Annotated in this window: 55 protein-coding genes (1 of these 55 running past the window's edge); 12 read left to right on the forward strand and 43 right to left on the reverse strand. The window is 49.9% G+C overall.

Going from position 1 to position 57671, the window contains the following annotated elements:
* Positions 1–277 precede the first annotated feature (277 nt).
* Positions 278–1792: an SH3-like domain-containing protein gene (locus tag ACI4WN_RS07930; RefSeq protein WP_439777720.1), complete on the reverse strand. Its 1515-nt coding sequence runs from the start codon at positions 1790–1792 to the stop codon at positions 278–280.
* Positions 1793–2021: 229 nt separating this feature from the next.
* On the opposite strand from ACI4WN_RS07930, the gene ACI4WN_RS07935 reads away from it, so the two are divergent.
* Positions 2022–2606, forward strand: coding sequence for an ATP-dependent Clp protease proteolytic subunit (locus tag ACI4WN_RS07935; protein WP_008461710.1), 585 nt, complete (start codon positions 2022–2024; stop codon positions 2604–2606).
* Positions 2607–2700: 94 nt separating this feature from the next.
* Here the strand turns inward: ACI4WN_RS07935 and whiA are convergent, their stop codons facing one another.
* From whiA to ACI4WN_RS08025, 18 genes are all read right to left on the reverse strand, one after another.
* Positions 2701–3633: a DNA-binding protein WhiA gene (gene whiA, locus ACI4WN_RS07940; protein ID WP_008461709.1), complete on the reverse strand. Its 933-nt coding sequence runs from the start codon at positions 3631–3633 to the stop codon at positions 2701–2703.
* Positions 3634–3640: 7 nt separating this feature from the next.
* Complete coding sequence (locus tag ACI4WN_RS07945) at positions 3641–4654, reverse strand: gluconeogenesis factor YvcK family protein (RefSeq protein WP_439777721.1); 1014 nt, start codon at positions 4652–4654, stop codon at positions 3641–3643.
* A gap of 8 nt (positions 4655–4662) precedes the next feature.
* On the reverse strand, positions 4663–5541 hold the full coding sequence (gene rapZ / locus ACI4WN_RS07950; protein WP_035172933.1) for an RNase adapter RapZ: 879 nt from the start codon (positions 5539–5541) through the stop codon (positions 4663–4665).
* 73 nt (positions 5542–5614) lie between these two features.
* Complete coding sequence (locus ACI4WN_RS07955; protein WP_439777722.1) at positions 5615–6676, reverse strand: DmpA family aminopeptidase; 1062 nt, start codon at positions 6674–6676, stop codon at positions 5615–5617.
* Between the two features lie 17 nt (positions 6677–6693).
* Complete coding sequence (locus ACI4WN_RS07960; RefSeq protein ID WP_439777723.1) at positions 6694–7497, reverse strand: M55 family metallopeptidase; 804 nt, start codon at positions 7495–7497, stop codon at positions 6694–6696.
* 112 nt (positions 7498–7609) lie between these two features.
* Positions 7610–8152: an HdeD family acid-resistance protein gene (locus ACI4WN_RS07965; protein ID WP_439777724.1), complete on the reverse strand. Its 543-nt coding sequence runs from the start codon at positions 8150–8152 to the stop codon at positions 7610–7612.
* A gap of 105 nt (positions 8153–8257) precedes the next feature.
* The gene (gene uvrA, locus ACI4WN_RS07970) at positions 8258–11131 is read right to left on the reverse strand and encodes an excinuclease ABC subunit UvrA (RefSeq protein ID WP_439777725.1); all 2874 of its coding nucleotides are present in this window, start codon (positions 11129–11131) and stop codon (positions 8258–8260) included.
* Positions 11121–13169, reverse strand: coding sequence for an excinuclease ABC subunit UvrB (gene uvrB / locus ACI4WN_RS07975; protein ID WP_439777726.1), 2049 nt, complete (start codon positions 13167–13169; stop codon positions 11121–11123). The genes uvrA and uvrB overlap by 11 nt, the downstream gene beginning before the upstream one ends.
* Positions 13170–13309: 140 nt before the next feature.
* Positions 13310–14242 carry a thioredoxin-disulfide reductase gene (gene trxB / locus ACI4WN_RS07980; protein WP_439777727.1) on the reverse strand — a complete coding sequence of 311 codons (933 nt, stop codon included), beginning with the start codon at positions 14240–14242 and terminating at the stop codon, positions 13310–13312.
* A gap of 72 nt (positions 14243–14314) precedes the next feature.
* Complete coding sequence (locus ACI4WN_RS07985) at positions 14315–15331, reverse strand: NAD(P)H-dependent glycerol-3-phosphate dehydrogenase (protein ID WP_439777728.1); 1017 nt, start codon at positions 15329–15331, stop codon at positions 14315–14317.
* Positions 15332–15337: 6 nt separating this feature from the next.
* The gene (lgt, locus tag ACI4WN_RS07990; RefSeq protein WP_439777729.1) at positions 15338–16171 is read right to left on the reverse strand and encodes a prolipoprotein diacylglyceryl transferase; all 834 of its coding nucleotides are present in this window, start codon (positions 16169–16171) and stop codon (positions 15338–15340) included.
* Positions 16171–17130: an HPr(Ser) kinase/phosphatase gene (gene hprK / locus ACI4WN_RS07995; RefSeq protein WP_439777730.1), complete on the reverse strand. Its 960-nt coding sequence runs from the start codon at positions 17128–17130 to the stop codon at positions 16171–16173. The genes lgt and hprK overlap by 1 nt, the downstream gene beginning before the upstream one ends.
* A 19-nt stretch (positions 17131–17149) precedes the next feature.
* Entirely contained in the window at positions 17150–17449 is a 300-nt protein-coding gene (locus ACI4WN_RS08000; protein WP_439777731.1) for a hypothetical protein, read from the reverse strand.
* A 21-nt stretch (positions 17450–17470) separates the two neighbouring features.
* Positions 17471–18587, reverse strand: a protein-coding gene (prfB, locus tag ACI4WN_RS08005) for a peptide chain release factor 2 (RefSeq protein WP_439777732.1) whose coding sequence is annotated in 2 segments (ribosomal slippage) — positions 17471–18514 and positions 18516–18587 — 1116 coding nt in all. Because the reading frame shifts where the segments join, the coding sequence is not laid out codon by codon here.
* A 122-nt stretch (positions 18588–18709) separates the two neighbouring features.
* On the reverse strand, positions 18710–21112 hold the full coding sequence (secA, locus tag ACI4WN_RS08010) for a preprotein translocase subunit SecA (RefSeq protein ID WP_439777733.1): 2403 nt from the start codon (positions 21110–21112) through the stop codon (positions 18710–18712).
* A gap of 164 nt (positions 21113–21276) precedes the next feature.
* Positions 21277–21828, reverse strand: coding sequence for a ribosome hibernation-promoting factor, HPF/YfiA family (hpf, locus tag ACI4WN_RS08015; protein ID WP_008461672.1), 552 nt, complete (start codon positions 21826–21828; stop codon positions 21277–21279).
* Between the two features lie 79 nt (positions 21829–21907).
* On the reverse strand, positions 21908–22591 hold the full coding sequence (locus tag ACI4WN_RS08020; RefSeq protein ID WP_439777734.1) for a ComF family protein: 684 nt from the start codon (positions 22589–22591) through the stop codon (positions 21908–21910).
* Positions 22588–23868: a helicase-related protein gene (locus ACI4WN_RS08025; RefSeq protein ID WP_439777735.1), complete on the reverse strand. Its 1281-nt coding sequence runs from the start codon at positions 23866–23868 to the stop codon at positions 22588–22590. The genes ACI4WN_RS08020 and ACI4WN_RS08025 overlap by 4 nt, the downstream gene beginning before the upstream one ends.
* Before the next feature lie 45 nt (positions 23869–23913).
* Here ACI4WN_RS08025 and ACI4WN_RS08030 point away from each other — a divergent pair, with 45 nt between their 5' ends.
* Positions 23914–24579 carry a YigZ family protein gene (locus tag ACI4WN_RS08030; RefSeq protein WP_439777736.1) on the forward strand — a complete coding sequence of 222 codons (666 nt, stop codon included), beginning with the start codon at positions 23914–23916 and terminating at the stop codon, positions 24577–24579.
* Positions 24580–24616: 37 nt separating this feature from the next.
* Here ACI4WN_RS08030 and ACI4WN_RS08035 read toward each other — a convergent pair whose 3' ends face one another.
* The 13 genes from ACI4WN_RS08035 to ACI4WN_RS08095 form a co-directional block, all read right to left on the reverse strand.
* Entirely contained in the window at positions 24617–25840 is a 1224-nt protein-coding gene (locus tag ACI4WN_RS08035; RefSeq protein ID WP_439777737.1) for a glycosyltransferase family 4 protein, read from the reverse strand.
* Positions 25841–25965: 125 nt separating this feature from the next.
* Positions 25966–27606 (reverse strand): ribonuclease Y, encoded by a 1641-nt coding sequence (gene rny, locus ACI4WN_RS08040; RefSeq protein ID WP_439777738.1) that lies wholly within the window; start codon positions 27604–27606, stop codon positions 25966–25968.
* Positions 27607–27783: 177 nt separating this feature from the next.
* Positions 27784–28896, reverse strand: coding sequence for a recombinase RecA (gene recA, locus ACI4WN_RS08045; protein WP_439777739.1), 1113 nt, complete (start codon positions 28894–28896; stop codon positions 27784–27786).
* A gap of 211 nt (positions 28897–29107) precedes the next feature.
* Positions 29108–29671: a CDP-diacylglycerol--glycerol-3-phosphate 3-phosphatidyltransferase gene (gene pgsA, locus ACI4WN_RS08050; RefSeq protein WP_009557322.1), complete on the reverse strand. Its 564-nt coding sequence runs from the start codon at positions 29669–29671 to the stop codon at positions 29108–29110.
* Between the two features lie 33 nt (positions 29672–29704).
* A complete protein-coding gene (locus ACI4WN_RS08055; protein WP_439777740.1) occupies positions 29705–30835 on the reverse strand; it encodes a helix-turn-helix domain-containing protein in 1131 nt (376 codons plus the stop codon).
* 68 nt (positions 30836–30903) lie between these two features.
* Complete coding sequence (gene ymfI, locus ACI4WN_RS08060) at positions 30904–31632, reverse strand: elongation factor P 5-aminopentanone reductase (RefSeq protein ID WP_439777741.1); 729 nt, start codon at positions 31630–31632, stop codon at positions 30904–30906.
* A gap of 1 nt (position 31633) precedes the next feature.
* Positions 31634–32875, reverse strand: a complete 1242-nt coding sequence (locus tag ACI4WN_RS08065) for a M16 family metallopeptidase (RefSeq protein WP_439777742.1) — start codon at positions 32873–32875, stop codon at positions 31634–31636.
* Complete coding sequence (locus tag ACI4WN_RS08070; protein ID WP_439777743.1) at positions 32872–34089, reverse strand: M16 family metallopeptidase; 1218 nt, start codon at positions 34087–34089, stop codon at positions 32872–32874. Before ACI4WN_RS08070 ends, ACI4WN_RS08065 begins: the two co-directional genes overlap by 4 nt.
* Positions 34089–36446 carry a DNA translocase FtsK gene (locus ACI4WN_RS08075; RefSeq protein WP_439777744.1) on the reverse strand — a complete coding sequence of 786 codons (2358 nt, stop codon included), beginning with the start codon at positions 36444–36446 and terminating at the stop codon, positions 34089–34091. The genes ACI4WN_RS08070 and ACI4WN_RS08075 overlap by 1 nt, the downstream gene beginning before the upstream one ends.
* Positions 36447–36462: 16 nt before the next feature.
* Positions 36463–36858 carry a DUF1149 family protein gene (locus tag ACI4WN_RS08080; RefSeq protein WP_008461652.1) on the reverse strand — a complete coding sequence of 132 codons (396 nt, stop codon included), beginning with the start codon at positions 36856–36858 and terminating at the stop codon, positions 36463–36465.
* A 30-nt stretch (positions 36859–36888) separates the two neighbouring features.
* The gene (locus ACI4WN_RS08085) at positions 36889–37446 is read right to left on the reverse strand and encodes a tRNA (cytidine(34)-2'-O)-methyltransferase (RefSeq protein WP_008461650.1); all 558 of its coding nucleotides are present in this window, start codon (positions 37444–37446) and stop codon (positions 36889–36891) included.
* Positions 37447–37449: 3 nt separating this feature from the next.
* Entirely contained in the window at positions 37450–38637 is a 1188-nt protein-coding gene (locus ACI4WN_RS08090; RefSeq protein ID WP_439777745.1) for an AI-2E family transporter, read from the reverse strand.
* A gap of 11 nt (positions 38638–38648) precedes the next feature.
* A complete protein-coding gene (locus ACI4WN_RS08095; protein ID WP_439777746.1) occupies positions 38649–39029 on the reverse strand; it encodes a PTS glucitol/sorbitol transporter subunit IIA in 381 nt (126 codons plus the stop codon).
* Between the two features lie 186 nt (positions 39030–39215).
* Here ACI4WN_RS08095 and ACI4WN_RS08100 point away from each other — a divergent pair, with 186 nt between their 5' ends.
* Genes ACI4WN_RS08100 through ACI4WN_RS08110 form a run of 3 tightly spaced genes read left to right on the forward strand, consistent with a single transcriptional unit; the run spans position 39216 to position 41330 of the window.
* Entirely contained in the window at positions 39216–40229 is a 1014-nt protein-coding gene (locus ACI4WN_RS08100) for a lactonase family protein (protein WP_439777747.1), read from the forward strand.
* A 22-nt stretch (positions 40230–40251) separates the two neighbouring features.
* Positions 40252–41079 carry an undecaprenyl-diphosphate phosphatase gene (locus tag ACI4WN_RS08105; protein WP_439777748.1) on the forward strand — a complete coding sequence of 276 codons (828 nt, stop codon included), beginning with the start codon at positions 40252–40254 and terminating at the stop codon, positions 41077–41079.
* A gap of 59 nt (positions 41080–41138) precedes the next feature.
* Complete coding sequence (locus ACI4WN_RS08110) at positions 41139–41330, forward strand: hypothetical protein (protein ID WP_439777749.1); 192 nt, start codon at positions 41139–41141, stop codon at positions 41328–41330.
* Between the two features lie 130 nt (positions 41331–41460).
* Here the strand turns inward: ACI4WN_RS08110 and ACI4WN_RS08115 are convergent, their stop codons facing one another.
* The 3 genes from ACI4WN_RS08115 to ACI4WN_RS08125 are packed head-to-tail and all read right to left on the reverse strand — an operon-like array spanning position 41461 to position 43794.
* Positions 41461–42393: an RluA family pseudouridine synthase gene (locus tag ACI4WN_RS08115; RefSeq protein ID WP_439777750.1), complete on the reverse strand. Its 933-nt coding sequence runs from the start codon at positions 42391–42393 to the stop codon at positions 41461–41463.
* Entirely contained in the window at positions 42365–43165 is an 801-nt protein-coding gene (locus ACI4WN_RS08120; RefSeq protein ID WP_439777751.1) for an NAD kinase, read from the reverse strand. Before ACI4WN_RS08120 ends, ACI4WN_RS08115 begins: the two co-directional genes overlap by 29 nt.
* Positions 43162–43794 (reverse strand): GTP pyrophosphokinase, encoded by a 633-nt coding sequence (locus ACI4WN_RS08125; protein ID WP_009557312.1) that lies wholly within the window; start codon positions 43792–43794, stop codon positions 43162–43164. The genes ACI4WN_RS08120 and ACI4WN_RS08125 overlap by 4 nt, the downstream gene beginning before the upstream one ends.
* A 103-nt stretch (positions 43795–43897) precedes the next feature.
* Between ACI4WN_RS08125 and ACI4WN_RS08130 the strand changes: the two genes are divergently transcribed.
* Complete coding sequence (locus ACI4WN_RS08130; protein WP_439777752.1) at positions 43898–44506, forward strand: CYTH domain-containing protein; 609 nt, start codon at positions 43898–43900, stop codon at positions 44504–44506.
* A 78-nt stretch (positions 44507–44584) separates the two neighbouring features.
* On the forward strand, positions 44585–45247 hold the full coding sequence (locus ACI4WN_RS08135; protein ID WP_439777753.1) for a DsbA family protein: 663 nt from the start codon (positions 44585–44587) through the stop codon (positions 45245–45247).
* 17 nt (positions 45248–45264) lie between these two features.
* On the opposite strand, the gene ACI4WN_RS08140 is transcribed toward ACI4WN_RS08135, so the two are convergent.
* The 6 genes from ACI4WN_RS08140 to ACI4WN_RS08165 all read right to left on the reverse strand — a co-directional run bounded on the left by ACI4WN_RS08140 (position 45265) and on the right by ACI4WN_RS08165 (position 49958).
* Entirely contained in the window at positions 45265–46119 is an 855-nt protein-coding gene (locus ACI4WN_RS08140; RefSeq protein ID WP_439777754.1) for a competence protein CoiA, read from the reverse strand.
* Between the two features lie 123 nt (positions 46120–46242).
* Positions 46243–46983 (reverse strand): adaptor protein MecA, encoded by a 741-nt coding sequence (locus tag ACI4WN_RS08145; protein ID WP_439777755.1) that lies wholly within the window; start codon positions 46981–46983, stop codon positions 46243–46245.
* A 98-nt stretch (positions 46984–47081) separates the two neighbouring features.
* Positions 47082–47486, reverse strand: a complete 405-nt coding sequence (gene spxA / locus ACI4WN_RS08150; protein ID WP_008461631.1) for a transcriptional regulator SpxA — start codon at positions 47484–47486, stop codon at positions 47082–47084.
* A 166-nt stretch (positions 47487–47652) separates the two neighbouring features.
* Positions 47653–49380 (reverse strand): phosphoenolpyruvate--protein phosphotransferase, encoded by a 1728-nt coding sequence (gene ptsP, locus ACI4WN_RS08155; protein ID WP_439777756.1) that lies wholly within the window; start codon positions 49378–49380, stop codon positions 47653–47655.
* Complete coding sequence (locus ACI4WN_RS08160) at positions 49380–49646, reverse strand: phosphocarrier protein HPr (RefSeq protein ID WP_008461401.1); 267 nt, start codon at positions 49644–49646, stop codon at positions 49380–49382. Before ACI4WN_RS08160 ends, ptsP begins: the two co-directional genes overlap by 1 nt.
* A gap of 111 nt (positions 49647–49757) precedes the next feature.
* The gene (locus ACI4WN_RS08165; protein ID WP_412131193.1) at positions 49758–49958 is read right to left on the reverse strand and encodes a hypothetical protein; all 201 of its coding nucleotides are present in this window, start codon (positions 49956–49958) and stop codon (positions 49758–49760) included.
* A gap of 166 nt (positions 49959–50124) precedes the next feature.
* Between ACI4WN_RS08165 and ACI4WN_RS08170 the strand changes: the two genes are divergently transcribed.
* From ACI4WN_RS08170 to ACI4WN_RS08185, 4 genes are all read left to right on the forward strand, one after another.
* Positions 50125–52350 carry an AAA family ATPase gene (locus ACI4WN_RS08170; RefSeq protein ID WP_439777757.1) on the forward strand — a complete coding sequence of 742 codons (2226 nt, stop codon included), beginning with the start codon at positions 50125–50127 and terminating at the stop codon, positions 52348–52350.
* 148 nt (positions 52351–52498) lie between these two features.
* Entirely contained in the window at positions 52499–52777 is a 279-nt protein-coding gene (locus ACI4WN_RS08175; protein ID WP_439777758.1) for a DUF1827 family protein, read from the forward strand.
* A gap of 248 nt (positions 52778–53025) precedes the next feature.
* Positions 53026–54684 (forward strand): multicopper oxidase family protein, encoded by a 1659-nt coding sequence (locus ACI4WN_RS08180; protein ID WP_439777759.1) that lies wholly within the window; start codon positions 53026–53028, stop codon positions 54682–54684.
* Positions 54685–54696: 12 nt separating this feature from the next.
* Positions 54697–54894: a hypothetical protein gene (locus tag ACI4WN_RS08185; protein WP_154486309.1), complete on the forward strand. Its 198-nt coding sequence runs from the start codon at positions 54697–54699 to the stop codon at positions 54892–54894.
* Positions 54895–54989: 95 nt separating this feature from the next.
* On the opposite strand, the gene ACI4WN_RS08190 is transcribed toward ACI4WN_RS08185, so the two are convergent.
* A complete protein-coding gene (locus ACI4WN_RS08190) occupies positions 54990–56561 on the reverse strand; it encodes a peptide chain release factor 3 (protein ID WP_439777760.1) in 1572 nt (523 codons plus the stop codon).
* Positions 56561–57424, reverse strand: a complete 864-nt coding sequence (locus ACI4WN_RS08195) for a hemolysin family protein (protein ID WP_439777761.1) — start codon at positions 57422–57424, stop codon at positions 56561–56563. The genes ACI4WN_RS08190 and ACI4WN_RS08195 overlap by 1 nt, the downstream gene beginning before the upstream one ends.
* A gap of 98 nt (positions 57425–57522) precedes the next feature.
* On the opposite strand from ACI4WN_RS08195, the gene ACI4WN_RS08200 reads away from it, so the two are divergent.
* Positions 57523–57671: the 5' portion of a hypothetical protein gene (locus ACI4WN_RS08200; protein ID WP_439777762.1), read on the forward strand. The gene runs 334 nt beyond the window's last position; only the first 149 of its 483 coding nucleotides appear in the window; its start codon is at positions 57523–57525; the stop codon falls past the right edge of the window.

Genomic DNA, 57671 nt, shown 5'->3' on the forward strand with positions numbered 1-57671 from the left:
AAAACTATAAATAGCAAAAAGAAAAAGGGCCCTGGCGGACCCTTTGTAAAAAATAAAAAGTCCGGATAGTTTTATGCACTATCCGGACTTACGATAACTTTCAGCAAATTCAGATAGCAATTCAAGCCAAACTGGATTGAATCGCTACTTGCGATCAATCCTACTTGAATTGCCACCATTCCTTAACATTTGCTACAAAAGTCATCGTTTTTACCTCGTCATTATTTATAATTTTCCTTTAAGAATACTGGTAAATTTCTCCTTTGTCAAGAGCCTTTTACCAATTGCCTGACAAAATTTCGCCCCGCTGTGCCAGTTGGACGTAAAGCTTGCTGCCAGAAACAGACAAGCCTTCGATTTCCCGGTTAGAAACGTGCTTCCAGGTCTTTTCGTACTTGCCGTTTTCTTGAACCTTGAAGAGCAGGTTGTTGAAGCCTACGTAGAAGTGGCCATTGCCGTAGGTGATCCCTTGAACTGGGGAGGCACCAGCCCCTTGCTTGACAAAGTTGCCAGCGGTTCCTGTAACCTTGGTGACCTTCCAGGTGTTGCCAACCAAGTTCAGCTTCCAGTACTCGTAGCTTTGAGATCCACCATTGTGGAAGAGGCCGTACATGGTGCCGTCGCCGGCAAAGGTCGCATTGTGGAAGTAGCGGCCTGATGTACCAACGTCCACCTTGATGGACCAGATCTTGTTCAGTTGCAGGTTGCTCTTGTTCAGCTGCAGAATTTCTTCTGAGTAAAAGCCGTTGCTTTGACCACCTGGCAGCTTGTTGCGGTTAGCCAAGACGTAGATGTACTTGCCGCTGGCACCAAGAGATTGGCCGTGACCCAGCTTGATGTATGGGCTGACCTTCAGGTTTTGAGAGTAGCTTTCAAAGGTCTTAAAGCTGAGGTTCTTGTACAAGTAGTTTCTTGGTGACAGGTATTGAGCCTTGTACTTGTTGATCTTAGATAAGTTAAAGGCGACGATGTTGCCCTTTGGGTTAGCAACGTCAGTAGCACCGGCGCTAGCATACCAGGAGCTGTAAGCCCAGCCGCCATTAACGGCCAAGCCTTCCATGACTGGACCTACTTGCTGGAAGCCATTGCCTTCTAGACTCAGGTTTCTTGGTTCCCACAAGTTAGTTCTCAAGGTCAAGCCACCGCTGGTCCAGCTATTAGAGCTGGTTTCTACGCCGTAGCGGTTTCTAGCGTTCCACTTAGCCGAAGAGCCAGAGTGAGACCGGGTACTCTTAACTTCCTTTGGCCCTTTTTGGGTAGACACTTCTGGGCGGATGCCAGAATTAGGGTTGTCAACATGGTAGAGGTTAACCGTCTTCTTGATCTTGCCGTAGGAATAAGTCAGCTTGCTTCCGCTAACAGTAGCTTTAACGGCAGAACTATCAGGGTTAATCACGTTGCCCCGGCCATCCACGACATAGTTCAAGGCATCCTTATTGTTAAAAGTGTTGTCGCCCTTAACCAGGTAGACGTTGCCAGCCGCAGAGATCTTGTTCTTGATAAACCAGCTTTCGCTAACCCAGCCAACTGGCCGGCCGTTAGCGTACATGTAGTCATAGTAGCCCTTCTTGGTCTTTTGGCTGGCAGATACTTGGATCTTGCTGGTCTTGAAGTACTTGGTTGAGCTGACCTTCTTGGATGGGCCCTTCTTTGAGACCTTGCTATAGATGTTCATGGTCTTGCCATTGGGCATCTTGGTCGTAATGGCAGCTTCAGCTTGGGCTGGCTGACTGAGCGCTAAAGCAGCACCAGCTGCAGCCAGCAGCAACAGACTTTTCTTTCCTTTTTCCATTGAGCTTTTCTCCTTCTTCCTTTTGCCGTAAAAAACAAAAGGCTAAATAAACAATCGATTTACACACAGCAACAAGAACTCCTTGCCGCATCACTTTAATTATAACACTGAAAAGGAATTCAAAAATAAATCCTAAAAATAAGACTCCAAGTTTGACAGACGCGCCTAGGAGTGTTTTAATTAGCACTGTATTCAAATGAGTGCTAATTTAATTCATTAGGAGGATCTTATGTTAGTACCTACTGTTATTGAACAAACCGCTCGCGGTGAACGCGCATACGACATTTACTCAAGATTATTAAAGGACCGCATCATCATGCTCAGCGGTGAAGTTAACGACCAAATGGCCAACTCCATCATCGCTCAATTGCTTTTCCTTGATGCTCAAGACAACACTAAAGACATTTACATGTACATCAACTCCCCAGGTGGCGTGATCACTTCCGGGATGGCGATCGTCGACACCATGAACTTCATCAAGTCCCCAGTTTCTACCATTGCCACTGGGATGGCTGCTTCTATGGCTTCCATCATCTTGGCCGAAGGCGAAAAGGGCAAGCGCTTTGCCCTGCCACACGCTACGGTTTTGATTCACCAACCTTTGGGCGGGGCTCAAGGGCAAGCAACCGAAATTCAAATTGCGGCTGAAGAAATCTTGAAGACCAGAAAGATGATCAACGAACTCTTGGCTAAGGATTCTGGTCAAGACATCGAAACCATCAAGCGCGACACTGAACGCGACCACTACATGACTGCTCAAGAAGCCAAGGACTACGGCTTGATCGACGACATCATGGTTAACCAAAACAAGTAATTTTTACAAATAGTTATGACAATTGCAAAAAGACCAGATACTTTGTATCTGGTCTTTTTCTGTTATATCTTCTATTTTTCTATTTCTTTGTTAATTACCGCAAGTTATCCGCAATCTCGTGCAGCTTCTTCAAGCGGTGGTTGACCCCAGACTTAGAAATGGGGCCATCTGGCACCTGCTGAGCCAGCTCTTTTAGGGACAGCTCTGGGTGCTGCAGGCGGAAACGAGCTAAGCTGGCCAATTTTTCTGGCAAGGAATCCAGTCCTTGTTTTTCATCGATCAATTCAATGTCTTCAACCTGCTTGGCGGCAGCGCTGGCAGTTTTCCGCAAATTAGCCGTATCGCAGTTGACCAGGCGGTTGACGGAGTTCCGCATGTCCCGCATGATTCGCAGGTCTTCAAAGGCCAGCATGGCGTTGACCGCGCCTACCACGTGCAAAAAGTCGCCGATCTTTTCGGCTTCTTTCAAGTAGACGATGCTGCCGCTTCTTCTGGCCGTTACCTTGGCATTTAGGTCAAAGTACTTGTTCATGATCTCCTGCAGGTCCTCGCAGTGGTTGGAGTAGGTGCAGTAGATTTCCAGGTGGTAGCGGCTGGTTTCCGGGTTATTGACGGAGCCACTGGCCAAAAAGGCGCCGCGCAGATATGACATCGACCGCTGCTCAGAGTGCTTGATCTTGTCTGGAATCCCGGTAATGAATCCTTTTTCCGGTGAATAAATCTGCAGATCTTCCATGATCTCCGGCACCTGCTGGGCGACCCGGACCAGGTACTGGTGGTTCTTTTTCAGCTTCATCTTCCGGGTCACGATCAGCTGGGGCTCAAAGCCGTAAGCCGTCTTAATCAGGGAAAAAATCCGCCGGGCGATGGCCGGGTTTTCCGTCACGATGTCCAGGCTCATCTGGCCAGCATGCCGGCTCAAAACCGCGTTCATCCGCAAAAAGGCGGCTAGTTCTGCCTTGGCATGTTCAGGGTGAACCTCAATTGAAGTTAGTTCTTTTTTTACGTCACTGGCATAACTAGCCATTTATTTCCTACTTTCTTTTAAACATTTCCTGCAGGGCCAGGTCGATAATTTCCTTAGCGACCTTGTCCCCGTCATGGAAAACCAGGCCATTGCGCTGGTCGGTAAAGTCATCCATGATCACCCGGCAATCTTGGGCCTTCAAGCCCTCAAAGTCATTTTCAACCGGCATCAGGTATTCGTCATAGTCTTCTGGATGGAACTTGGTCATGTCGATCTTGGCCCCGTTGACCAAGGCCGTATCAATATAGTTGCCGCCCAGGTGCTGGTTGATGACCCGGACGTGGTCAGCATCGGTCAAGCCGACGGTTTCCCCGGCCTGGGTCATGATGTTGCAGACGTAGATGGTTTCCGCCTTAGTCTGGCGCATGGCTTCGCCCACATTCGGGATCATTAAGTTGGGCAAAATAGAGGTAAAAAGCGACCCTGGCCCCAGCACGATCGCGTCAGCGCCCATGATGGCGTCAATCACGGCTTCAGGCGCCTTTGGCGTATCGTCAGCCGTCACCCAGACCCGCTTGATCTGCTTGTGCTGGCTGGTGATTTCCACTTCGCCTTTGGCCTTGGATCCATCCATGAATTCAGCATTTAAAGTCAAGGGCTCGTTAGCTGATGGGTACACGTGCCCATCGACCTTCATCATGGCTGACAAGGTCTGGACCGCATCAAAAATATTGCCCTGCATTTCACTCAAAGCCGCAATGATCAAGTTGCCGATGGCGTGGCCGGAGAAGAAGGAGTCTTTTGAATCAAAGCGGTATTGAAAAATCTTCTTCTCATCGTCTGGCAGTTCGCTTAAAGACACCAAGACGTTGCGAATATCGCCAGGCGGCACCACGTTGATATAGTTGCGGATGACGCCGGAAGAACCACCGTCATCTGACACGGTCACGATCGCCGTGATTTCGGCATCCTGCTTTTTCAAGGCCTTTAAAATAACGGGCAAGCCCGTCCCGCCGCCGATCACGACGACGCGGGGGCGTCTTCTCTTGATGACCCGAATAATCTTGTTTTCGCTAAACATTGTGTTTCCTACTTTCTGAGATAACGGCTGATTTCTCTGTGCGTAATGTCCACAGGATACTTTTCAGAAAGGTCCCGGGCCAGCTGCTGGGCAATGGAAACGGAACGGTGCTGGCCGCCCGTGCAGCCGATGGCAATGGTCAACTTTTCCTTGCCTTCAGCGATGTAGCCAGGGATTGCCGTTAACAATAAATCCAGTAATTTTTGGTAGAAAACCTTGGTCTCGGGCTTGTCCATCACATAATTGAAGACCCGCTTGTCAAGGCCGGTAAAGGGCCGCAGCTCTGGAATGTAAAAAGGATTTGGCAAAAAGCGCACGTCCATGACGATGTCGGCATCGATTGGCATCCCATACTTAAAGCCAAAGGACATGACTTCAATGCCAAAGCTGGGCTTGGAGCTCTCCCCAAACTTCTTTTGCAGCTTCTCTTTTAATTCCTTAGGCTTCATCTTGGAGGTGTCAATGATGTAGTTGGCCCGGTTCTTAACGCGGGCTAAATATTGACGCTCCTCCTTGATCCCGTCTAAGAGTCGGCCATTTTGCCCCAAAGGCGGCAAGCGGCGGGTTTCCTTGTAGCGGGCCACCAGGGTATCATCTGAGGCATCTAGGAAGACAACCGTTGCCTGGGTGTCGCCATTGTCCTCTAAGGAGTTGATCTCGCTGATCAGGTCCTTGTAAAAGGACTTGACTCTGAGGTCGATGACCACGGCGACTTTTTCAAAGTCTTCTGAGTTGTTCATCAAATCCCAGAGGTTGACCAGGAGCTCTGGCGGCAGGTTGTCCACGACAAAGTAGCCGATGTCTTCCAGGGAGTGGGCCGCCACCGTCTTGCCGGCGCCGCTCATCCCCGTCAGGATCAACAGTTGTTTTTTATTTTTTTCACCCATGCTTGTCATTTGTACCACCTTTTTAAGTCATTAAATTCTATCATACCGGGTGTTTCATCTTCTCGCAAGAATTTTACTTTAAAAAATCTCTTAAGCCGTATACCGTTCGTCCCTTAAAGCCGGTCAGGGTCTCAGCATGGACCAAGGCGCTGAGGACGGATTCCTCAATCGTCTCAATTCCAGCTTCAAAAACCGGATCCAGCTGGCTGTCGGGCATAAAGGCAAAAGTCTGTAATTCTTTGTCATCATGGCCAACCTTTTGCGCTGTGGAAAAAGCTAGAGCGATGTCGCCGGACCCATCGCCGATGTAAGAGCCAGTCCGCCCGAGGCCCACGGCGCTGCGTCTGGCTAGCCGGCCCAGCTGCCGGCTGGACAGGGGCAGGTCAGTGGCGAGCACCATCACGATCGAGCCCTGGTCTTTTTGGTAGCGGTCGTAGAGCTGATTGCCTTCTCGCTTCGCTCGATCTAAGACGGCCTCTCTTAATTCTTCGCCTAATAAGCGCTGCCCGGCCCGCAGGCGGCCGAAGGCCCCAAAATTGGCGCAGACGATGGCGCCAATGTGGTACTTTTGCCCTTGGTAAGGCACTTGCCGCGAAGCTGAACCAATGCCGCCCTTAAAGCCCAGGCAGCGCATCCCGGTTCCGGCCCCGTAATTGCCTTCAGAAAAGTCTTCGCCTTTTTCCGCGATCGCCAGGGCCTCTAGGGCGTCTTTCTCCGTGACCGCCATTTGCCGGATCGCGTTCAAATCGCCGTCATTGCACTCCATCACGACCGGGTTGACCGTGCCGGTCGTGAGGCCAATCTCCGGGTTACGGTCCAGCATGTAGCGGGTCAGCGCCGTCCAGCAGGTCCCCACCGACAAGGTGTTGGTCATCAGGATCGGCGTCTCCAAGGTTCCCAATTCCGCGATCTGGACCAAGCCGGTGGTCTTGCCAAAGCCGTTGATGACTTGGCCACTAGCCAGCAATTTTTCTTTAAAAAGATTGTCGGCGGGAATAATCGCCGTGACGCCGGTATTGATGTCGCCCTTTTTTAAAGTCACCTGGCCCACTTTGACGCCGGGGACATCAGTAATCTTGTTTCGAACCCCGACCTGGTAGCGGCGGGGCAGGTCCAGTTCTCCTTTTAAGCCCATTTTTGTTTCTAGCTCCCCTAAATCTCGGTCATAAACATCTTGGCAACCAGCAGGTCTTGAATGTTGTCCGTCTGGTAGCGAACAATCCGCTCATCCACCGCTTCAGCGCCAGGATAAAAAGCAGCTGCGCGAGCCCGGCCAGCACTGGCAAAGCAGAATTCCACCGTATAGCTTTCTGGCAAAGGACCCAGCTTAGCCGGATTCAGCAAGGCCTGCTTGATCCCCTTTTTGATCCCATCATAAACGTCTTCTGGGTGCTTGTTCCAAGTGGCGCTGCCGACGCCCTTCTTGGTCGCAAAGGTTACGATACCGGGGCTGATTGCTTCAGCGCGCTTGCACATGCCAGCATCCCCAGACAAGAAGATGGATGGCACGCCCATGTCAGCTGCGCAAAGATAGTTGAAGGAATATTCTGATGCTAATTCTCCGTTCAGCTTGACCCAGGAATACCAGCCATGCTCTACCGTGTGGTCTAGCGGCGTTTCACTTGAACCCGCCGGTGAGTGGTAGCCAATATGGATGGCAAAATCAAAACTATCGTCGATCCCGGCCATCATCTCAGCTGGTGACGAGTCCCAGCCCCGGATCAGTTCGATCCCTCTCGGCAGGGCGGCTGGATCCAGGTTCATCCCGTCTTCGTGGCCATCTTTGACCGTCACTTCATAGCCAGCTGCCTGGCAGGCCTCAATCGCCGCAATCGTTTCTCTAGTCATTTCAGCCACAGCCAAGTCGTAGCCTTTTTCCCCGTAGTGGGTTTCGGGCCAAGAGGTCACGCCGCTGCAGCCTTCTAGGTCGGTACTAATGTAAATCTTTTTTGCCATTTTTCTGCCTCATGAAAAAGAAAAAATACTTGCTTTTCCTATTACCTTAAATTTTAGCATTAAAAAAAGCTGCCGAGTCTTTAACCTTAAGTTAAATCTCAGCAGCTAGCGCTTACCAGTGCATGAAGGCCAGGGCAATTTCATTGACCCCGAAGATCATGAGGTAAATCGCAATTAAGTAAATAGTGCTCAGCCCTGCGATCTCTGGCCGGAATAAGAGCATGATCCCTAAAACCAAGCCCAAGATGTTCAAGAGCAGGTTAAAGAAGAAGTACCAGCCTGTTTGGAAGAAGCGCAGGTGCCAAGAGAAGACAATCCCAATGATTGAGTCAACAATAAACCAGAGGGCGACGAAAATTGCAATCGTGTAAGCCCCAATCTGGTTGTTCCACAAGAAGAAGATCCCGATCAAGATGTCAAAAATCCCCGATAACAAGGTTGTCCAAGATGGGCCAAAAAATCCGTGGAACGCGGCAAACATGGAGATCCAGGCAATCCCCTGCATGATGGCTAAAACGGCCAAGATGACGACTAAGCCCTTCAGCCCTTTGCCCGGGTGGGCAAAGAGGTAGATGCTCAAGATTACGGAAACCACGCCGCCGATGAAGACGCCCCAGTCAAAGTTGCGTCTAGTGTTGTAGTCGGAATCAAACATAAAAATCAGTCCTTTCAAGTCAATGAAAATCTAAGATCGTTACATTGCCTTCCGCTTTCATTTTACAATACTTTATGGAAAAGGGTTAGTTTCCGCGAAGAAAATTTATTTTGCTTCTTTTTGTTCTTTTTCCGCCTTAGCCATCGCCTTTTGGGTCAGCTTGACGTCCCGCTCTAAAACTGGCTTTAGGTATTTGCCTGTCCAAGAATCTGGGCAAGCTGCCACTTCTTCTGGCGTGCCTTGGCAAACCAGCTGGCCGCCCCGCTCGCCCCCTTCTGGGCCCAGGTCGATCAGCCAGTCGGCCGTCTTGATCACGTCTAGGTTGTGTTCAATCACCAAGACCGTGTTGCCTTGGTCCACCAGCCGGTCCAAAACGCCGATCAAGCGCTTGATGTCGTCTGTGTGCAGACCCGTGGTTGGTTCGTCCAGGATGTAGAAGTTCTTACCAGTCGACAATTTTTGCAGTTCACTAGCCAGCTTCATTCTTTGGGCTTCCCCACCAGACAGGGTCGTGGCTGGCTGGCCCAGTTTCACATAGCCTAGGCCTACGTCCACGATGGTTTGCAGCTTGCGGTGGATCTTCGGAATATTCTTGAAAAAGTCAGTTGCTTCACTCACCGTCATGTCCAAGACTTGGGCAATGTTCTTTTCCCGGTAAGTAACTTCCAGGGTTTCAGAATTGTAGCGCTGGCCATGGCAGACTTCACAAGGAACGTAAACGTCTGGCAGGAAGTTCATTTCGATCTTGAGAATCCCGTCACCGTGGCAGGTTTCACAGCGCCCGCCCTTGACGTTGAAGGAGAATCTGGCCTTGGTATAGCCCCGCATCTTGGCTTCGTTGGTTTGAGCGAACAGGGTCCGGATGTCGTCAAAGACGCTAGTATAAGTCGCCGGGTTGCTCCGCGGCGTTCTGCCGATTGGGCTTTGGTCGATGTCGATGATTTTTTCGATGTTCTTCCAGCCGGTGATCTTGTCATACTTGCCCGGCTTTTGGGAGTTGTGGTTGAGTTTTTGTGCCAGAGCCCGCTTCAAGATCTGGTTGACCAGGGTGGACTTGCCAGAGCCGGACACCCCGGTCACGACCGTGAACTTGCCAAGTGGAAAATCAACGGTCAAGTCTTTCAAGTTGTTTTCCTTGGCGCCAGTCACGGTAATCTTCTTGCCGCTGCCCTTGCGTCTAGTTAATGGTACCGGAATAAACTTGTCGCCTCTCAGGTATTGGCCAGTAAGGGAGTTTGGATTGGCCATCACTTCTTCAGGCGTCCCAGCCGCCATCACCTCGCCGCCAAATTCCCCGGCCCCTGGCCCCATGTCGATCAGGTAGTCAGCCGCCTTCATGGTTTCATCGTCGTGCTCAACCACGATCAAGGAGTTGCCCAGGTCCCGCATCTTTTTCAGGGAAGCAATCAAGCGGTCATTGTCTCTTTGGTGGAGGCCAATGGATGGCTCGTCCAAAACGTACATGACCCCGGACAGGTTGGACCCAATCTGGGTTGCTAGCCGAATTCTTTGAGCTTCGCCCCCGGACAGGGTCCCAGCTGACCGGGACAGGGTCAAGTAGTCCAGGCCCACGCTGACCAAGAAGGTCAAGCGGTCACAGACTTCTTTTAAGATTGGCTTGGCAATGGACGTTTCTTGTTCAGACAGCTTGGCCCCTTGGAAAAAGTCCAGAGCATCGCTAATCGGCTGGTCGCTGGCGTCGGCAATATTTTTGCCATTAAACTGTACGGCCAAAGCCTTTTCATTCAAGCGCTTGCCGTGGCAGACCTCACATGGCAGTTCCGTTAAGTACTTGGACATGGATTCCTGCATGAACTTGGACATTGGCTTGTTGTAGCGGCGCTCAACATTGTTCATGACCCCTTCATATGGCCGCTTGGTGTCGGTGACGCCAAAGTCGCCTTCTAGGTGAAAGGCAATTTCCTTGTCGCCGGACCCATATAAAACCAGGTCCTTTTGCCGCTTGGTCAGCTTTTTAAAAGGCTTGTCCATCGGGATCTTCAAGGCCGCGCAGGCCTGTTCCAGCATCCCCGTATAATACTTGGACGTTGCCCACGGCGCCAAGGCCCCTTCATCCAGGGTCTTGTCCTTGTCAGGAATGACCAGGTCGGGGTCAACCGTCAGCTTCATCCCTAAGCCATCGCAGGCTGGGCAGGCCCCAAAAGGCGCGTTGAAAGAGAAGAGCCGCGGCTCCATTTCCCCCACCGTAAAGCCGCAAAGCGGACAAGCGTAGTATTCAGAGAAGCTGATCTTCTGGTCGCCAATCACGTCGACGTCCATGTAGCCTTCTGACAAGCGAAGTGCCGCTTCCACGGAATCAAAAAGGCGGGAGCGGATGCCATCTTTATTGACCAAACGGTCAACCACGATTTCGATGTCGTGGCGCTTATTTTTTTCCAGCTGAATGTCTTCGCTGATGTCGCGCATATCGCCATCGACGATCACCCGGACATAGCCGGCCCGCTTGATTCTGGCAAAAACTTCCTTGTGCTCGCCCCGCTTGGCCCGGATGACTGGCGACAGGATCTGCAGCTTGCTTCTTTCTGGCAAGGACAAAATTCGCTCCACCATCTGGTCAACTGACTGCCGCTGGATCAGGGTCCCATCGTTGGGACAGATGGGGTGACCCACTCTAGCCCAGAGCAAGCGCAGGTAGTCATTGATTTCCGTGACCGTCCCCACGGTTGAGCGGGGGTTGTGGGACGTGGTCTTTTGATCGATAGAAATGGCTGGGTTTAAGCCATCAATGGAGTCAACGTCCGCCTTGTCCATCTGGCCCAAAAATTGCCGAGCATAGCTAGACAGGGATTCCACGTAGCGTCTGCGCCCTTCGGCATAAAGGGTGTCAAAGGCCAAGGAACTCTTGCCTGACCCGGACAAGCCAGTAATGACGACCAGTTTGTCCTTGGGGATGGTTACATCGATATTTTTCAAGTTGTGCTCGCGGGCACCCTTAATCACGATTTTTCTATCTGCCATTGAAATTCTTGCCTTTCTTCGTATTCGGCTTTCTGACTGAGCCTTCTAGTTCAATGATGGCGTCGCGGAGGTTGGCAGCTGATTCAAAGTCCAGCTTCTTGGCTGCGGCTTCCATCTGCTCTCTTAAGTTGGCGATCATCTGCTTCTTCTGCTTGACGGTCAATTCGTCAAAGTTGAGGTCCGCAAAGCTCTTTTCTTCTTCAGCCAGCTTGTCCTTGTCGCCCTTGACCACGCTGATCACGTCCCGAATCGGCTTGATGATGGTCTTTGGCACGATGCCGTGCTCTTCGTTAAACTTCATCTGGATCGCCCGGCGGCGATTGGTTTCATCGATGGCGGCCTTCATGGAGTCGGTAATGTGGTCAGCGTACATAATGACCTCACCATTGGCATTTCTGGCGGCCCGGCCCATGGTTTGCACCAGCGGCCGGTAAGCCCGCAAAAAGCCTTCCTTGTCGGCGTCCAAAATGGCCACCAAAGACACTTCCGGCACGTCGATCCCTTCTCTAAGCAGGTTAATCCCGATCAAAACGTCAAACTTGCCAAGACGCAGGTCCCGGATGATCTGCATCCGCTCTAAGGTCTTGATGTCTGAGTGGAGGTAACGAACCTTGATGCCCAGGTCTTTTAAGTAGTCCGTCAAGTCTTCTGCCATCTTCTTGGTCAAGGTGGTCACAAAGACCCGCTCATTGCGGTCAATCCGCAGGTTGATTTCCCCAACCAGGTCATCGATCTGCCCTTCGATTGGCCGAACTTCGATCTTGGGATCAAGCAGCCCAGTCGGCCGAATCACCTGTTCCACGATCTTGCTGGTCCGGTTTAATTCATAGTCGCCTGGCGTCGCAGACACGTAGATGATGTCGTTGACGTGCTGCTCAAATTCTTCCAGCTTCAGCGGCCGGTTGTCCAAGGCCGATGGCAGGCGGAAGCCGTAGTCGATCAAGGTTTGCTTCCGGTTGCGGTCGCCGTTGTACATAGCGCGGATTTCCGGCATGGTGGCGTGGGATTCGTCAATCAAGAACAGGGAATCTTCTGGGAAGAAGTCCAAAAGAGTGTAAGGCGGTTCGCCCGCCTTCCGGTTTTCCAATTGCCGGGAATAGTTTTCGATCCCGTTGGTGTAGCCGACTTCTTCCATCATTTCCATGTCGTAGGTGGTCCGCTGCTTGATTCTTTCGGCTTCCAGCAGCTTGCCCTCGCTTTCAAACTTTTTGACTTGGTCAGTCATTTCCTGCTTGATCCGCTTAATAGCGCCATCTAGCTGGTCCTGGTTGGTCATGAAGTGGGTGGCTGGGAACAAAGACACGCTCTCTCTTTCGCCCCGAATTTCCCCGGTTAAAGGATCGATTTCCACGATCCGGTCGATTTCATCCCCGAAAAATTCGATCCGGTAGGCCCGGTCTGAGTAGCCGGCTGGGAAGACTTCTACAATGTCGCCATGAACCCGGAAGCGGCCCCGCTGGAAGTCGATGTCGTTGCGGTCATACTGGATGTTGACCAAATCTCTAAGTAAGGTATTTCTTTCATATTCTTGACCCACATAAACATTCAGTACGCTGGCTGCGTACTCTTTAGGCGAACCCAAGCCGTAGATGCAAGATACTGATGCCACCACGATGACGTCGTTTCTGGACATCAAGGCACTGGTGGCTGCGTGCCGCAGCTGATCGATTTCATCGTTGATCGCGGCATCTTTTTCAATATAGGTGTCAGATGAGGGCACATAGGCTTCTGGCTGGTAGTAGTCATAGTAAGAGACAAAGTATTCCACGGCATTGTTTGGGAAAAAGTCTTTGAACTCGTTATACAGCTGCCCAACTAAAGTCTTGTTGTGGGTGATGACCAAGGTTGGCTTGTTCATCTTGGCAATCACGTTGGCCATAGTGTAGGTCTTACCGGTACCAGTAGCCCCCTTCAAGATCTGCTCTTTGGTGCCCGCCTTAAAGTTAGCGACCAACTGGTCAATAGCTTGCCCCTGGTCGCCAGCTGGCTGGTATGGGGAAACCAAGTCAAAATGGTTGTTGTCTTGCCGCTTAATCACGCTATTCCTCCTAACGCACTATTTAACACTAATTCAGTCTCTCTATTCTACCACTTCGAACGTATATTCTAACAATAATTTGCTTGTAAAAAAGCACTAAAAAAGACCACCTCATGGTGATCTTTTCTAAGCTATTCTTTTTACTTCAATAAGCCCTGGCTTTGCAGGTAGTTGTAGGCTTCTTGGCCCGCAGTACTGCCTTCGCCAACCGCCGTTGAAACTTGGCGGAGATCCTTTGGCCGCACGTCGCCGGCAGCAAAGATCCCTTCTTGCTTAGTGTGCATGTTTTCATCGGTTGGAATCCAGCCATTTTCATCCAAGATGCCCAGGTCCTTAACTGCGTTAGTGACTGGCAAAAGGCCGACGTAGATGAAGACGCCCTTAGCAGGCAAGACCTTTTCTTCACCGGTCACCTTGTCCTTGTAGCGGACGCCAGTAACCTTGCCGTCTTCGCCGACGATTTCTTCGGTTTGGGCGTTCCAAACAAAGTTGACCTTGTCATTGGCAAAAGCCTTCTCTTGCAGTTCTGGCTTGGCCCGCAGCTGGTCGCGGCGGTGGACAATGGTCACGGTCTTAGCTGACCGGGTCAGGTAAAGACCTTCTTGAACGGCGGAGTCGCCGCCGCCGATGACAGCCACGTCTTCATCTCTAAAGAAGGCAGCGTCGCAGACCGCGCAGTAGGAAACCCCATGTCCTGAATATTCATCTTCGCCAGTTACGCCTAGGTGCTTGTGCTCAGCCCCGGTCGTGATGATCACGGCAGGTGCCACGTATTCTTCACTGTCAGTGATAACGTGCTTGAACTTGCCATCAAGCTTGATTTTTTGCACGTCGCCATATTCATAGCTGGCACCGGCGTTTTGCACCGTTTGGTACATCTTTTCGCCGAGTTCTGGACCCTGAATTTCCACAAAGCCTGGGTAGTTGTCAATCCCAGCCGTGTTGTTCATTTGTCCGCCATAAATGCCGCGGTCAAGCAGAACAGTCTTCAGATTAGCCCGGGCCGCGTAAACTGCAGCGGCCATGCCGGCAGGACCGGCACCAATAATTACAACGTCAACTTCTTTAGCCATAAGCGGCCTCCTTTTACTTACTTTTTACAAGTAATATCATACCTGATTTTTGAGAAAAAGCAAGCCACTTGCTTAAATTCGAATTTCTGGCCCCATTTCCCGGCTCATCATCAGCTTGATTTCATCCTTGACGTTAGTGCCTTCAAACAAAACGTTGTAAATCGCTGCTGAAATTGGCATGTCCAAAGAATACTTGTCGCAGATCTCGTGCACCGCCTTAACGGTCGTCACCCCTTCAACGACCTGACCCATGTTAGCCAGGACGTCTTCTAGTTTTTGCCCCTGCCCCAGCTGGTAGCCGCAGCGCCAGTTTCGGGAGTTAACCGAGGTACAGGTCACGATCAAGTCGCCGATACCGGACAAGCCGGAAAAAGTCCACGGCGCCCCGCCAAAAGCGATCCCTAACCGGGTCACCTCGGCTAGACCCCGGGTCATCAGGGCCGCTTTGGCGTTATCGCCGTAGCCTAGACCCGCCAGGATCCCGGCAGCAATGGCAATGACGTTTTTCACCGCGCCGCCGACCTGGACCCCAATCGGGTCATTGCTAGTATAAAAACGGACATAATCATTAGAAAAAATCCGCTGCAGCTTGGCCGCATTGTCCAAACTGGTGGAAGCCAGGGTAATAGCCGTCAGGTCCTTTTGGGCCAGGTTTTCGGCGTGGCTTGGCCCCGACAAGACAACCATCTTGTCCATTTGGTCTGGATAGATTTCGTCTTTAAAAATCTGGTTCACCAGCTTCTTGCTACCTGGCTCAATCCCCTTGGTGGCACTGACCAAGAGCGGCTGCTTGCCGGTCTTGTCCAGCTCCTGTTTGACCAGTTTGGCCACAGAGCGGATGGCAGAGGTTGGAACGACAAAGAGGATCACGTCACAATCCTTTAACACCCAGCCCAGATCTAGACTCGCCACCACCTTTTCATTGGCGTGCCAGTCTTTTAAATAGTGGGCGTTGGTGTGGTAAGTATTGATCTCGTCAACCACGCTTTGCCGGTGGCCATACAAGGCCACTTCACAGCCATTGTCAGCCAGCATTGAAGCCAAGGCGGTCCCCCAGGAACCGGCCCCTAAAACGGAAATTTTCGTCATAAGTGTCTACCTTTCGTATGGATATTTTAAACCGCTACCATCAAGATACCACTTTGGCTTGACTTTGACACGTCTGTAGACAAATAAAATAATGACAGCCACTAATAAAACTAAGCTCAAGGCTTGGGAGACACGGATTGTGCCAAAGATATACAGACTGTCCGTCCGCATCCCTTCGACGAAAAAGCGCACGATCGCGTACCAGCCCAGGTAAAACATGAACACTTCCCCTTGCTTGAAGAGGTGCTTTTTGTGCCGCAAGGACAAGATCAGGATCAAGCCGATCAAGTTGAAGAAGGATTCATATAAAAAAGTTGGCTGGTAGTAGTGGCCATTGATGTACATCTGGTCAATGATGAACTTGGGCAGGTGCAGACTCTGCAAAAAGGCCAAAGTCGTTTGACTCCCGTGGGCTTCTTGATTCATGAAGTTGCCCCAGCGGCCCAGGATCTGAGCCGCCATGACGCCAGGCGTGACCACGTCCAGCATCAAGAAGGGCGGCAGCATCCTTTTGTAGCAAAAGACAAACAAAACGATGGCCCCAGTAATCAGACCGCCGTAAATGGCGATCCCCCCGTTCCAGATGGCGATGATTTCGCTCGGGTGCTGGGAGAAGTAGCCCCATTCAAAAATCACGTAGTAGATTCTGGCCCCGATAAAACCGAGCGGTACCCCCCACAAAAGCAGGTCGATGAAATCATCGCTCATAATTTGCCGTCTTTGCCCTTCCTTGATGGCCATGTAAGTCGCCAGCAAGATCCCGGTGGCAATGATGATCCCATACCAGCGGACGTGGAAGGGTCCAAAACTAAAAGCAATTGGGTTCAGTGCTAAATTCACTAATCCTTGTCCCTCTCTTTTTCTTCTTCAGTATTTTCCGCAATCAGGCTGGTCAGGTTTTCGTCAAAAGTCTTCGCTGCATCAAAGCCCATGGCCTTGGCCCGGAAGTTCATGACGGCTACTTCTACGATATTTTCCATGTTCCGGCCGACCTTAACAGGGATCGTAACTTGCGGAATGGCAATGCCGCAGATGATCCGGGTATTTTCCTGGAAGCCCAGGCGGTCATAGTTGGCCTTGGAATCCCAGTTGGTCAAGTTGATGACCAAGGAGATTTCCGTTTCGTCCTTGATGGCCCCAATCCCAAACAGCTTCAAGACGTCGATGATCCCGATCCCCCGGATTTCCATCAGGTGCTTCAAGATCTTTGGACTTTCACCGACTACCGTTTCGTGGTCTCTTTGGTAAACGTCCACCCGGTCGTCCGCGATCAAGCGGTGGCCGTGCTGGACTAAGGCTAGCGCCGTTTCTGACTTGCCGACGCCGGATTCACCGGTTAAAAGAACCCCCATCCCGAAGACTTCCACCAAGACCCCGTGAACGCTGACGCGCTTGGCCAGTTTAACGGCCAAGTACTGGTTGATCATGCTCATCAAGTAGGTGGTGGCGTCATTAGAAATCAAGATTGGCGTCTGGCTTTCAGCCGCTGCCGCTTTTAGTTCTTTTGGCACCGGCAGGTTGCGGGAAATCAAGATGCACGGCGTTTCTGGCTCGCAAATCTTGTCAAAAACCCGCTTGCGCATGTCACTGTCAAGGCGCGCTGCGTAAGAAATTTCCGTTCTACCCATCAGCTGCACCCGGTCAACTGGGTAAAAGTCAAAATAGCCTGACAATTCCAGCCCTGGCCGGTAAATATCGGAAACCTTGATCTTCTTTTGTGATACGTATTCTTCGCCTTGCAAGACGCGAATATTCTTATTGTCTTGCAAAAAATCGGCTAATTTAACTGCGTTGCTCATTTTTTCTCCGATCCTTTACTTAATCCTTGTGATCATCATCTTTAACATCCTTGGTCGTCACATTCCGGGCATGCTTGCGGCCGCTTGCCTGCTCTTGGCGATCAAAGCCCTGGAAAAAGTCCTGAAAATCAGAAAAAGTCCCAGAACTTGGCAAGTCTTCGTGGTGCTTTTTATAGTAAAAGCGGTAATAAAGCCACAGGCCCAAGGCAACGACAATCCCTACTGGCAAGAGTGCAATAAAGGCCTTAAAAAAGACCGACAGAATTGCCAAAATAACGATTGCCGCTAAGACGATCATGATTATGGTGATAAACGACATTTAAATTTTTTCTCCTAATTTTTAATCTGGATTTTCCTGGCTGAGCCGCCATTGCAGGTAAGCGTAGATAAAGGGATCCAGCTTGCCATCCATGACCCCGTTGACGTCGGCCGTTTCATAATTGGTCCGGTGGTCTTTGACCATGCTGTAGGGGTGGAAGACGTAAGAACGGATCTGAGATCCCCAGGCAATGTCCAGCTGCTCGCCCTTTAAGGCAGCTTTTTCCTTGCGCTTTTTCTCTTCTTCCAGGTGGAAGAGCTTAGCCCGCATTTCGTTCATGGCCGTATCCCGGTTTTGGAACTGGGAACGCTGGGCCTGCGAAGTCGTCACGATCCCAGTTGGAATGTGGGTAATCCGGACGGCACTAGAGGTCTTGTTGATGTGCTGACCACCCGCCCCGCTTGAGCGGTAAACGTCGATCCGCAGGTCTTTAGGGTCGATTTCAATGTTGATGGAATCGTCCACTTCTGGAATCACTTCGACTGACGCAAAGGAAGTGTGCCGTCTTTTGGCCGAATCAAAAGGCGAGATCCGAACCAGGCGGTGGACCCCATGCTCTGACTTTAAGAGGCCATAGGCATTTTTCCCGGAAATCCGGATGCTGGCGCTCTTTAAGCCCGCTTCATCGCCAGGCTCAAAGTTGTTGACTTCAAACTTGAGGCCGTGGGCGTCGCAGTAGCGCTGGTACATCCGCAAAAGCATATTGCCCCAGTCCATGGCTTCCGTGCCGCCGGCGCCTGGGTGGATTTCCATCAAGGCATTGTGGTCATCATATTCACCAGACAAGAGCAGGTTCAGTTCATATTGGTGGAAGGCCTCTTTCAGGTCCTCTAGCTCCTTTTCGGTGTCTGCCTGGAGATCTGGGTCGGGTTCCATTTTCAAAAGCTCTACGGCTGTTTCTTCGTCTTCTAGGGCCTTTTCCAGCTTTTGGAAGGAGTCCCGCTTTTCTTTTAAGACATTGTTTTCGGCAATCAGCTTTTGCGCGGCTTCTTGGTCATCCCAAAAGCCCGGCTCAGCCATCTTTTCTTCGTTGATGCCAATGCTTTCGCTAATGTTGTCGAAGTCAAAGAGACCCCCTAAAGTGGTTCAACCGGGTTCTAAGCTCGTCTAAGACTGATTGGATTTCACTGATTTCCATTTATTGTGATCTTCTCTTTCTAATTAATCTTTCTTTTTGTACTTTAGTTAAAAAGTTATCTTATCTCGTCACCTAGTATTATAACCAAAAAAGAGAGGCAATTGCCTCTCTTTTAAAAAGTCTTATCTAGCCAAGTTTTGTCTAATTTGGGCCTTCATGAACAAACGAGTGGTATCGAATTCGATATCGCTGATCATTTCTTCAAACATGTTGTAGCCAGAGTCTTGGTATTCAACCAGTGGGTTCAATTGGCCATAGCCTCTCAGGCCGATTGATTGCCGAAGTTGGTCCATGGCATCGATGTGGTTGGTCCAGTGTTCGTCAACGACCCGCAAGATAACCACCTTTTCAAATTCCAGCATTTGTTCTGGATCTGCCAAGGCTTCTTCTTTTTCCTGGTAGTTGTCTTCTACCAAGTCGTAGAGCTGCTTCTTCAAGCCTTCTGGGGTGAAGGTCTTGAAGTCGATCTTGTTGTCAACGTAGTCTTCACTTGCCAGGCAGGAAACGATGAAGTCGCGAAGAGAATCCAAACGCCAAGTTGACCGGTCGCCTTGGGTGAACATGTCCACTTGGTGGTCGATGGTCCGGTGGATCATTGGCATCAAGACTGACTTAAGGGACTTTTGCTCATCGATAACTTGCATCCGTTCCTTGTAGATGATTTCCCGCTGAATCCGCATTACGTCGTCGTATTGCAGGGTTTGCTTACGAGTGTCGTAGTTGTTCCCTTCAACCCGCTTTTGGGCAGATTCAACCTGCCGGGTGATCAGGCGGCTTTCGATGACCTTGTCATCATCGTTGTCTGACAAGCGGTCCAAAAATTCCTTTACCCGATCCCCGCCAAAGCGCTTCATCAAGTCGTCTTCAAGAGACAGGTAAAAACGAGTGTAGCCTGGGTCACCCTGCCGGCCGGAACGACCACGCAGCTGGTTGTCGATACGGCGAGATTCGTGTCTTTCAGTACCGATAACTGCCAAACCGCCTAATTCCTTAACGCCTGGCCCCAGCTTGATGTCAGTCCCACGACCAGCCATGTTGGTGGCGATGGTTACGGCGCCGCGCTGACCGGCGTTCATGATGATCGCAGCTTCTTTAGCGTGGTTCTTGGCGTTCAAAACCGCGTGAGGGATGTGTTCTTGGTCCAGCATGTGGCTGAGCCGTTCAGAAGATTCGATAGAAACCGTACCAACCAAGACTGGTTGACCCTTAGCGTGCCGTTCCTTGATTTCCTTAACGACTGCCTTGAACTTGGAGTCCAAAGTTGGGTAAAGCAGGTCTGGCATGTCTTGTCTGATGACTGGGCGGTTGGTTGGGATAGTGATAACTTCCATGTTGTAGATTTCACGGAATTCTTCTTCTTCGGTCTTAGCCGTACCCGTCATCCCGGCCAGCTTCTTGTACATTCTGAAGTAGTTCTGGTAAGTGATGGTTGCTTGGGTTTGAGATTCTTCTTGAATCTTCACGCCTTCCTTGGCTTCAATGGCTTGGTGAAGACCATCTGAGTAGCGGCGACCTTCCATGACACGGCCAGTGAAGGAGTCAACGATCATGACTTCACCATCTTGAACCACGTAGTCAATGTCTTTGAGCATGATGTAGTTGGCCCGCAAGGCTTGGTCGATGTGGTGGACCAGCTTTTGGTTTTCGACGTCGTAGAGGTTCTTCAAACCGAAGTGGTCACAGGCCTTTTGGATCCCGGTTCTAGTCAGGGAAATGGTCTTGGTTGGCCAGTCGATCTTGTAGTCGCCGTGGTCTTCATCGTCATCAGCGTCGTTGTCTGACTTGTCTTCAACCAGCTTCTTAACGAAGCGGTCAGCCCGGATGTAGTCGGCGTTGGCTTGTTCGGCTTCACCAGAAATGATCAAAGGCGTTCTGGCTTCGTCGATCAAGATGGAGTCAACTTCGTCGATGATGGCGTAGTTGAGCGGTCTTTGCACCATTTGTTCCTTGTAGACCACCATGTTGTCCCGCAGGTAGTCAAAGCCAAGTTCGGAGTTGGTGGAGTAAGTAACGTCACATGCATAAGCTTCCCGTTTTTCTTCAGCGGACATGGTGGAGACGTTCAAGCCAACCGTCAAGCCCAGCCAGCGGTACAGCTGACCCATTTCGGTTTCGTCACGGCTTGACAGGTATTCGTTAACCGTAACAACGTGTACGCCCTTGCCAGTCAAAGCGTTCAAGTAAACCGGCATGGTGGCCGTCAAGGTCTTACCTTCACCGGTCATCATTTCGGCGATGTTACCCTTGTGCAGGGCAATCCCGCCCAAGATTTGCACGCGGAATGGGTACAAGCCCAAAACCCGCTTAGAGGCTTCCCGGGAAACCGCAAAGGCTTCAGGAAGCAAGTCGTCCAAAGTTTCGCCTTTTTCTAAGCGAGAACGAAATTCTGGAGTCTTTGCTTGCAGCTGCTCATCGGTCAAAGCGGCCATTTCGTCGGCATGAGCTTCAACCTTGTCTGCAATTTTTTCAAAGCGTTTCAGTTCGCGCTTATCAGCGTTATACAATTTCTTTAAAATGTTTGCCATTTAATCGTCCTTATTTCTGATATTTAGTCTAAAATCACAGAATAATTTTAACATGTAAATGCGTAAATTTAAAATTTTCTACAAAATAAAAGGCATGATTTCTCATCATGCCCCTTATTTGACTAAAAATCAGTCTTTTTCGGTCTTAATTTACTAAGTCAAAATTATTCGTTAGTTTCGATCAAGCCGTAACTGCCGTCGTTGCGGCGGTAAACTACGCTAGTGCCGTTGGTTTCAGCATCTTGGAAAACGAAGAAGTCGTGTTCCAGCATGTCCATTTGCAAGATTGCTTCTTCTGGGTCCATTGGCTTCAAGTTAACGCGCTTGTTGCGGACAATCTTGAACATTGGAGCCTTTTCTTCCTTGGCTTCTGGAGCTTCTTCTGGAACGAAGAATTCGTCCAAGCCCTTTTCACGGCTCTTGCGGTTGACACGGGTCTTGTACTTTCTGATTTGACGTTCAAGCTTCTCTGAAACAAAGTCAATGCTGCGGTACATGTCATCCGTCGTTTCTTCAGCTCTCAAAACCAGGTATGGAAGTGGAATGGTTACTTCGACCTTAGCTGAGTGGTCACGGTATACCTTCAAATTAACGTGAGCAATCACGTCTTGGTTCAATTCAAAGTACTTTTCAAGCTTGGTCAAGCGCTTTTCAACGTAATCTCTTAAGGCTTCGGTTACTTCAATATTTTCGCCACGAACATTGTACTTTAACATAATAAGTATCTCCTTTCCCGCTTTCGCGGTTTCTTTCTACTCATATTATACCAAATCTGAAAGCGCTTTGTGAAAATATTTAGCGACTAATTGAAAAACTTTCGATTTCCACTTCAGGAAAAGCCGTCCAAATCATGTCGCGAGCATGGTAAAGCGTTCGGCCTGTGGTATAAATATCATCCAAAAGAAGGATCTTGCCTGTTATTGTACCCCTAAATTCCGGATTTAAAAAGAAATTTTGCTTGGCCTGCATTCGCTCTTTTTTATTTTTTTCGCCTTGGGCCCCGCTGCCAGCTTTTTTGAGAAGCAGGGGCGTCAAGGGTACTAAGGGATTAAAAATCTCCCAAATAGTATCATATCCCCGCTTTTGCTGGTGGTCGGGGTTGGTGGGCACGGGCACATAGTAGTCAAATTGCAGCTTGCCTAGGTCTTCTTTGGCTAGGTCCGACAGAACCTGGCAAAGGACGTAGTCACCGTAGCGCTTGTAGCTGACCATCAGGTCGTGAAAGGCGGGGTTATAGTTATAGGCAGCATGGTTAAGCAGGATCTTGCCCCGGTATTCCCTTTGCCATTTTTGGCAGTCCTGGCAAATTTCGCTTTTTTCTTGCTCTCTGCCGCATTGAGGGCAGCGGGCACCAGTCAGGCGGTGGAACTTCTGCCGGCAGGCCGGGCACATGGTGCTATTTTTTTCTTTTTTCGGGGAAAAAAGTGCTAAAAAGTCGATCTTCGGCGTAAAGTCAGTATTGCACACTAAACATCTCATCGATTCATCTCCTTGATCTGCTTGACGGCCTGCTGGATCTGCCGGGTGTAGTAGCGATAGCAAAAGAGCACCAGTCCCGTTTGGTCGTCCTTGTCCCGCCCGACCCGGCCGGCAATCTGGACCAGGCTGGAGGTTTGGTAGATCCGGTCGTCAGCCGCGACGATGACCACCCAGACATGCTTGAAGGTGACCCCGCGCTCTAAGATCGTGGTCGTAACCAGCAAGTCTAGCTTGCCCTCGCGAAAGGCCTGAACTTTTTCTAGCCGGCCTGGGTCTTCTGCATAGACGCCGGCCATTTTGACCTTAGCCAGCCCTTTCTCTTTTTTCAATAAGTCAAGGTAAATTGGGATCTCGCTGATTTTCGGCACAAAGACTAAAAGCGGGTGGCCGCTTTGGCAGGCCTGAACAATCCGCTTGACCAGCTTGGGGTGGAGGCCTTTCTTGCCGATGAAGGGCCGGTAATACTGATCCAGCTTCGGGACCGGCAACAAGCCCCCGTGAAAGCGCCGCTTCAGCCGAATTTCCGCAATCTGCCCTTTTTTGACGGCAATTTCCAAATCCTTTGGCGGCGTGGCCGTCAAATAGACCCGGCTGCCCGTCTTTTTGACAGCATTTTGGGCCGCAAAGTGGAGCTGGGGACTGCCGGCAAAAGGAAAAGAGTCGACCTCATCGATGATCAAGAGGTCAAAGGCCTGGTAGTACTTCATCAATTGGTGGGTGGTGCAGATGACCAGCTGCTCGCCGGCTGGCTCTTTCTCCATCTTGCCGTGGTAGCAGCCGACCGTAATTTGGCCAAAGGCAGCTGACAGGCGCGGAAAGAGCTCGTTGACGACGTCGATCCGCGGGGTAGCGATGGCCACCCTTTGCCCCTGGCTAAAGGCTTCTGCTAAAAGAGGAAAGATCATCTCGGTCTTCCCCGCCCCGGTTACGGCATGAACCAGGCAGTCCTTTTTCTTGGCAAATTGCGCAAGCAAAAACTCGCTGACCTCGGCTTGGGCTGGCCGCAGCTGGCCAGTCCAAGTCATGCCGCTTTGCTTAGGATAAATAGCGTTAGCAGCTTGCCGGACCAAGTACTTGCCCTGGTCCAGTCGGCCTAGGCCCACGCACTCCCGGCAATAGAGCGCCCCATTTGGCAAGCGGGCATAGCAGACGCTCCCGCAGCGCTGGCAGCGGCCCTTTTGGACGGCCGGAATTGCAGTTTGGCCTTGATTTGTGCTATGATCCAAGTTGTCAACCAACCACTGGCGACCAGCCTTGGATGAAATTGCTTCGTTCATGAAAAATCGCCTCCACTTATTATTACGCCAAAAAAGGAGATTTTCTTGTCAAAAGGTGCATATTTTTTAACAATTTTGCAAAATGGCCAGCATGAGCTGGTAATTAAGAAAAGTCGCTTCATTGCCACCATGGCCCGGGTCAACAGCGAAGAAGAAGCCAAAGACTTTATTGCCCAAACCAGCAAGAAGTACCATGACGCTACCCACAACACCTACGCCTATACGATCGGCGAAAACGATGAGCACGTCAAGGCCAGCGACAACGGCGAACCCTCTGGCACGGCCGGCATCCCCGAACTCAAGGCGCTCCAGCTGATGCAGCTGAAAAACGTTGTCGTCGTTGTCACCCGCTACTTTGGCGGGATCAAACTGGGCGCGGGCGGCTTGATCCGGGCTTATTCAAACAGCGTCACCGAAGCCGCTGAAGCCATCGGCGTGGTCAAAAGGGTCCTGCAGCAAGAGCTCCTCTTTACTATACCCTATAACCGCTACGATGAGGTCAACCACTTTTTAGAAGAAAAAGAGATCTACGTGGCTGACCGGGAATACGCAGCTGACATCACCATTTCCGTTTACCTGGACTTAGACCAAGTGGACGACTTTAAAGCGGAATTGACCGATCTTTTGGCCGGCAAGGTCGAAATCATCAAGGGCGACCAGCGCTATAACGAAATCCCGGTTAAAAATCATAATTATCGCCAAGAAGACTAAAACAGAGACCAAAAGGTCTCTGTTTTTTGATATCTGCTTATTTTTTAGTTTTTGACTGATCTGCCTTTGCTTGACCATCGGTCTTCTCTTCCGGCTTATGGCCGCCCTTGGACCGCTCCTGCCACTCTTTAGGCTTGGCCTGGCCCTGGTGCCAAACTTCCACGTGCGGCTCTTTAGAAGTAGCCGTATGGAGGACCAGGTGGCCAATTAACTTAGTTAGAGGCTTATATTTTTTCCCTAACAGGCCAATCGATTCCACAAAAAGCTCAACGGCGATCAAGAGCCCGATCAAAAGCATGATCATGGCCCAAACCGGCGACAACAAGAAGAGCATGGACACAAAGGAATAGATCAAGGACAAGGCATAAATGACCAAGACCGTCTGCCTTTGAGTCAGCCCCAGCCGCATCAACTGGTGGTGGAGGTGGTGCTTGTCCGCTTGAGAAATCGGCTTGTTGTTCAGCTTGCGCCGGATGATGGCGTAAATCGTGTCGGAAATCGGCACGCCCAAGATGATCACCGGCACAACCAGGGAAATGAAGGTCACGTTTTTTAATCCTTTTAAGGACAAAACGGAAATCATAAAGCCCAGATACAAGGCCCCCGTGTCTCCTAAGAAGATTTTGGCCGGGTTAAAGTTATAAGGCAAAAAGCCCATCAAACACGCCGCCAGCATGAAGCAGGCGATCGGCACGTACAGGCCCTGGTTTCTTAAGAAGTAGTAGCCCACGATCCCCATGGTTAGCAGCGAAATGCAGGACACCCCGCTGGCTAAACCGTCCAGGCCGTCAATCAGGTTGACGGCGTTGGTCAAAGCCAGGATCCAGAAGATGGTGATCGGCAGGCTGAGATACCATGGCAGGTTAATCACCTTGTTGGTCAAGGGGATGTTCAATTCCGTCATCCGGATTTGGGCTAGGTAGTAGATGACCAAGGCAGCTACGAAGATCCCGGCCATTTTTTGCCAAGGCTTCAGCTCCAGGATGTCGTCAATCATCCCAGTCAAGACGATCACGCTTGAGGCTAAGAAGACGGAAAAGAGCTCATGGGTTGGGAACTGCTCTCTTAAAAGAATAAAGGAGCCAATATTGAAAGTGACAAAAATCCCGAGCCCCCCAATGGTTGGCATGGGCTTCTTGTTCACCCGGCGGGCATTAGGATTGTCCACAGCCCCCAAGACAAAGGCCAGACGTCTGATAAATGGCGTTATTGCAACTTGAATGATGACCATTAAGAAGAGGTCGACGAAAATCTTAAACATGCAATGCTACTTTCTGAATTAGTTAATCTAAACTATTATACCGACCTTTGACCCCTTTTGCCAAATTCAGGAGAAAAGTCACAAAAAAGCCTAGAAAAAAAGTCCAGAATAATCTGGACTTTTCTTTACTTGGCAACTGCCACAGCACGTTTCTCCCGTATAACGGTAATCTTGATATTGCCTGGGTAATCGAGTTCTTTTTCAACTCGGTCGCGAATTTCATGGGCCAAAACCGTGATTTCGTCATCAGAAATCTTGGCTGGCTCAACCATCACCCGCACTTCGCGGCCCGCTTGGATCGCGTATGCTTGCTTGACGCCATCGTAGCTGTTGGCGATGTCTTCTAGTTCAGTCAAGCGGCGAATGTAGTTTTCTAGGCTTTCAGAGCGGGCACCTGGGCGGGCTGAAGAAATCGTATCCGCTGCCACGACCAGTTCCGCAATAAATGACAATTTCGGTACATCCCCGTGGTGGGCCGCAATCGCGTTTACCACCAGCTCAGGTTCATGATACTTCCGTGTCAATTCAACACCGATTTCTACGTGGGAGCCTTCAATATCGTGGTCAATCGCCTTGCCAATATCGTGTAATAATCCCGCGCGAACTGCTAATTTTTCATCCAAACCAAGTTCTGCAGCCATCGTCCCGGCCAACTTGCCGACTTCAATTGAGTGGGCCAAAACATTTTGCCCATAAGAAGTCCGGTACTTCAGCCGGCCTAAGACCTTGACCAGTTCTGGGTGCATCCGGTGAATGCCCAGTTCCATCAGGGCACTTTCCCCGGCTTCATAGATATCGTCATTGACCTCCTTACGCGCCTTGTCCACCATCTCTTCGATGCGAGCTGGGTGAATGCGGCCGTCCTTGATCAGCTTCTGCAGGGCTCTCTTCGCCACTTCGCGTCTGATCGGATCAAAGCCGCTCAAGGTAACCGTCTTTGGCGTATCGTCAATGATCAGGTCCACCCCGGTCATGGCTTCAAAGGAACGAATGTTGCGGCCTTCGCGGCCGATGATCCGCCCTTTCATTTCATCATTTGGCAGGTCCACGACTGAAACAGTCGTTTCGGCTACCGTGTCGGCGGCACTGCTTTGAATGGCATCGACAATGACTTGGTGAGCAAAGCGGTCAGCCTTAGCAGTGACATCTTCTTGCATGTTTCTGATCATTTCGGCCTTTTCTTTGACCAAGTGATCAGATACCTGGGCCAAAACAATCTTCTTGGCTTCGTCTTCATCTAAGTTGGAGACTTCCAGAAGCTTTTCGTTTTGCTGCTTGACCAGGTCTTCGGCTTCGCTTTGCAACTGAGCAGTTTTTTCTTCCTGCTTCTTGATTTGGTTCTTTCTTTGTGTGAGTTGGTTCTCCTTTTCATCCAGCACGCCGCTGCGGTGATCCAGAGTATCTTCTTTTTGCTGGAGACGGTTTTCCTTGCGGGCGATCTCATCTCTGCGCCCATTCAACTCGTCTTCAACCTTTTGCCGGTAATCCCTGATTTCTTCTTGGGCTTCCAGGATCTTAGCCTTCTTTTCGGTTTCTGCATCCCGCATAGCGGCTTCTGCTTCCTGTCTTTTGGCTACGGCTTCAGCCTTGGCAACTTCGACTTCGCCTTTAGCCTTGGCTAAAAGGGAGTCGGCACTTTGCTTGGCATTTTCAGCCTTTTGTTCCCAAGAATTCTTTCTGATGGCATAGCCAATCAGGATCCCCACGACAAGTGAAATAAGAAAAACTACCACGAACGCGACGAGATAAAATATACTGTTATTCATTATAAATCACGTCGTCCTTATTTCTAGAATTATTCACACACACTTAATCATAAGTTACAATCTTATTCAAGTCAATTATTAGATTAAGCTAAAATGGGAAAAAGCCCAAAACATGTAAAAAAACAAAGAAAAAAGAAATTGCCAACAAATTGGCAATTTCTCTTAACTGCTAAAAGCTTACTTGTCTTCGGTTTTAGCGGCATCGGCAGCTTCAGCCGGTGCTTCTTGACCAGCATCAGCCTTCTTGGCCCGCTTTTCCTTGATCTTTTCTGGGTTTTCCTTTTCTTCCAAAGATTCGTCGTCAATGCCGTAGGCCTTGCGGACTTGACTTTGGATGTCATCGTAAATGTCAGGGTGCTCTTCCAAGTACTTCTTGGCGTTTTCCCGGCCTTGGCCGATCTTTTCGCCGTGGTAGGAGTACCAAGCCCCGGCCTTGTCCACGATGTCTTGGTCGGCTGCCATGTCAAGAAGTTCGCCTGATTGGGAAATCCCTTGACCGTACATGATGTCGACTTCAGCAACCTTGAATGGCGGAGCCACCTTGTTCTTGACAACCTTGATCTTGACCCGGTTACCGATCACGTTGGTTGATTGCTTGATTTGTTCTGCCCGGCGCACTTCCAAACGGATAGTGGAGTAGAACTTCAAAGCCCGGCCACCAGGGGTGGTTTCTGGGTTGCCAAACATCACGCCGACCTTTTCCCGGATCTGGTTGATGAAGATGGCGATGGTCTTGGTCTTGTTGATGGTCCCGGACAGCTTTCTCAAAGCCTGGCTCATCAAGCGGGCCTGCAAACCAACGTGGGAGTCGCCCATTTCCCCTTCAATTTCCGCCCGCGGCACCAAGGCAGCAACGGAGTCGACAACTACAATGTCGATGGCGCCACTGGAGATCAAGGTATCCGCAATTTGCAGACCTTCTTCCCCGGTGTTTGGCTGTGACAGGATCAACTGGTCGATGTCAACGCCCAAGGCTTCAGCGTAAGCTGGGTCCATGGCGTTTTCGGCATCGATATAAGCAGCCGTGCCGCCGCGCTTTTGCACTTCGGCAACGGCGTGCAAGGCAACGGTCGTCTTACCGGATGATTCTGGACCATAGATTTCTACGATCCGGCCGCGAGGGTAGCCGCCTACGCCCAAGGCCGCATCCAGGGCTAAGGAGCCTGAAGGAACAGTGGAGATTTGGGTATCAACCTTTTCCCCCATCCGCATCACGGCACCTTTGCCAAAATTCTTTTCGATTTTTTTTAAAGCAGCTTCAAGAGCAGCTTGCTTTTCATCTTTAGCCAAATTTAAAACCTCCTGGAGTTTCTTACATGTATCTATTATACTTTGAACTTGCCTCAAAAAGCAAGAAAAAAGCGAACTAGAGTTCCAAACTTTTCCCTCCACTTGTTATTACGCCAAAAATCGCATTTTTCACGTGAGAAATCACAAATTTTAGAGAAAATTAAAAAACGCGCTAACGCGCGTTTTTACAATTAGCTTTGCTTGTCAATTTTTACATTGAACCCTTGAAAACGTCCCATGATGAGTGGAAGTAGTCGTAACCAGAGTAAATGGTGAAGATCAAGGCAATGTACAGCAGAACCGTCCCGATGTGGAAGATGTCGCCAAAGAGCAAGAAGATGATTGACAGCATCTGGCAGGTGGTCTTTATCTTGCCTGGCATGGCGGCTGCCATAACCTTGCCGTTGTTTTCAACCACGATCAAGCGCAGACCCGTTACGGCCAATTCCCGGCAGACGATGATGGCAACGACCCAAGCTGGGGCCAATTTCAGGTCTACCATGAAGATGAAGGCCGTCATGGTCAGCATCTTGTCAGCCAGGGGATCGGCAAATTTACCAAAGTTGGTTACTAGGCCTCTTGACCGAGCAATGTGACCATCAAACCAGTCAGTTGCAGATGCTACGGCAAAGACGATCATGGCAACCACCCGGCTCCACAAGATCGTCGTTCCGGCAATTTCAAAAGAGCCGGCTGGCCAGCCCAAGATGAGCAAGAGCATAAAGACTGGGATCAAGAAGATCCGGAAAACAGTTAATTTATTTGGTAAATTCATTTTTGCAAAATCCTCACTTTTTTACACGACGGTTTACTGAGCCTTGCTGGATGATTGAGCTTGGCTACTTTGCGCTTGACTGGATGAAGCTTGGCTGCTTTGAGCCTGGCTGGATGAAGCTTGGCTGCTTTGCGCTTGGCTTGAAGAAGCCCGACTTACGCTTGACTGGCTGCTGTATGTCCGGCTTGAGTAGCTGGAACTTGCCGCACTGCTTGAGTAAGTAGTAGTTGAGCTGCTGGAGCTGGTTGCTGAACCAGTAGTGCTGTTGTTCTTAGCGCCTAAATAGATGGTCAAGCGGCTAGTCCCGTTAACTTGCGTAAATGGAATCTTCTTGCCGCCGATCGTCACCGTTACGCCAGTGTCCGTGCCCAGGTAAACGATCAAAGTTGAGCCGTTCTTAACCGTTTCCGTGTGCTTTTCACCAGATTGCAGAGTGCCTTGATTGGTGATGGCATTGTTGACAGAAACGTAGTAGTAGATGTTTTGCTTGCTTGAGCGCACAACCAATGGGGCGCTGGACTTAATGCCCGTTACGCGGAAGGCAGAGTTGCCCAGGGACTGCACCTTGATGGTGCTGGTCTTCTTCTTTGAAGAAGAAGAAGCTGAGCTGCTCTTCTTGCTTGATGACTTCTTAGAAGAAGTGATCGTCACGCTGGAGCTGGCCTTTTCAGCACTGTTTGAGCTGGACTTCTTGTTGTTGGCAAAAACTAAAGCCGCAATCACCACGATCAAGACGATGCCGCAGCCTAAAGCCAACTTTGGCACCAGCTTGCGCCACTTGGCGTCTTGCTTTTCTTCTTTGTAGTTTTCTTCTTTAGCAATTTGCTTTTGTCTTGCCGGAGCTGGCTGGTAGACCTGTTCAGTTGGCGCTTCAACAGGTTCTTCTTCCTGCTTTTCAGCTTCGACTTCTTTTTCGTGTTCTTCCAGCTCTTCTTCAATGTCGCCTGAGTACTGGCTCAGCAGTTCCTTGCCGTCTAAGCCAACTACTTGCGCGTATTGGCGGATAAAGGCGCGAACGTAAAAGTCACCTGGCAGCTTGTCGAATTCGTTGTTTTCGATAGCTTCCAAGTAGCGGCCTTGAATCTTGGTAGCTTTCTCAATATCGGAAATGGAAAGCCCCTTAGCTTCTCTTGCAGTACGTAATTGTTCTCCAATGCCTGACATTATTAACCTCTTCAATCATCTTAAAATCTGTTTATAAATTATAGCACAATCCCGCTAGTTGTGCCCCCCTATTCTAGCCAGCCACCGCTTACATAGATCGTTTGCCCGGTTAAATAGTCGCTTTCCGGGTTTAGCAAGCAGTCAACCCAGTAGGCAATCTCCTTGGGATTGGCCAAGTGACCAGCTGGAATTTCTTCTGCCAGATCTTCCAGCGTCTCTTTAGAAAACATGGCGTTCATCGGCGTCATCACGGCGCCAGGCGCCACCACATTTACCGTAAAGTGGCTAGCGGCAACTTCACGTGCATAAGCCTGGGCAAAGCGGCTGATGCCGCCCTTGCTGGCACTATAAACGGCTTCCATGGCGCTGCCCTGACCGCCGTAAACCGAGCCCAGATAAACGATTCGGCTGTGGTCGTGCTTTAACAGCTGGCTTTCTAGCAGCTTGGTCAGCTTAATCGGATTTTCTAGGTTAACCTTCAAGATGCGCTCAATGACTTCAGAGCTTTGACTGCCTAAGAAGTCATAGTTGGTGATCCCTTGGGCAAAAATGGCCGCGTTGACAGGGAGCAGGCCATCAACAAATTTTTTCAAGTCTTCGTCTGGCGCACAAAAGTCCTGCTGGATGGGCATGAAGTCTTGGTCTGGATAAAGGCTGGCTAGCTCTTTCCCTAATTCCGCTGCTTCGTCCCAGTGGCTGTTGCAGTGAAGGTAAAGAGACCAGCCGCTTTTAGCCAGTCGCTTGGCGATGGCTTGGCCAATGCCGCCGGTTGCGCCAAAAATGATAGCTCTTTTCATCCTAATTCTCCTGCCCTTCTGCTAGATAAGCGGTGCTGATGCCGCAGCCCCGCCACAGGTCCAGGCAAAAGGCCTGGTAGTCCGCAAAGCTCATGGCCTGGATTTTTTCAGTCATGGCAAAAATATCCTCGTCGTCTAAGCTTTCTTCAGCTAGCTCGACGCTGAAGGCCGGCAGGTGGTCCAATCCGCGAATGGTTTGAGCCAGCCAGCTCCTTTTCAGGAGATCAAAAAAGCCATCCATTTCCCGGCCAGCAAAGAGCTGGTCAGCTTGGAGCTGCTTTTTTAATTCGGCAAGTACCTTTTCGCCTTCTTGGCTGGTCCCCAGGATCATGGCGTAGTTGCCCTGTCTAGTGGTATTGACGCTGATTTGGAGGGGCTGGTTTAAGAGCTGCTTTTGCCGCATCCCGGCAAACCAGCTGCTCATGGAGCCTAATTTTGATTCTAACATGATTTCTAAGAGAATTTGTGCCAGATCCTGACTTGCTAAAACTTTCTTAAAGTTTGGCAAGGAGATTTCTAAGGCAAACAGGGGCACGCCCTGGCTTGGCAAAACTAAGTCTTGACCAGCCTTAAAAGGCAGCGGCTTGACCTTTTCAGTCCCCTTCCCAGGCTTAAAATACTGGTCTGACAAAGTCTTTGCCTGCCGCATGATGGTTTTTACCTGGTTGTCTGAAAAGTCGCCGCAAGCGACGAATGACAGCTTCTCAGCCACGTAATTTTCTTCATAGGTGGCCAGCAGCATGTCGCTAGTTACGCTAGCAATAGATTCCTTGGTTCCAGCCACGTCGATGGCCAAATTGGTATCGCCGTAAACCGCCCGCAAGAGGCTGTCGCCTAATACCCAGTCAGGCTCATCTTGGTACATGGCCAGCTCTTGCTGGATAATCGGAATTTCTTGTTCCACATTCTCCTTGGTAAAGTAAGGCTCGCCAACCAGCTTAAAGAGCAGGTCGATAGTTGGTCCCACGTTTTTGACGCCGCTGGCGTAATACATGGTTTCGTTAAAAGAGGTAAAGGCATTGACATCGCTGCCGAGTTTTTCAAATTCTAAAGACAGGTCCCCTTCCCGGCTGGCAAAGAGCTTGTGCTCTAAAAAGTGGGCTAGGCCCGGCACCGGCTGGGGATCGCTGCTGCCAAAATCGACAATGATGCCAAAAAAGCGCTGGTTAAAGCCAGGCTTTAAGATCACCTGGGCCTTGAAGCCGGAAGGAAAAGTTTTTTTGACAATATTTGGTCTAATCATTTTAAAACATAGCTTTCATTCAAGTAGAGATTTTTGACAAAGTTAGCCAGGTCCTTGCTGGTGACCGCCTTAATGGCCTGGGCGAAGTTAAAGCCCTCGTAGTTTTCATGCAAGGCATAGCGGATCTTTCTGGCAAGCAGCCAGGCAGAGCTGTCCTGGTTGATCAATTGCCGGTTGACCAGCGCCTGCTTGCTTTGTTTGAGCAGACCTGGATCAATCCGGCCATCAGCCACCATCTGCATCTCTTTTGCGATAATCTGCTCGGTTACTTCCACCTTGTCTGGGTCAAGCCCGGCATTGATCAAGAAGAGGGAGTTGTCAGCGTACCAGTTGCTTTCAACGGCATAGGCTGCCCCCTTTTCTTCTCTGACCTTGGCAAACAGTCTTGAAGACTGCTCACCCGTCAGGTATTCCCGCAAGACCGTGCCGCAGGCTAAATCTGCCAAATTCGGCAAGGCCTTGTAGCCATAGCCCAAGAAGAGCTGGGCTTGCTGGTTGCCCTGCTCAGCTTCTTTGGCAAAGCGCAGGTCCGGTGCGGCAATGGCTAAATCGCTCATTGGAAAGGCCTGGCTAAGACCTGAGGCATCAAGGGCTTCATTGGCTAGGCGCGTCACCTGCCGGGCATCATAAGCTTGACCTAAGAGGCAGGATGGGCAGCTTTCCAAGCTGTCAAAGAAGCGGCGCACGTCTTGGACCGTGGCTGCTTCGATTTCCTCAATTGGGCCTAAGAAGCTTGCTGCATAGTCAGGCTGGTCTTGGTACCAGTAGTTGAAAAAGTCGATCAAGGCCCGGTTGCTCGGCTGGGCAACTAATTCTTGGTACTCATCCCGGAGCTGCCTTTGGCTGAGCTCCAGATTTTTGGACACCAGCAAGGGATTAGTGACCAGGTCAATAAAAGTATCCATGATCTCCCGGTAGTTGTAGTCAGGATCCAGGATTTCCTGAGGCTCAACAAAGTCGACCAAGTAGGAAATGATTAATTCCTTGCCAAACAGCTGCGGAGCGGCTTCAAAGCGGAAGGAATAGAGCTCGCTAAAACGGGCCGCGATCATGGCTGGATCTGGATAACTTTCGCTGGCATTGGTCTGCATCTTGGTCAAAAGCGTCGCTAGCGCCAAGTTGTGCTGGGTCAGCGGCAAGCGGACAAAGTAGCCCAGGCTGGCAGCCGAAAATTTTTGATTGCTTTGAATCTTGATATTTTTGTCATTTACCATTAGTTTTCTTGTCCTTTAGGAGGCAAAAGCACCTTGCGAGGCTTAGAGCCTTCTGGCGGCCCCACGACGCCGTGCTCTTCCATTTCGTCAATTAAGCGGGCAGCCCGGTTGTAGCCGATCCGAAATCGCCTTTGCAGCATGGAGACGCTGGCTGACTGCTGGCGCTGAACCAGATCAACGGCTTGAGCATAGTATTCGTCATCGGGTTCATCGCTGCTTTCTTCAGCCTCATCCCCTTCTTGGGGAATCATCTCTTCATCGTATTCAGCAGGCTTTTGCTTTTTCACCCAGTCAACGACAGCTTCGACTTCGTCGACGTCAATATAGGCGCCTTGAATTCGTTCAGGCTTTGACGCCCCAATCGGCAGATAGAGCATGTCGCCCCGGCCTAAAAGCTTTTCGGCGCCGACCTGGTCCAAAATCGTCCGCGAGTCCACCCCGCTAGAAACGGCAAAGGAGATCCGGGACGGCACGTTAGCCTTGATTAAGCCGGTGATGACATCCACACTCGGTCTTTGGGTGGCCAGGATCATGTGGATGCCGGCAGCCCGGGCCATTTGGCCTAAGCGGACGATGGAGCCTTCTACTTCGCGCCCGCCCACCATCATCAAGTCACTTAATTCGTCGACCACGACCAGGATGTAAGGCAGAGGCTCCATGGCCGGTTTTGAGGTATCTTGGTTATTTTCGGCAACCTTGGCGTTAAATTCGCCCATGTTGCGGACACTGGCCGCCGCAAAAAGCTTGTAGCGGCGCTCCATTTCGTCAACGACCTTTTTCAAGGCCTTGGCAGCTAAGCGCGAGTCAGTGACAACCGGGATCATCAAGTGAGGAATCCCGCTATAAACAGACAGTTCCACCATCTTGGGGTCGATCAAGACCAGCTTGACTTCGTCAGGCCGGGCCTTCATCAAGATGCTGGTCAAGATGGTGTTGATGGCTACGGACTTACCAGACCCAGTTGACCCGGCCACCAAGAGGTGGGGCATCTTGGTTAAGTCTGCCGAAATAATCTGCCCGGCAACATCCTTGCCTAGAGGCACAACCAGCGGCTTTTGCTTGTCTTTAGGTGCCTGGTGTTCAATCACGTCTTTAAAGGCCACGCTGGCTGCCTGCTGGTTGGGCACTTCGATCCCGATATAAGGCTTGCCCGGAATCGGCGCTTCAATTCTGATGTCTTTGGCAGCCAAAGCTAAAGCCAGGTCATCGGCCAGGTTGACGATCCGGGACACCTTGACCCCGACGGCCGGCTGGACCTCATAGCGGGTAATGGTTGGCCCCAAGATCGCCTTTTTGACATTGACGTCAACGCCAAAGCTCTTAAAGGTGGTCTCTAGCAGCTGGGTATTGTGGCCAATCAGGTTCTTGTCCTGGCTTTGGTCGCTGGCCTTGACCGACTTGAGCAGGGTCAAAGGCGGGTATTCATAATTATCGTCGTATAAAGGCAAGTGCGGTGCTGGCGTCTTTTCTTCAGACTCAGGCTTTTTAGCATCCTCATCTGGATGCTGCTCAGCCACCTGAATTTCCGGCAGGGGCCGTTCAGGAGCTGGCTCAGGCTGAACGACTGGCTGCTTCTCAACTGGTCTTTCTGCTGCTTCAGGCTTTACCGGTTCTGCCTTAGCTTCATTACTTGCCGGCTCAGCTGGCTCTTGCCAAGGGTCGGTAAGCTTTTCGCGGTTGTCCCGCTCTCTTTGCCGGCGCTCTTGAAAAAGCTCCCGCTGCTCTTGGTACTTCTCCTTGATTTGGCTGGCCCCAGTCCGGCTTTCCTTGATGAAGGCCTGGCTGAACTTCTGGAAATATGCCACTACGGTTCTAAACTTAACGTCAAAGAACATCAAGATGCCGCTGATTAAGGTTAATAGCGACAAGGCGATGGTGCCAACATGGCCCAAGAGCTGGTAAAAAATTCCGTAGAGCCAGCTGCCGATCAGCCCGCCGCCCACGTTTTCGGTCACATTGGCCCGGTCAATTTCTCCGTAGATCGCGGTTTTAAAGGCTGCCGTAAAGTTGCTGTGGATGTTTTCGCTGGCAAAATAGTGGCCTGCCAAAATAACTAGCAGAGCTAAATATGCTAAGACCAGACCGCTGCTCCTTTTAAAGCCAAAATGAGGTGGCTGGCCATAAATCAGCATCACCAGGCCAAAAATGGCCAAAATCCCGCCGCCTAAGAGGTAGCTGTCGCCGATCACTAGCCGCAGCAAATTAGCTAATTCATTGCCCAGCCAGCCAACTCGCAACAACGCCAAAATGGCTACCAGGATCAAAACGATTCCGGTAACCACCCAGCTTAAAGATTCTTCTTTTTTCGTACTTTTCTTTTTGGTACTTTTGCTTGCCTGCCTTTTCTTTCGAGGCATTTGCTCACCTCAAGTCCTAAAAGTTAGGTTCAAAGTCCAGGTTGATTGGTTCGTCCAAGGCAACTTGGGTTACTTCGTAAGTCAAGGTTTCAATGTATTCAACCAGTGGGCGGCTGAGCAAACGGTAGGTTTCTTGGTCAAGGTCTTGGCCATCGCCGTGGTAGCCCATCAATTGCACCACTTGGGTGTTAACGCCGCTGACTTCAATCACGTTGTCAGCGTCTGGCGTTACATCGTAAACAACGGCAACTTCGTAGTAGCCGCCTGCTTCGCCGGCATCTTCAACGCCGTCTTCGCCAGTTGCCACCACTTGGCGGATGGCCACGTTAACTTCGTTCTTTTCTTCTGGTTCGTCCAGCAAGTCATAGTGGAAGGCACGTACGATAATTGGGGTTTGCTTGTTAAATTCCATCTTTTTACCTCAGTCTTTTTTATAAAAATTCTAGTGTCCGTTAAGGTTTCTTTGATAGCGGCCAGGACGATTATAGTCGTCTTTCAGCTTGTCGTTTTCGTAGTGGTGGGACTTTTCCATGTGGGGGAAGCCTTGCTGGCGCAGAGCTTCAAAAATCACAATCGCTGCCGAATTAGACAAGTTGAAGGCCCGAATCTTATCAGACATGGGAATCCGCAAATTGCGTTCTTCATATTGTCGCATAAAGGTTTCTGGTAAACCAGTAGTTTCCCTGCCAAAAACAAAGAAATATTCCTTGCTTGGGTCGGTGTAGTCAACATCCGTATAAGCCTTGCTGGAGAACTTGGAAATGAGGTACATTTCCGCATTGTCCGGCAGGCTGGCCAAGAAGGCCCGGAGGTCATCGTGGCGGCGGATTTCTACTTCCCCGCCATAATCTAAGACCGCCCGCTTTAAGTGCTTGTCGTCTAGCCGAAAGCCCAAGGGCTCGATCAAGTCTAAGATCGTGTTGGTCCCAGCACAGGTTCTGGCAATGTTGCCAGTGTTGTCCGGAATTTCCGGTTCAAACAAAACGATATGGTTTGTCATTTTTTAGCTATGTTCCCTTTCTTCTTTTTGACCATTTTCTGGCGCTTTTGGCTCGGTCACACTATCCGCGTAAAGGTGGGAAACCCTCTTGTAGTATTCAAACAGGTGACTGACCAAAATCTTGGCCACCGCATACATCGGAATCCCGCCAACAACGCCGAGCAGGCCCCAAACCGAGCCAGCCCCCAGCATGACGATAATCGTCGTTACCGGGTGCATCTTCAAGCGGTTGCCTACGATCAAGGGGCTGATAATCCGCGTTTCAATCAGCTGCTCGACGAAAAAGACGATCAGCACGTTGATCAGCAAGGGCAGCGAGGTGACCGACGCGATGATCAAGGCTGGGATCAGCCCCAAGAAAGTCCCAAAATACGGAATGAGGTTCAAGCAGCCCACTACAATCGCCAAGGCAGCTCCATATGGCTCACCGATAATGGTGTAGCCAATAAAGAACATGATGCCGACGCAGATGGCAACAGAGACCTGACCTCTAACGTAAGAAGACATGGCCTGGTTGACCTCGCTGAGCAGGTTGCTCGTGGCTTGCTCCCACCGCTTCGGCGCAAAATGGGCCAAGTAAGGCCGCAATTTAGAACCATCTTTCAGCATGAAGAACAAGATGAATGGTGCCGTTGCCAGGGTCGTGAAGACCGATGCCGCCACATTGACCGCATTGGTCAGATTGCTAAAGGCACTGGAGACAGCAGAGCTTGAGATCTTATTCATGTCCTTTTGCAAGGATGTCAGCTGCTTTTGGATCGATTCTCTTAAGCCGCTAAGCTTGGGCTTGCTGAGCAAGTCATTGATTGACTCGGTGGCATTTTTCCAAATAGCTGGCCAATTTTTAACCAAGGAATTGATCTGGTTTTGGACCACTGGGATCATCGAATTGATCATCCAGATCAACAAGGCTGTCACCAAGACAAAAATTGCCAAAATGGTGACCGTCCGCGGAACCTTAAACCGCTTCTCCAGCTTGTTGACCACCGGGTTCATCAAATAGTACTGCAAGAGCGCCACGATAACCGGCGGCATGACCGCGCTTAAAAAGACGTTAACCGGATCAAAAATAAAGGAGATGCGGTTAAAAACCAGGATAATAATCAAGGTCAAGAGGACGTTGATCAGCCCCACGCTGAAGCGGTTGTTTAAGACCCACTGACTAAAGACGCTGTCAGCTTTTTTCTTCATTTAGTCACCTCTTACAGGTGCTCGTAGACAATCTCGTCGTCGACCTTAAATTCTGGCATCGCGTCCTTGGCATCCAGTTCCAAGTAAACCGCGTTAGACATTGGCTTCTTTGGCAGCTTGTCCGTAAAGAATAAGCTGACGTGGCCTAAAGCCCGCAGGTTACTGATCGCCATGGAGCCCACGGCAGAGATGATCAGGGTTTCGCCATCGATCGTGATCGTGTCGCCCTTTTTCAAAACGATGCCTTGAGCAGCTTCTTCATCGTCAAACTCTTGAATGACTGAGACCTTTCTCAATTCATCATTAGCGGTTTGACCAAACAAAATTACCGTGCGATCCTTTTCGCTGATCGCGCTTGTTCCGATTTCTTTAATTGTTGATATCCATTTCATTTTCATCACCTACTTACTTAAATTTTATCATACTGAACTAGACAAACTAGTCTAAGTTGCCAAAAGTGAAGCAGGAATTTGTTAATTATTGATTACATCTTTTATCCCTTTATCGACTTTTGCCAGCGAGAAGCATAATATTTAAGTTAGAATAATAGTGTATTGCAATAGAGGAGGTAAAAAACTTTGCATATTCTAATCGGTGGCTACACCAAGCACGAGTCGGATGGCATTTACCAGTTCGACTTCATTGGGGCCGGAAACGAAGCTCACCTTGAGCAAAGAAGAAATGTTGTAAAAGTAGGCGGACCAACCTACTTCCAAAAAGATGGCGACTTCATTTTTACCATCAAAAATGAAGACGGCCACGGCGGCATTGCCGCTTATGAAAATGGCCGCTTGGTCAGCCAATTGCTCCATGAAGGCTCATCCCCAGCTTATGTCGGCATTAACAAAGACAAGCACCTGCTGTATACGGCTAACTACCACACGGGCATCTTGGCCGTGATCAGCTACGATGAAAAGGGCCAATTGACCCTGCTTGACCAAGTCAAGCACGAAAGCCGGGCTTTAGGGCCACGTCCTGAACAAGTGGACAGCGCCCACCCCCACTACTTTGACCAAACGCCAGGCGGGCACCTGGTCTCTTGCGACCTCGGCCAAGACCGCGTCGACTTTTACGATTTTGACGGTCAGCACCTGACCCACCTGGCCAGCTACCAAAACGAAGACGGCTTTGGCACCCGCCACCTGGTCTTTGACCCAAGCGGCAGCTACTTCTACGTTGCCGGGGAATTGTCCAGCCAGGTCAACGTCGTTAAGTTTGACGAAGAAAACTGGATGTTCCAGAACGTAGCAACTTATTCCACGATTCCAGCCAGCTGGGACCAGCATAACGGCGCAGCTGCAATCCGCTTGTCTAAAGACGGCAAGTTCTTGTACGTATCCAACCGCGGCCATGATTCCATCGCCGTCTTTGAAGTCCAAGACGACCACAGCTTGAAATTAATTCAAAGAATTTCAACTTACGGCGAATTCCCACGCGACTTCAACTGGGACGAAGACGAGAAATACGTCGTTGCCGCCAACCAAAACAGTAATAACGCTACTCTTTACCAAAGGGCTAGCGACGGTACTTTGGCCCTCTTGGTCAAAGACATTGCCGTACCTGAAGGCACGAGAGTCTTATTCACTGATTAGTTAGGAGTTTTTTGAAGAATTTATGTTAGACATTTTTAAAGCCATCATCCTGGGCATCATCGAAGGGGTTACAGAATTTCTGCCGATCTCCTCAACCGGTCACCTGTACTTAGCTGACTACATCATCAAGCTGGACCAACCAGCCAGCTTCGTCAACATGTTTATGGTGGTCATTCAATTAGGCGCCATCTTGAGCGTGATCGTCATTTACTTTAACAAGCTAAATCCTTTTGCCCCGTCCAAAAGCAAGCGGGAAAAGGGACAGACTTGGCAGATCTGGTTTAAGGTCATTGTGGCCTGCCTGCCATCAATTATCATCGGCTTGCCGCTAAACGACTGGCTGGAAGCCAACATGACGACTTGGCAAGTCATTGCCACGACCTTGATCGTTTACGGTATCTTGTTCATCATCTTGGAAAACTACTACGCTAAGCGCAACCCAAGCTTGACTGACTTAAACAAGATGACCTATAAGACCGCCTTCCTCATCGGCTGCTTCCAGGTTCTGTCCATGATTCCTGGGACTTCCCGGTCTGGGGCCACCATCTTGGGGGCGATGCTGATCGGTTCCAGCCGCTTTGTGGCAACGGAATTCTCCTTCTTCTTGGCGATTCCAACCATGTTTGGGGCATCGCTTTTGAAGATCGTGAAGTTCTTTAAGAACGGCCACATCTTTGTCGGCAACCAATTGGCCGTGCTTTTGGTCGGGATGCTGGTTTCCTTCATCGTGGCTTACCTGGCAATCAAGTTCCTCTTGAAGTACGTTCAAAGCCACGACTTCAAGCCATTTGGCTGGTACCGGATCATCTTAGGGGTCATCGTCATCATCTGCGGCTTGGTTTTTGCCTAGATTGTGGTATGATTACTTACTAAATAATTTATTTACCTGGATAAAGGAGTATCCAAACCATGTTAAGCATTCTGTTCATGATTTTTATTCTCTGGCTGTGCTGGAAGATCGGGATCGGCTTTTTGCGGGTCATCCTCTTCTTGATCGGCGTAGGATTAGTGGCAGTCTTTGCCATGTCCCTGCTCGTGCCGCTCTTAGCCCTCATTGCTGTCGGCGGCGCCATTTTTGCAACAGCCAAGACTTTTTATTAAAAGTAAAGAGCTAATATTGCGAATAGGATAAAAGAGCAAATAGAATCAAAGACAAAAAGCGAAAAAAGCAGAGATCATGATCATCGATCATTGATCTCTGCTTTTCTTTTGCATCTTTCAAATTTCAAATTTAGGAATCAGCTTTCAGCTTTTTCCACAAATCCTGCATGTCGGCAGGATCTGGAATCTCTAATTCCCGTTCTTCCCCAGTAAAAGGGTTGGGGAAGGCCAGGTAAAAGCAGTTGAGGGCTTGTCTAGCAAAAGCATCCTCTGCCCCGTATAGGTCATCCCCATACAAAACGTGGCCGATTGACTGCATGTGCACCCGGATCTGGTGGGTGCGGCCGGTTAAGAGGCGGAGTTCTACTAAACTGGCGCCAGGAACCTGGTCGATCACCCGGTATTCGGTCAGGGCCTTTTGCCCCGCGGGGTCCACTTGCCGCTTGACCGTGTCGCCGACCCTCGCCAGGGGCTTGTCGATTAGGCCCGTCATTTCACCTTCGCTGAAGTTGCCGTGAACGATGGCATGGTACTTTTTGATAAAAAGCTCCTTGCCCAGCTTGTTAAAGCGGTCGTGGGCGATGGCGGTTTTGCCTAAAAGAACCAGGCCAGACGTGTCCTGGTCCAGCCGCGTCACGATATGAGGCTTGATGTAGGCCGGGTCTTCGCCCTTCTCTTCAAAATAGCCCAGAACCCGGTTGATCACGGCGTCTTCTGAGTGAAAGCCAGACGGAATGGAGAGCAGGCCTGCCGGCTTGTTGATGACGATATAGTCATCTGTTTCTTCCACCACCTGGATGGGGATGCGGGACACCTTCAAATACGGGTTCACCTTTTCCTGCCCCATCACAAAGTGGACGACGTCCCCTTCTTTTAAGTGGTAATTGCTGGTCCGCCGGTGGTGGTTGACCAGCATCATCCCCCCGCGATTCTTACAGTTGTTGACGGCCCGGCGGGAAAAGCCTTTTTTCATCAAAAAATGACTCAGCGTGACTGGGTCATCTTTTCCTACGATTAACTTAAATACTTGCAAATTACTTGATGTCTCCGATAAAGGCTTCATTGACCCGGTCCCAGAAGTGGTGGTGGCCGTACTCATAGAAGCTGATTTCTTCTTTAGCGATGCGGTAGTCAGCCTGCATCACGTCGGTCAGGGCGATCCGCTCCCCATCAACGATCACGACTGCCCGGTCGGTGTTCTTGGGCACGATGGTGATCCATTCATCCGGTGCGATCACGATGGGCGACCCCACCGTCCGAAAGACCAGGTTGTTGATGGAGGCAATTTCCGTCAGCTGCAGGGCCTTGAGGCGCGGGTGAATCACCGCGCCGCCCAGCGACTTGCTGTAGGCCGTTGACCCCGTTGGCGTTGACACGCAAAGGCCGTCGCCTCGGAAATTTTCAAAGCGGCTGCCGCCAATGGACACTTCGGCTTCCATGGTCTTGGAGACCCGCTTAATGGAGGCCTCGTTTAAGGCTAAAAATTCCTTAATGCCGCTGCTGGTCGTGACTTTCATGGCCAAAAGCGGGTAAGTGACCGAGTGCTCCTTAACCGGGTGGCTGGCCAAGGCTTCGACCAATTTTTCCATGTCATAGTTTCGCCAGTCGGTGTAAAAGCCCAAGTGGCCCGTGTGGATGCCGGCAAAGGCGACCCGGTCTAGCTGCTTTTGGTACTTGTGAAAGGCGGAAATCAAGGTGCCGTCGCCCCCGACCGAAATGACCAAGTCGGGGTGGTCTTGGTCTTGCAGGATGCCGGCTTCTGCTAAAAGCACCTGCAGGTGTCTGACCGCCACCCGGGTGGTCACCCGGTCGTTATGCACAATTGCTACTTTCATAACTTTTCCTTGCCCTTATTTTGGGTAAAAATCTTCTGCGCTTCCTTGACCTCGTTGCGGATCGAAGACATTTCTTCATCCAGCTGGTAGGCCGCTTCGGCCGTCCGCTTCAGGCGCTCAGAAATATCTTCTGGGTATTCGCCCTGGTACTTGTAGTTCAAGGTGTGCTCAACCGTGGCCCAGAAGTTCATGGCCAAGGTTCGGATCTGAATCTCAGCCAGCAGTCTCTTTGACCCTTCTGGCAGGTAGACCGTATAAGCCACCACCATGTGGTAAGACCGGTAGCCTGATGGCTTGGCATTCTTGATGTAGTCTCTTTCTTCGACCACTTCCAGGTCTTCTCTGGCATGGAGCAGATCCACCACCCGGTAGATGTCGTCGACAAATTGACACATGATCCGGATGCCGGCGATGTCTTGCATGTCGGTTTCAATCACGTCCGGACTGATCACCCGCCGCTGCATCTTCTCTTTAATGGAGTCAACGGTCTTAACCCGGCCAACCACGAACTCGATTGGTGAGTGCTCGCCCTTGGTCAAAAAGCTCTGGCGGAGCGCTCTTAATTTTACTTTTAATTCATTAACGGCTTCGCTATAAGGCCATAAAAAAGTGTCCCAGTCATTAATCACAGTTCATTTTCCTTCCATCTCAAACAAATTCATTTTAACATAGATACTAGTGAAAACCGCAAAAGTCGATTTAAATCTTTTTTAACGTAAGGAGCCTTTTGATATGAGTAAAAATCGCGAAATTGAAGCTAAAGTTGCCCTGACCCAGAAAAGCTACGAGCAAATCGCTGCCGCCTACCCGGTTAAGGCAGATTTCCAGCAAAAAAACACCTACTTTGATACGCCAGACAAAGTCTTAAAAGCCCACCATAATGCCCTCCGGATTCGGACTTTTAGTGACCGCGCTGAAGAAACCATCAAGGTGCCAGAAGCCCAAAAATTGCAGGAAAAGTACCACGAAAGCCTGGAAATCAACGATGACTTGACTAGTGAAGAGGCTGAAAAGTGGCTGGCCAAGGGGCAAGTCTACCTGGGCGGCAACGTCGGGAGCTTTTTAAAAGAAAATTACCCAAGCGACGTTGACAAGCTCAGAAGCTTTACCTGGAGCCAGACCCACCGGCTGCTGCTCAACGGGCCTTTTGACTGCGAAATCACCCTGGACCAGACCAGCTACCCAGACGGCTTTAGCGACTACGAAATGGAAATCGAAAATGACGACCCAGCCCTGATCAAGGAATGCTTGACCCAGTTGCAGGACCGCTTCAAGCTGGAAATTGCGACGACCAACAACATGAGCAAGATTGCCCGGGCCAGCCTCCATGCCGGCAACTAGTCCCAAAAGTGCTTTTCTTTTGTCATTGCGCCAAACTTTTGTTAAAGTAGCAATGATCAAACTTTTGGAGGGTCGACAATGTTCGAACTTTTTCTGTTTATTAATCCTTTAGGCCTGTCTTGCTTTCAGCTGGAAAACAAGATCAAGCTGCTAGCTGAAGAACTCGATTTAGAAATCTGCGTCAATTACCTGCCCCTGGTCACCTTAGACTCGATGAAGGCGGACATGGTTAAGCGCAACTGGAACTTCAACACGGTCATCAACCTGGCCCACTACCACGAAGCCTCGCTGAGTGCCCAGAACCTTTACTACGCTATTCAGATTGCCTATGGCAAAAAGCGCGCCAGGAAGTTTCTCTTTAACTTGCAAGAAAAACTCAGCTGCGGCAAAGAAGAATACTCTTTTGACCTAGCGAAAAAGCTGATCAGCGACTTAAAGCTGGACTTAAAGAAGATTGAAGGCGTCAAGCGGGAAGACTGCCTGAAAGACGCGATTGGTCAAGACCAGCAGCTAGCCAAAAAGTTCCACATTAGTTCCCTTCCTTCAGCCGTAATCTTCAACGATGCCGTTGACGACAGCGGCCTACTCCTTGACGGCGAGCCCAGCTTGGACGAGCTCCGATCCATCTTTGAAAATCGCGATCGCCAAGCACTTAGCGACAGCAACGAAAATATCGCCTGTGAGCCAGATTGCGACTACAATTCCTTCTACTGCCAGACCGGACATCTCCATCTCCTTTAAACAGCCAATGGCTGTTTTTATTTGGCTAAAAATTGCTCCAGCCAGCTAGTAGTTCCCGGAATCCGCCAAGTGCTAAAGGCCGTAGCCGGCAGAGTCTCGATCGTATAGCCTTTTTCATACATCTGGCCCGCGATTCGGTAGCCAAAGCGGCTTTTTTCCCGGAATTGCTTTTCTAGCCAAAATTTTTCTTCTTTTTCCCAATTTTTGCCAAAAACTGTTCTGACACTTGGCTGAAAGTGCCAAAGCAAATCAATCCCGCTAGCATCCAAATTAAAGCTGGCCGTCTGGTAGTTTAACCGGGTGCTGATCGGAGCCTCCAAGATATGGTGTTTTAAGCGGATCTGAGCCCGTTTCGGGTCAATCTCCAGGTAATAGCACCCCCAGGCTGAATTTTGGCGGAAATAGATCAATTGGGTCTTTTTCAGCTGCTGGCCCAGGTAGTGCCGCCTGCCCACCAGCCAGATGTCGGTAATGCCGATGCCCCGGTATAAGTCGTGCCGGTGGTGGTATTCCTCATCGCTCAAGGGTGCGCACTGGACCTCAAAGGCCAAATTTGGGCTGGCTAAGACGTCGGCGCGCAGTGCCCCGTCAGCCAGCGGCACCTCCACTTCTGCGGGCATCCCCGCCGCTGTTAAGGCGGCTTGCAGGAGCATTTTCGACCGGCGGTGCTCGTCTTGCTCGCCCTGCCCCTCTTGGTAAGGCCGGAAGTGCTTGAAAAAGGCGGCCGAGCGCTGCGAAATGACAAGAATCACGCGCTTTTTGCAGCGCGGACAACGGTAAATTTCTTGGTTTAGATAGTTTGGATTCAGCTGGACTTTGGCGGCTTCACTGACGGCTAAAACCAGCTCATTTTTTAATAAAGCTGCGTACAAAAAAATCCCCCCACTTATTAGTACGCCAAAAATCGAATTTTTACCGAAATTGGTTACAGAGTGGGGAAAGTGTCAGAACACCGCCAAAAACAAAAAGATCCTTCACCGCGTGAAGGATCTTTCTTACTTGTTAGCTAATTGTCTTCTTAAAGCACCTAAGGCATCTTGCTGGAAGAGGCAACGGCCATGGCGCTGGGCCTTGTCCATCTCATCGCCTGTTACCTGGCTGCCAAATTCATTGGCGATCGCCCAAGCATCAGCCGGCTTCATTTCGGCATAGTTTTCATCCATGAAGGCCAGCTTTAAATAGAACTTGCCTTGGTAGTAGTAGACGCTTGAGGCCAGGTCGCTGACCCAGAGGCTGTCGGCTAAGGCCAGCAAGTCATCGATATCGTCAAAAGCAACCGAGTGATTTTCTTGGTAGTCCCAGTAGTCATCATAGTCGCTGGTATCGCCGCGGCCCAGATCGTGCATGATCACCGGATCGATGTCGGTATTGGCATCATCAGCCGGGTCCAGGTCGGCAAAGGCCCGCGGCTCGTCTTCCTCTTCTTCGACGTCGCCGCCTACGCCATTAGCGGCCGGATCAAAAAAGCGCCGCATCTCTTCTGGCATGTCCATATTCTTGTTCATCTTGGTAATCAAGAGGTCAATGCCGCCATCATTAGGCATCACCTGAAAGGTCACAGGGGCATCACTGGCAAAGCTGTTGTCCACGTCAACTTCATGCAAAATTGACAAGAAGAATTCCTGGACCCGGTCCCGATTGCCTAACAGGTCTAGGATTTTCAGGCCTCGTTGATTTAAGTCATCGCGGGTCATGCTTACCCGAAGCGTATTCTCATTCACCTTTTCAACACGCATCTTACGTCCCTCCTTTGTCTTTACTGTTATTGTAACCTAAACTTTGAAAAAAACAAAAGCGTTAGCCTTTTCGCGGCTAACGCTTATTATGACCTATCTTACATCCCTTGGTCAGCTAACTTCTTGGCCTTAGCCATTTCCAGTCTTCTGACGCTGCGTGGCAAAAAGCGGCGGATCTCATCTTCGTTGTAGCCCACTTGCATGCGGCGGTCATCCAAGATGATTGGCCGTCTCAAAAGACTTGGGTTCTTTTCGATGAGGTCGATCAGTTCGTTCATTGAGATGTCGTCTAAATCAATGTTTAATTCTTGAAATGCTTTAGAACGCGTAGACACAATTTCCTCAGTGCCTTCTTCTGTCATTCTTAAGACGTGAATAATTTCTTCCCGGTTTAGCGGATCAGAAATGATGTTTCTTTCCTTGTATGGGATGTTATGCTTTTCCAGCCATTGCTTGGCCTTGCGGCAAGAAGTGCAGCTAGGTGAAACATATAAATCAACCATGATCATCACGCTCCTTAAAATTGATATTGCTTGAACACACATTCGATACTATACATATAGTTTAGCACTGATACTTACAAAAAGGAAGAGGGTTTCGGCTTTTCTTTGCATTTTCTTAACTATTGATAAGCAAAAAAGCAATTAGCTTGCGCTAATTGCTTTTAAACTACTTGTTAGCCATCAAATTCTTAACCAATTCAATGTTGTCTTCGTTTGACAATGATTCGTTAACTGCCTTGTCAGCCAAGTCAGCCAATTCTTCAGTTGAGAGCTTCTTCATTTCGTTTCTAATCCGCAAAATTGAAGTTGCGCTCATTGAGTATTCGTCAAGACCCATTGAAAGCAAGATTGGGAACATAGTTGAGTCACCAGCTGCTTCCCCGCACATGCCGCACCAGATGCCAGCCTTGTGAGCTGAGTCAATGGTGTGCTTGATCAGGCGCAGTACTGATGGGTTGTATGGTTGGTAGAGGTAAGAAACGTTTTCGTTACCACGGTCAGCAGCCATCGTGTATTGGATCAAGTCGTTAGTACCAATTGAGAAGAAGTCAACTTCCTTAGCAAATTGGTCAGCCAATACGGCAGCAGCTGGAACTTCGATCATCATGCCGACTTGCAGATCATCGCCAACCTTAACGCCTTCCTTAACCAGCTTGTCCTTTTCTTCAGCCAAAACAGCCTTAGCTTGGTGAAGTTCGTCCAAGGTACCGATCATTGGGAACATGATGCCCAGCTTACCGAAAGCAGAAGCTCTCAGCAAAGCCCGCAATTGGGTGCGGAAGATGTCCTTGTTCTTAAGTGACAAACGAACGGCACGAATGCCCAAGAATGGGTTCATTTCTTCTGGCAAGTCCCAGTATGACAAGTGCTTGTCACCACCGATGTCCATGGTTCTGATGATTACTTGCTTGCCGTTCATGCCTTCAAGAACCTTCTTGTAGGCTTCAAATTGGTCTTCTTCAGTTGGGAAGTCACTGGAGTTCATGTACAAGAATTCAGTTCTGAACAAACCAACTGCTTCAGCACCGTTTTCCAAAACGCCAGCAAGGTCGTCTGGAGTACCGATGTTGGCAGCGATGGTGAAGTGCTTGCCGTCAGCAGTTACTGATGGTTCGTCCTTCAACTTGCGCCATTCAGCCTTTTGCTTAGCGAAGTCTTCGCCCTTCTTCTTGTAGTCAGCAACTTGTTCATCGCTTGGTTCAACGATAGCTACGCCGTCCAAACCGTCAGCGATCAGCATTTGACCGTTCTTAACAGAAGTGGTGATCTTTTCAGTACCAACAACAGCTGGGATTTCCAAAGACCGAGCCATGATTGCTGAGTGAGCAGTCCGGCCGCCAAGGTCAGTTACAAAGCCCTTAACGTACTTCTTGTTAAGTTGAGCAGTGTCACTTGGAGTAAGGTCTTCAGCAACCAAAACAACTTCGTGGTCAATGCTTGCCAAGTTAGGCAATTCCTTGCCCAAAAGGTGAGCCATGATCCGCTTTGAAACGTCGCGAACGTCAGCTGCTCTTTCTTGCATGTAGGCATTGTCAGTCATGCTTTGGAAGATGCTGATGAAGTTTTGAGCAACTTCGTCAAGAGCTGCTTCACTGTTCACAGCGTCGCTCTTGATCTTAGCATCGATTTGACCAGTGAATTCTGGGTCTGACAAGAACATCAAGTGGGCGTCAAAGACTTGAGCTTCTTCTTCGCCTAAGCTTTCAGCTGCAACTTTGCGGATGTTTTCAAGTTCAGCTTGTGATTCTTCAACAGCCTTGCTAAAGCGAGCTACTTCAGCTTCGACGTCGTCGACAGTCTTCTTTTCAAAAGAAAGATCTGGTTCAACGAGGAGGTAAGCAGGTGCTACGGCTACGCCATCACTAGCTGCGATTCCCTTCAAAGTTTCAGTCATTATTCAGCCAAACCTTCTTTTGACATAGTTTCAGCAACAGCTGCGATAGCTTCCTTTTCGTCATCACCTTCAGCAGTGATAGTAACGTCTGCGCCTTGGCCAACACCAAGTGACATAACGCCCATGATTGACTTCAAGTTAACTGACTTGCCGTTGTATTCAAGGTTGATGTCTGAACCAAACTTAGAAGCAGCTTGTACAAGCAAAGTAGCTGGACGAGCGTGAATACCAGTTTCAGCAATTACGTGAAATTCTTTCTTTTCCATAGTAAATTATCTCCTTAAAATTAAAAATCAAGAATTGGTAACCGTGTACCGTTTCCCTTACAGAATAACATGTTTTTGGCTTTATTACAACTTAATTTGTAAATGTTTTCATCAATACGGCCGCTTATTATCGATTGACGTGTAGACGACAACCCCGCCTCGGTCGGCTCTACCAGTGATTTTCTTGCTCTTGCCGTAGTTTCTCAAGGCTTGCTGGAAGCCAAAGGCGGTGTCGCGGTCTGCTTGAGGATCAACCCGATATTCGGCCAATTCTCCAGAAACCAACTGATCTAAAATCTTGATGTAGTCCATAGGTCCCTCCTGCCAATATTTTAGCGCAATTTTTCCCTTTTTAGTAAGGAAAAAGTTTCACTTACTTTTTAAAAGAAAAACACTTTTTTCCGAGACTTAGCACTTGATTTATTCGAGTGCTAATCCTATAATCTAACCATAGATAAGATGAAAGGCGGTATAAAAAATGTTGTGTCAAAACTGCCATGAACGGCCAGCTTCGATCCACCTCTACACCAAAGTCAATGGCGAAAACCGAGAAATCGATCTGTGCCAGCAATGCTATCAAGAACTAAGGAATCAGCAAGGTAATCAAATGAATAACGATAACTTTTTTGGCGACTTCGACGATTTATTCAATGCCTTAAATCGCGGAGGTGCCGGCAACAATAACGGCAATAATTCTAACAATCCCAACAACCCTAATAATCCCAACTACTTTGGCGGCGGGCAAGGCGGCCAAGGTGGCCAGGGCGGGCAATCCCTCTTAGCCCAATACGGCACCGACTTAACGGCCCTGGCTAAAAAGGGCAAGATTGACCCCGTCATTGGCCGGGACAAGGAAATCGCCCGCGTCATCGAAATCTTGAACCGGCGGACCAAGAACAACCCGGTTTTGATCGGGGAAGCCGGGGTTGGTAAGACCGCGGTCGTTGAAGGCCTAGCCCAAGACATCGTGGATGGTTCGGTTCCAGCCAAGCTGCAAAACAAGCGCATCATTTCCTTAAACATGGTTTCCATGGTTCAAGGGACCGGGATCAGAGGGCAATTCGAGCAAAGAATGCAGCAGCTGATCAAGGAGCTGCAAACCCAGCCCGACATCATCCTCTTCATCGACGAAATCCACGAAATCGTGGGTGCCGGCAATTCTGAAGGCGGCATGGACGCTGGCAACATCATTAAGCCAGCCTTGGCCCGGGGTGAACTGCAATTAGTCGGCGCAACCACCATCAAGGAATTCCGCGAAATCGAAAAAGACTCTGCTTTGGCTCGCCGCTTCCAACCAGTTGAAGTTAAAGAACCAAGCATCGACGAAACGATCAAGATCTTAAAGGGGATCCAAAAGCGCTACGAAGACTACCACCACGTTCACTACACCGATGATGCCATCGAAGCTGCCGTTAAGCTCTCAGCCCGCTACATCCAGGACCGCTTTTTGCCAGACAAGGCCATCGACCTTTTGGACGAAGCCGGTTCCAGAATGAACCTGACCATTCCATATATCGACAAGGCCAAGGTGCAAGAGAGGATCGACGCTGCTGAAAAGCTGAAGCAGGATGCCTTAAAGAACGAAGACTACGAAAAGGCTGCCTACTACCGCGACCAAATTGAGAAATACGAAAAGCTGAAGGATCAAAACGTTGACCCTGACAAGACCCCAACCATCACGGCCAAGGTCATGGATAAGATCGTCGAAGAAAAGACCAACATCCCAGTTGGCGACATCCAGGCTCAAGAGGAAAACCAATTGATCAACCTGGCTGACGACTTAAAGGCCAAGGTCATTGGTCAAGACGAAGCCGTTGAAAAGGTTGCCCGGGCCATCCGCAGAAACCGGATCGGCTTTAACAAGTCTGGCCGGCCAATCGGCTCCTTCCTCTTTGTTGGCCCAACCGGGGTCGGCAAGACCGAATTGGCTAAGCAATTGGCCCTCAAGATGTTTGGCTCAGAAGATGCCATGATCCGCTTTGACATGTCCGAATTTATGGAACAATACTCCGTTTCCAAACTGATCGGGTCTGCTCCTGGCTATGTTGGCTACGAAGAAGCTGGTCAACTGACTGAGCGCGTTCGCCACAACCCATACAGCTTGATCCTGCTAGACGAAGTGGAAAAGGCCCACCCAGATGTTTTAAACCTCTTCCTCCAAATCATGGACGATGGCCGCTTGACCGACTCGCAAGGCCGGACCGTTTCCTTCAAGGACACGATCATCATCATGACTTCTAACGCCGGTCAAGGGATCAAGACGGCAAGCGTCGGCTTTGCCGCTGAAAACAGCCACAACGAGGCTGAAGAGACCCGCAAGGTAATGAGCCAATACTTCAAGCCAGAATTCTTGAACCGCTTTGACGACATCATCCAGTTCCACCCACTTACCAAGGACAACCTCTTGAAGATCGTTTCCTTAATGCTGACTAAGACCAACTCGATGGTCGCTGACCAAGGCCTCCACATTGAAGTTTCAGACGCTGCTAAGGAAAAATTGGTTGATGAAGGCTACGACCCAGAAATGGGTGCACGCCCTCTTCGCCGGATCATCCAAGAAGAAATCGAAGACAAGGTGGCTGACTACAAGCTGGACCACACCGAAGCCAAGAACTTAGTGGCTGACGTCAAGGACCAAGAAATCGTGATTTCTGAAGCCGCCCCTGCCCTACCAGTAGAACAAACCAGCACGAGTGAAAACTAGTTTTTAGCTAAAATTTGATTTCTATCTAAATTTTAAAGAAACTAGAAAAAACAAGACTTCTTGCAAAAAGAGGCCTTGTTTTTTTACTCAATGCGTTATAATGAAATTGAGAGGAATATTAGAGACAAATAGAAAAGGGTGAAGTTTTATGCACTTAATTGATGTTACCAATAGTTACGCTGATTTGGTTCACAGTCAGCTGAATACGACCGCCGTTAACTACGTTAAGGTCTACTCTTTAGGAAATACCACTGTCGTTTACACCGAAAGCCCGATTGCCATCGGCATCGTCTTAGAAAATCACCACCGCAAGGTTCGTGAAGAAGAACTTGAATTTGTGATTAAACGCCTGATTCCTGACCGGGGCAGCTACCAATTAACGGTTGACAAGACCCGTCACGTGGTCGAAATCCACGTTGACAAGTAAGAAACAAGTAACATTTTAATCAAGTAACGCAAAGAGCCTAATCGGCTCTTTTTCTTTTTACTTTTTATTTTTGCAAAATTTTACCGATTTTTTGACAATTTTGCAATTTGTCTATTATTTTATAGAAAAAGTCTCAGAAATTGATCTAAATCAATTTTTCGATTAGTCAGGAGTTCTAGAATAGCAGTAAGCACTGGAAAGCGCTTAACAAGTAACGCAAACTGTCGGTTAAAAAAGGAGGAATAACAATGGCAGTTTATGAAAACTACTTTTATTCTGAACACGATTTTGACAAGGAACACATGGGCTACAAGCCCCTCAGCATCCCGGAAGGCGTAGAAGCTGCTCCCCTTCCCGTTCCGCCAGTCTTAAAGCCAGACAAGCTTGAAGGCAACGACATCTACTACACCATTGAAGCGCAAGTTGGCGAAAGCCAGATTTTGCCAGGCAAAAAGACCACGACTTGGGGCTACAACGCACCGCTGCTTGGCCAAACCATGGTGGTCAAGACTGGCCAGCGCGTCCACGTCCATTTGAAAAACAGCCTGCCAGTTTTGACTTCCTTCCACTGGCACGGCATGGAAGTGCCCGGCCCCATCACTGACGGCGGCTGCCACGCTCCTGTTTACCCTGGCGAAGAAAAAGACATCGAATTTACGGTTAAGCAGCCTGCCGCTTTGACTTGGCTCCACGCTCACCCATGTCCATCCACGGCCATGCAGGTCTGGATGGGCCTGGCCATGGGGGTCGTGGTCACTGACGATAACGAAGCCAGACTCCCAATTCCTAAGAACTACGGAGTTGATGAATTCCCGCTCATTTTGCAGGACCGGACCTTCCACGACAACCAATTAGACTACCGGAAGGACTACGACCCAATGGGCGTCTTTGGCGAAGTGCCGCTGATCAATGGGGCCGTAAAGCCTTTTGTCGACGTGACGACTAGAAAAGTCCGCCTGCTTTTCTTAGGCGGGTCTGACCGCCGGGAATGGCGCCTGCACTTTGAACATGACCTCACCATGACTCAAATTGGGGGCGACGACTCCTTCTTGAGACACCCAATTGATGTTAAAAAGCTGCTCATCGGGCCAGGCGAAAGACAGCAAGTCATCGTCGACTTCAAGGACTTTCACCCAGGCGACACGGTTGCGCTTTACACCGACGACTTCAAGCTGGTCGAATTCCGAATCCACGAATTTGCCCACACTGAAGCAGACGATAAGGAACTGCCTTTTAACATCTTTACGCCAGAAGATCCAGACGTAAACCCAGAAATGCCAGTTCGCCACGTCACCATGGACGACCACGACAAGATCAACGGCCTGCGCTTCTCCATGGAAAGAATCGACATGGAACAAGAACTGAACTCGGTTGAATACTGGGACATCACCAACACCAACTCTTCAGCTGCCGGGATGCTGCACCCCTTCCACATCCACGGCGCCCACTTCTTGGTACTCTCAAGAAACGGGAAAAAGCCAAACCCTAACGAAGTCAATGTCTACAAGGACACGGTGGAAGTTGGCCCTGGTGAAACCGTCCGCCTCAAAGTCTACTTCCAAAACCCTGGCGTCTTCATGTACCACTGCCACATCATCGAACACGAAGATGCCGGCATGATGGCTCAAATCAAGATCGTTGATCCAAAAGACCCTGACAAGGAATACAAGCTGATGGACATGGAAACCATCACCAACGCCTTTGCTAGCGAAATGGGCGTTGAGCCAGGCGAAGTCTTCATGCCAGGGATGGACGTAGAAGAAATGGACATGGGCTGCGCCTTCCATCAGGCAGAAGCAGAACAAAGCCGCCGCTTGGTTGAAGCCGTCAGTGCTGCTTCTCACGGACACGGCCATGAACATGCTGAACATAGCCATGTTGACACCAGTTCTGGCGCGAGCCACTAGGAGGTCCTTATCATGATGAACAACAACCCCTTCTTGAAAGTTTTATGGGTCATCCTCTATGCCCTGACTTTCTACTACACCTTTACCAACCAAATGATGATGGCCATGTACTTCATGGCCGGGACCATGTTTGCCCAGTCAATCGTTGACCTGGTCTACTACTTCATCCAAAAGAAAAATCCTAAGTCAGCTTCAGAAATGAACTGCTAAAAGTCAAACTCAAGAAACTCAAACTCTACCAACTTCTAAACAAAAAGACATAAATTAAAAGATCTCAGCTAAATAGCTGAGATCTTTTCTTGCTTTTACAGCTTTTCCGTTAAAGTGACGTCTGGGTACTTGTCGTGGAACCAGCGTTCAGCAAAGGCATTTTCAAAGAGGAAGAGCGGGTTGCCGAAGCGGTCCTTAACCAATAAGTTCCGGCTAGAAGACATCTTCGGATCCAGGTCTTCTGGCTTGATCCAGCGGGCTACCCGGTGACCGATAGAGGTCATTTCAACTTCAGAATTGTATTCATTCTTCATCCGGTACTGGAAGACTTCAAACTGCAATTGCCCAACCGCACCTAAGATGTAGTCGTCGGTTTGGTAGTTGCGGTAAAGCTGCACGGCACCTTCTTGCACCAGCTGGTTCATCCCCTTGTGGAAAGACTTTTGCTTCATCACGTTCTTTGGAGAAACCCGCATGAAGAGTTCTGGGGTAAATTCTGGCAGAGCTGGGAATTCCAGCTTGCGCTTGCCGGCGTAGATGCTGTCGCCGATTTGGAAGTTGCCCGTGTCGTAGAGCCCAACGATGTCGCCGGCAACGGCTTCAGAAACTTGGACTCTAGAACTGGATTCAAATTCAACCGCGTTGTTCAAGCGGACGGGCTTACCGGTTCTAGCCAAGGTCACGTCAAGACCGCGGCTGAATTCCCCGCTGCAGACCCGGACAAAGGCGATCCGGTCCCGGTGCTGGGGGTTCATGTTGGCCTGAATCTTGAAGACAAAGCCAGAGAATTCGTCATCGTCTGGTGCCAATTTTTCATCCCCGTTAACGGTGTGGTCGCTTGGTGCCGGCGCTAAGTCAACGAAGCTCTTCAAGAAGGTTTCGACCCCAAAGTTGGTCAAGGCTGAGCCAAAGAAGACTGGCGTTTGTTCACCGGCCAAAACGGCTTCCTTGTCAAATTCCGCCCCGGCCCCTTCTAGCAGCTCGATTTCGCCCAAGGTGTCTTGGTATTGGGGATCGTTGGCCATTGGGTTGTCTTCTGGCACCTTGCCATCAACCAGAGGAATGAACTTGTCTTGCCCTTCTTCTGGGTGGTAGAGCTCGATGCGCTGGTTGGCAATATCGTAAAGGCCTCTCATGGTCTGCCCCATCCCGATTGGCCAGTTCATAGCGACGCCTTCGATGCCCAAGACGTCTTCTAGTTCTGCTACTAAGTCAAGGGGTTCCCGTCCATCCCGGTCCAGCTTGTTCATGAAGGTAAAGACTGGAATCCCTCTTTGGCGGACAACCTTGAAGAGCTTCTTAGTCTGCGGTTCAATACCGCGGGCCGAGTCGATCACCATGACGGCAGCGTCAACCGCCATCAAGGTCCGGTAGGTGTCTTCTGAGAAGTCCTGGTGACCTGGGGTGTCCAAGATGTTGATCCGCTTGCCTTCATATTCAAACTGCATCACGGATGAAGTAACAGAGATACCACGCTTTTTTTCGATTTCCATCCAGTCACTAGTGGCGTAGTTGCCAGTCTTCCGGGCCTTAACCGTCCCGGCGCTCCGGATGACCCCACCCAGGAGCAAAAGCTGTTCCGTGATCGTCGTCTTACCGGCGTCGGGGTGGGAAATAATCGCAAACGTTCTTCTCGTCTTTACCTTATCAGCTAATTCTTTGTTCATTATTCTTTTGTTTCTTCCTCGCTTGTTTCTTCAGGCAATGTCAAAAGGACCGTTAACAGTCTTGACCCTCGCATTCTTCTGGTTGACAAGACCATGCCGTTGTCCAGCGGCACTTCTAAGTGCTCACCCCGGCTCGGAATGACGCCGAGCTTGGTGATCATGTAGCCAGCGACCGTATCCACGTCTTCCATTTCGATGTCGGTGCCAAAGCGCTCGTTAAAGTCGTCTAGTGGCATCTTGCCGTAGATCACAAATTCCCGGTCGGTTAACTGCCGCACCAAAACCTCAGCCTTGTCGACCTCGTCATCGATATCGCCCACGATTTCTTCGATCAGGTCTTCAATCGTGGCCAGGCCCGTCACCCCGCCGTATTCGTCGGTCAAGATGGCAATCTGCTGCTGGCTGGTCTGCATCTGGACTAGTAAGTCGTCCAGCTCCATAGTTTCTGGGGCAAAGAGGGGTGCGGAAATCAGGCGGTCATAGGTCAAATGGTCAAAACCGACGCGTCTGGCCTCTCGCAAAATCGTCCGAATGTGGATGACGCCGACGATCTTGTCCTTGTCTTGCTTATAGACCGGAATCCGGGAATAAGGCTGGCGCAAGATGTCGTCCAGGTTTTCGCTCAAGTCGTCTTCAATGTCGATCATGAAGGCATCGGTTCTGGGCACCATGACTTCCCGGGCTACCTTGTCATGAAAGGACATGCTGCCCTCAATCATGGAGTATTCCGTATCCGTTAAAAATTTGTCCGCGTGGAGGCGGTCAATTTCAGCCTGTAATTCTTCTTTGCCGCCTTCAGTGTTATTAGCAAAATGGCTCCGCAATTTATCAAACAGGTTGCCTGTCGCAGGGTCGCTGGTCATTGTCGTTAACTCTCTTTCGTGAAATCTAAATATTTTTATTATAGCATAAGACCGCCCCATTTTATGATAAAATACCCCATAGAAAGAGGTGTTTTCCCATGAAAATGAGACGGATCATGCTAGTCTTCGTCTTCCTGCTCTTAATTCCCTATATCTGCAGCCTGGCCATTATCGGGATTGGCTACAATGCCTTGGTCCTGCACTCTAGCGACCCCTTTAGAACCTTCATCGGGGCTTTGACCGGTGC

The sequence above is a fragment of the Lactobacillus sp. genome, from assembly GCF_051893255.1.
Classification (GTDB): Bacteria; Bacillota; Bacilli; order Lactobacillales; family Lactobacillaceae; genus Lactobacillus.

Coding starts and splice junctions, on each gene's coding strand:
- ACI4WN_RS07930 (WP_439777720.1), bottom strand. CDS start 1,792: ATGGAAAAAGGAAAGAAAAGTCTGTTGCTGCTGGCTGCAGCTGGTGCT.
- ACI4WN_RS07935 (WP_008461710.1), top strand. CDS start 2,022: ATGTTAGTACCTACTGTTATTGAACAAACCGCTCGCGGTGAACGCGCA.
- whiA (WP_008461709.1), bottom strand. CDS start 3,633: ATGGCTAGTTATGCCAGTGACGTAAAAAAAGAACTAACTTCAATTGAG.
- ACI4WN_RS07945 (WP_439777721.1), bottom strand. CDS start 4,654: ATGTTTAGCGAAAACAAGATTATTCGGGTCATCAAGAGAAGACGCCCC.
- rapZ (WP_035172933.1), bottom strand. CDS start 5,541: ATGGGTGAAAAAAATAAAAAACAACTGTTGATCCTGACGGGGATGAGC.
- ACI4WN_RS07955 (WP_439777722.1), bottom strand. CDS start 6,676: ATGGGCTTAAAAGGAGAACTGGACCTGCCCCGCCGCTACCAGGTCGGG.
- ACI4WN_RS07960 (WP_439777723.1), bottom strand. CDS start 7,497: ATGGCAAAAAAGATTTACATTAGTACCGACCTAGAAGGCTGCAGCGGC.
- ACI4WN_RS07965 (WP_439777724.1), bottom strand. CDS start 8,152: ATGTTTGATTCCGACTACAACACTAGACGCAACTTTGACTGGGGCGTC.
- uvrA (WP_439777725.1), bottom strand. CDS start 11,131: ATGGCAGATAGAAAAATCGTGATTAAGGGTGCCCGCGAGCACAACTTG.
- trxB (WP_439777727.1), bottom strand. CDS start 14,242: ATGGCTAAAGAAGTTGACGTTGTAATTATTGGTGCCGGTCCTGCCGGC.
- ACI4WN_RS07985 (WP_439777728.1), bottom strand. CDS start 15,331: ATGACGAAAATTTCCGTTTTAGGGGCCGGTTCCTGGGGGACCGCCTTG.
- hprK (WP_439777730.1), bottom strand. CDS start 17,130: ATGAGCAACGCAGTTAAATTAGCCGATTTTTTGCAAGACAATAAGAAT.
- ACI4WN_RS08000 (WP_439777731.1), bottom strand. CDS start 17,449: ATGTCGTTTATCACCATAATCATGATCGTCTTAGCGGCAATCGTTATT.
- secA (WP_439777733.1), bottom strand. CDS start 21,112: ATGGCAAACATTTTAAAGAAATTGTATAACGCTGATAAGCGCGAACTG.
- hpf (WP_008461672.1), bottom strand. CDS start 21,828: ATGTTAAAGTACAATGTTCGTGGCGAAAATATTGAAGTAACCGAAGCC.
- ACI4WN_RS08020 (WP_439777734.1), bottom strand. CDS start 22,591: ATGAGATGTTTAGTGTGCAATACTGACTTTACGCCGAAGATCGACTTT.
- ACI4WN_RS08025 (WP_439777735.1), bottom strand. CDS start 23,868: ATGAACGAAGCAATTTCATCCAAGGCTGGTCGCCAGTGGTTGGTTGAC.
- ACI4WN_RS08035 (WP_439777737.1), bottom strand. CDS start 25,840: ATGTTTAAGATTTTCGTCGACCTCTTCTTAATGGTCATCATTCAAGTT.
- rny (WP_439777738.1), bottom strand. CDS start 27,606: ATGAATAACAGTATATTTTATCTCGTCGCGTTCGTGGTAGTTTTTCTT.
- pgsA (WP_009557322.1), bottom strand. CDS start 29,671: ATGAATTTACCAAATAAATTAACTGTTTTCCGGATCTTCTTGATCCCA.
- ACI4WN_RS08055 (WP_439777740.1), bottom strand. CDS start 30,835: ATGTCAGGCATTGGAGAACAATTACGTACTGCAAGAGAAGCTAAGGGG.
- ymfI (WP_439777741.1), bottom strand. CDS start 31,632: ATGAAAAGAGCTATCATTTTTGGCGCAACCGGCGGCATTGGCCAAGCC.
- ACI4WN_RS08065 (WP_439777742.1), bottom strand. CDS start 32,875: ATGATTAGACCAAATATTGTCAAAAAAACTTTTCCTTCCGGCTTCAAG.
- ACI4WN_RS08070 (WP_439777743.1), bottom strand. CDS start 34,089: ATGGTAAATGACAAAAATATCAAGATTCAAAGCAATCAAAAATTTTCG.
- ACI4WN_RS08075 (WP_439777744.1), bottom strand. CDS start 36,446: ATGCCTCGAAAGAAAAGGCAGGCAAGCAAAAGTACCAAAAAGAAAAGT.
- ACI4WN_RS08080 (WP_008461652.1), bottom strand. CDS start 36,858: ATGGAATTTAACAAGCAAACCCCAATTATCGTACGTGCCTTCCACTAT.
- ACI4WN_RS08085 (WP_008461650.1), bottom strand. CDS start 37,446: ATGACAAACCATATCGTTTTGTTTGAACCGGAAATTCCGGACAACACT.
- ACI4WN_RS08090 (WP_439777745.1), bottom strand. CDS start 38,637: ATGAAGAAAAAAGCTGACAGCGTCTTTAGTCAGTGGGTCTTAAACAAC.
- ACI4WN_RS08095 (WP_439777746.1), bottom strand. CDS start 39,029: ATGAAATGGATATCAACAATTAAAGAAATCGGAACAAGCGCGATCAGC.
- ACI4WN_RS08105 (WP_439777748.1), top strand. CDS start 40,252: ATGTTAGACATTTTTAAAGCCATCATCCTGGGCATCATCGAAGGGGTT.
- ACI4WN_RS08110 (WP_439777749.1), top strand. CDS start 41,139: ATGTTAAGCATTCTGTTCATGATTTTTATTCTCTGGCTGTGCTGGAAG.
- ACI4WN_RS08115 (WP_439777750.1), bottom strand. CDS start 42,393: ATGAAGCCTTTATCGGAGACATCAAGTAATTTGCAAGTATTTAAGTTA.
- ACI4WN_RS08120 (WP_439777751.1), bottom strand. CDS start 43,165: ATGAAAGTAGCAATTGTGCATAACGACCGGGTGACCACCCGGGTGGCG.
- ACI4WN_RS08130 (WP_439777752.1), top strand. CDS start 43,898: ATGAGTAAAAATCGCGAAATTGAAGCTAAAGTTGCCCTGACCCAGAAA.
- ACI4WN_RS08135 (WP_439777753.1), top strand. CDS start 44,585: ATGTTCGAACTTTTTCTGTTTATTAATCCTTTAGGCCTGTCTTGCTTT.
- ACI4WN_RS08145 (WP_439777755.1), bottom strand. CDS start 46,983: ATGCGTGTTGAAAAGGTGAATGAGAATACGCTTCGGGTAAGCATGACC.
- spxA (WP_008461631.1), bottom strand. CDS start 47,486: ATGGTTGATTTATATGTTTCACCTAGCTGCACTTCTTGCCGCAAGGCC.
- ptsP (WP_439777756.1), bottom strand. CDS start 49,380: ATGACTGAAACTTTGAAGGGAATCGCAGCTAGTGATGGCGTAGCCGTA.
- ACI4WN_RS08160 (WP_008461401.1), bottom strand. CDS start 49,646: ATGGAAAAGAAAGAATTTCACGTAATTGCTGAAACTGGTATTCACGCT.
- ACI4WN_RS08165 (WP_412131193.1), bottom strand. CDS start 49,958: ATGGACTACATCAAGATTTTAGATCAGTTGGTTTCTGGAGAATTGGCC.
- ACI4WN_RS08170 (WP_439777757.1), top strand. CDS start 50,125: ATGTTGTGTCAAAACTGCCATGAACGGCCAGCTTCGATCCACCTCTAC.
- ACI4WN_RS08175 (WP_439777758.1), top strand. CDS start 52,499: ATGCACTTAATTGATGTTACCAATAGTTACGCTGATTTGGTTCACAGT.
- ACI4WN_RS08180 (WP_439777759.1), top strand. CDS start 53,026: ATGGCAGTTTATGAAAACTACTTTTATTCTGAACACGATTTTGACAAG.
- ACI4WN_RS08185 (WP_154486309.1), top strand. CDS start 54,697: ATGATGAACAACAACCCCTTCTTGAAAGTTTTATGGGTCATCCTCTAT.
- ACI4WN_RS08190 (WP_439777760.1), bottom strand. CDS start 56,561: ATGAACAAAGAATTAGCTGATAAGGTAAAGACGAGAAGAACGTTTGCG.
- ACI4WN_RS08195 (WP_439777761.1), bottom strand. CDS start 57,424: ATGACCAGCGACCCTGCGACAGGCAACCTGTTTGATAAATTGCGGAGC.